We start from the raw sequence: 44,582 nt of genomic DNA, 5'->3' as shown, positions 1-44,582 counted from the left end.
CAGTGCCCATGGTACTGCAGGGGAGGCCCTGTGGGAGAGCAGGTCGTCGCCAGATAATTTTAAAATTATATTGCAAAGACAATTACAAATAAATTTATTATTAATATATGCTATAAGAAGTATATTACATAACATTTCTTTCCTAGGTAATGGAGAGGAATGTTTAATTTATATATAGAAGATTATCAGATAAATATGCATTTGTCGTTATTATTGTTACACACTTTATTATAATTATAAAAAGCAGTAAAATAAAAATATAGGAGGGTGTAATATGGACATAAAGTGGTTTAAAGGTATTAGAAATTCAGAAGATGCATTTGCAATACGAAATGAAGTGTTTGTAAAGGAACAACATGTTCCTGTGGAGGAGGAATTAGATGATCAAGATAAGGTATGTGATCATCTGGTTATTTATTTGCTAGGGGAACCAGTAGCTACAGGAAGGATAATAATTGAAAATAAGAAATATTATTTAGGAAGGGTAGCTGTATTAAAGAAATATAGAGGAAAGGGATTTGGGAAGATTCTAGTAAATGAGCTTTTAAATAAGATTTTTTTGCAGGGAGAAAAAGAGGTGTTTATTCATGCTCAAGTTTCTGCGGAAGGTTTCTATAAAAAATTGGGATTTAAACCTTATGGAGAAAAATTCTTTGAAGCTGGTATAGAACATATAAATATGTGTATAATTAATTAGGTACTTTTAGTAAATACATGATATCGGTTAAATTGTTGTATTAAAATTATAAAATACCTAAGGTAAATAATGATTAATTAATAGACTTTGCTATAGATATTATAGAATCTTTGGAAATATTTCCATACAGGGTATATTGGATGTTATTTTTTATCCATGTTATTTTTATAATATCTTCTGTAGATATATAACCTGTAGTTTCATTGATGTCTATCTTCTCACCAGAAATATTAGGGGAAAGTTTTTTACTTTGAATTAGATTAAAATATTTATCATCAGCATTGGTGTATTTTATATCTATGATTTTTTCTTCTTCTGCATTTTGTGGAACAACCATGCTGTCTAACTTAAAGCCTTCAGGAACATAAGAAGGTAAAGAGACATTACTCCCAAAATAATTTTGGACAGTAGCTAGATCTAGCATATTTGAAGGCTTTAAATTTAATTCAAATATTTTCTCATTTAAAGATGGAGAAATGGATATATTTGAAGTATCATTTTCTTTACTGATTTTATTATTTATTATGAAGCTTTGGCTTTTAGATTCTATATTTGTATCTTTAACTTCACTTTTATTAGGGGATATGGAAACCGGAGGCTCACTAGCATTCACAGAACTTGAATTATAATTGTCTTTTGTATTGAAATCGGATTTTGAATTTGCAATTTTGTCATTTGGATGAATTTTATTATCAATGCTATTTATATTATTTTTTTTAGCTGGTAAAGGAGCATAATTATTATGAATTGGCACTTTTATGAGTTTATTTAAAGTCTTGATAGAAGTTTCCGCTACAGTATTATTTTTAGCATAGAAGTAATAATAACCTAATATGGTAAATGTTACTGTTGCTATGGATAAACCTTTAATAAATAAAGGTTTTAAGTTTTTATTTTTACATTTGATAAAAGTTTTATTTTTTAATTCTTCAGTTACATAAATATCGTCCAGAGCTGAGTCCACTATTTCCTTTAAATTATTAATATTATCCTTCATATTCAATACTACCGCCTATACTATATTTTAATAATTTTCTTGCTCTATAAAGTCTGCTTCTTACAGTACCCTCAGGTATTTTTAGAACTTTGCCCATTTCAGAGGTGGACAATCCTTGATAGTAATACAAGAGTATAATTTCTTTATATTTTTTTTGTAAATTCATGACCCTTTTTAACAGGTCTTCATATTCAATATTTTTAATTACTCTATCATCTATTGCATTTGAATTTTTGGCTTCATTGAGAGATTCATATTCAATGTCATCAAATTTAAAAACTTTCTTTATCCATGAGCTTCTGAGTACATCTTTACAAGTATTTATGGTTATGGTCAGTATCCAGGTCTTTTCACTGCATTTACCATTAAATCTATGAAAATTTTTATAGACCTTTATAAATACATCTTGAAAAACATCTTCAGCTAAGTGCAAGTCTTTAAGATAAATGTAGGCAATTCTTAAAACATCATTTCCGTAGCAATTCATTAATCTTGTAAGTTCCGTTTCTGTATCCAAATCATTCTCCTTCCTATAAGTTAGACGGAATACATATATTTTATGTTTCAGATATAATAGCATATAATTTATTTTAAAATAGTAGATTCAAATTGTAAAGTATCCAATTTTTTTTATAAAAATATGCTTAAATAAATATAAAGTTTTAGTAACAATTTATAAAAACGGGTATATAATAAAATTAAAATAAAAAAGATTTGTGATTAATTAAATTGGAATCTTATAATTTACACTTGATTAAAATAAATTTATATAGTATTATAGTAATGTAAATTTATTTCATAGTAAATTACTAAGAATTACGATGATGAGAAGAGTAGGTTACACAAAGTTATAAGAGAGAGTTTCCCTTGGGTGTAAGGAGACTTTAACTAGAGGTAATTGAATTGCATCTTGGAGTACTGAATTGAACAATAGTAGATTTCAGCGGGAACGTCCGTTAAAACGTTGAGGTATGATTGTACCAATAAAGGAGTTTTATCATATAAGTGGTATTTTGGCATTTTATATGAGATAAACAGAGTGGAACCGCGGAAGTAACCTTCTGCCTCTGTATTGAGGCAGGAGGTTTTTTATTTTTCAAAATTCCGGAATTTGAAAAATAAATAATATAAATAACTGCTAGAAATATTTTTACTGAAATATAAAGAAATTTAAAGATGCTAAAATATGATTTTATATAAAATTAATTTAGTATTTATGGAGGAGTTAATTATGAATTCAGTATCATATTTTGATTCCATTGCAAACAAATGGAATGTAATAAGAGAAGAGTATTTTGAAGATAAACTAAAATATATTGTACTTTCTAAATTTAATACAGAAAATAAAATATGTGTGGATTTAGGATGTGGGACAGGATTTATTTCCCTGGCTTTATCACAAAATGCAAATTTAGTATTTTCTGTTGATAATTCTAAAAATATGTTAAAACAATTGCATGATGAATGTTTAGACAAGAAAATCAAAAATATATATCCCATAAAAGGATCCATAACAGATATTCCATTATTTGATGAATCAATTGATGCGGCTTATATAAATATGGCCCTTCATCATGTGGTGGATGCAAAAAAAGCAGTAGAAGAAGCCTATAGAATTTTGAAAAAAGATGGAGTGTTTATTGTATCAGATGTAAAAGAGCATAATGGAGAATGGGCAAGAACCGAAATGCATGATAAGTGGCTGGGATTTTCTAAGGAACAAATAACTGATTGGTTCAACAAGGCAGGATTTAGTGATATAAGTTTTGAGAACACAGAATTAAAATGTAATGGGTATTCAAGTAAAGGCGAGCATACGGAACCTGGAATATTTATAGCAAAGGGAATTAAGAGGGGAGAATAATTATGAAAATTGAATCATTGTTAATACATGGAGGAATAGACGGAGACGAAAAAACAGGTGCAGTCAGTGTACCTATATATCAGACTTCTACGTACAAACAAGAGGCACTTGGAAAAAATAGTGGTTATGAATATTCGAGAACAGGAAATCCAACTAGAGATGCAGTGGAAAAATTAATTGCAGATTTGGAAGAGGGATATAGAGGTTTTGCTTTTGCTTCTGGGTTGGCAGCTATATCAGCAGCCTTGATGCTTTTTAAAAGCGGAGATAAAATAATACTCTCCAATAATGTATATGGAGGGACTTTCAGGGTTATAGATAAAGTATTTAAAAATTTTAATATAAATTATGAATTAGTAGATACCAGTGATTTGCAAAAAGTAAAGGATAGTATTACTGAAGATGTAAAAGCAATATTTATTGAAACACCTACCAATCCTCTTATGTCTATAACGGATATATCTAAAGTAAGTGAAGTAGCAAGAAAAAATAAAGTGTTGACTATCGTAGATAATACTTTTATGACACCTTATTTACAAAAGCCTATAAAATTGGGGGCAGATATAGTAATTCATAGTGCTACCAAATACTTAGGTGGTCATAGTGATCTGATTGCTGGTTTTTTGGTGGTAAACAATGAAGAACTGGGGGAAAGGGTTCACTTTATTCAAAATTCAACAGGTGGAATATTAAATCCTTTTGATAGCTGGCTTTTAATAAGAGGAATAAAAACATTATCTGTTAGGATGGATAGGCACAATGAAAATGCTGAATATGTAGCTGAGTTTTTAAAGGAAAATAGTTTAGTAGAAAAAGTTTATTATCCAGGATTTGAAACCCATCCAGGACATGAAATTCAAAAAAAGCAGGCTAATGGATATGGTGCAATTATTTCCTTTGTTTTAAAGGATTATATAGATAGAAATAAGTTTTTTAAAGGATTAAAACTTATAATATTAGGAGAAAGTTTAGGTGGAGTAGAGTCTTTAATATCACATCCAGCTACAATGACTCATGCAGCAGTGCCCTATGATATAAGGCAAGAAATAGGAATAGTTGATGGCCTAATTAGGTTGTCAGTGGGGATTGAAAATAAAAAGGATTTAGTAGAGGATTTGAAAAATGCATTGAAATTTGCCAAATAATACAGTGAATTTTGAAAATGTGAAATTTGGTGGAGGATTAATAATATGATGTATTATAATGATATAAAAGAAATGGTAGGCAACACTCCAATATTAAAGTTAAATAATTTTGATATAAAAGAAGGAGTAAGCATATTTGCCAAATTAGAAAATTTCAATCCTGGAGGTAGTGTAAAAGACAGAATTGGAGTATATATGATAGAAATCGCAGAAAAAAAAGGAATCTTGAAGAAAGGATATACTATAATAGAACCAACTGCAGGTAATACGGGATTAGGGATTGCATTGGGGGCACTTAACAAAGGTTATAAAGTTATATTTGTAGTTCCAATGAAATTTTCCTCTGAAAAACAAACACTTATGAAATCACTTGGTGCAGAAATAATAAACACTCCTGAAGATAAAGGTATGCTTGGTGCTATAGAAAAGGCGCAGGAGCTTCTTGAAAGCATACCAAACTCAATTTCATTAAAACAATTTGAAAATGCCGACAATCCACAAACCCATTATTTAACTACAGGTCCTGAAATATATTTGGGTATGGAGGGGCAAATCGATTACCTTGTAGCAGGAGCAGGCAGCGGTGGAACTTTTACAGGAGTTTCAAAATATTTAAAAGAAAAGATAAAGGATATGAAATCAGTGTTAGTGGATCCTGAAGGTTCTACTTTAGGAGGTGGGGTTGAAAGCCACTATGATATTGAAGGTATAGGCAATAATTTCATTCCTCATACCATGGATATGAACTTAGTTGATAAAATCATAAAAGTAAGTGATGAGGAAGCTTTTAACATGGTAAAACAATTGGCCAAAAGAGAAGGTTTGATAGTAGGATCCTCTTCAGGTGCTGCTATGGCGGGAGCAATGAAATTAGCGGAGGTTATAAAAACTGGGAATATAATAACTGTATTTCCAGATAGAGGGGATAGATATTTTAGCAAAAATATTTACAATTAATTTTTAGAACAAAAATATAATTTTCGAATATAATGGTTAATGATAGTAAGTAAAAAGGAGTACCATATTTGAATGTATATGTAGTTCGTTCAGGTGATTCTATATGGTCTATAGCTCAAAGATTTGGTGTTACTCCAAACAGTATAATAGATGCCAATGATCTTAATCCGCAGCAAAGTTTAGTGATAGGTCAGTCACTTGTAATTCCTACAACAGAAAGATCATATAGGGTTAGGTCAGGTGATTCTATATGGTCCATATCTCAAAGATTTGGAGTTTCTGTAGATAGTATAGCTCAGCTTAATAATATTGCAAATCCTGCAGCTATTTATCCTGGTATGATAATTAGAATACCCGAAAAGGCAAAAAATTATGGTGTTATTGAAACCAACGGATTTATACAGCCTTCTACGGCTGAGAGAGAGAGAGTTATCATAAATAATGTAGGCCCCTATTTAACCTATGTAACCCCTTTTAGCCATCATGTTACCATAGAAGGTGGACTAACTCCTCTTAGAGATGAAACAATAATTGAGGTGGGAAGAAGCAATAGAATTGCGCCATTGCTCTCAGTGACAAATATATCAGGAGCAAATTTTGATACTGATTTAATAGCCACTATATTAAACAATGAAAACCTTCAGAATACTTTGATAAACAATATAACTGAAGCTATGGACAAAAAGGGATATTACGGAGTTGTAATAGATTTTGAGAGAATTCCACCATCGGACAGAGAAAAATATAATAATTTTCTTGAAAAGTTAGTATCAAAGGCTCATCCTTTAGGATATGTAGTTGGAACTGCATTGGCACCTAAAACATATGATGTAACATCTGGTGCATGGCATGGAGCCCATGACTATGCTGCTCATGGCAGAATAGTGGACTTTGTTATAATAATGACTTATGAATGGGGTTGGTCCGGAGGTCCGCCTATGGCCGTAGCTCCACTTAATGAGGTTAGAAAAGTAATAAGTTATGCTGTAAGCGTAATCCCGCCTAAGAAGATACTGATGGGCATACCAATGTATGGTTACGATTGGACATTACCTTATACACCAGGGGGTGAATTTGCAGAGAGCATCGGACATCAGGAGGCAGTGAACAGGGCAAGGAGATATGGGGCAGAAATAAAATTTGATGAAGTGGCTCAATCACCTTATTATAACTACGTAGATGAAGAGAGAAGACNAGTGAACAGGGCAAGGAGATATGGGGCAGAAATAAAATTTGATGAAGTGGCTCAATCACCTTATTATAACTACGTAGATGAAGAGAGAAGACAACATGTGGTGTGGTTTGAAGATGCCAGAAGTATACAGGCAAAGTACAGACTGGTCAGCGAATATGGACTCAGAGGAGTGAGTTACTGGACACTGGCTCAGCCTTTCCCTCAGAATTGGTATATATTAGATAATATGTTTCAGATTACAAAGGTAATACCAGCTGAATAAATATAAAGTCTTTTAATTTTAAAAGTGTAAGTGATAGCCTAATTATTAGGTTACCATTTGCACTTATTTATTTTATAATATGGTTGCAGCCAGGAACTGGCTGACGTCACTTACAAATCTGATGCACAAGAAACTTATAGGTGAGAAATATTTGCATAAGATGAGACACCTGTACAGGTACTTAAAGAACCTGGGAAAAAAAACACGTCAGAATCCTATATGTGGATGTACAGCACATATGCAGGCAGTAAGACACCAATAAGGCTGTTTGATTACAAGCCTTCAAGAAGTGGAGACTGTCCGCAGAAATTTTCAAGGGGCTTTAGTGGATATCTCCATACGGATTGTTATAAGGGATATAACAAAGTATCTGGAATAACAAGATGTTTGTGCTGGACACATCTTAGAAGATATTTTGTTGAAGCGCTTCCAAAGGACATAATCAGCACCACCCGTTTTATGGGTGGTGCTGATTATGAATATACACTGGATAGTTTACCGCTTACTTATAAAGAATTATTGAGTTTTTATCTTTTTAGAGATGTTTTAATAGTTATTTAGAAATTTAAATTATATAAAAACAAAAGAGGTGGATTTATGAAGTTCGTCGATGTGAAGTGTCCGATAGTGAATTAAGTGTACTTTTGTCGAATTTGTTTAATATTTTGGAAGCATGTCCTGCACTAAAGAAAAAGCCTGTTATAAGTTTGGTGGACTTATAACAGGTTATGTATTTTCAAATCATTTAACATTGAGCCGTTTTCACTTTCCTGGACACACTTTCGTGAACTTTAGTATCATTTAAAAAACCAGCAATTATACAATAAATAACTTTTGGAAACTGCACAAAAGTTATTTATTGTACCAAATAGTTTTCCTATTTGCTGTACTCTCTGTCTTTAAAACTATTAAAAGTATTTTCCATAATTAACCCTTTTCTTATATTATTTACTAAATATATTGTTTAGTGTTTGCATCAAATTTAATATGATTTTAATTTTAGTAAAATACAATAAAAATTATAGGAGGTGATACAATGATTAATTCCATAAGTAATAATCATATTATGCAAAATATAGCTGCAAATACTAATATAAGTAGTAAAGCAACCGAAGAGGCTAATGAAAGTCCAAGTGAAAAAATAGCAGAAGCAAGTAAACAAAGTTCTCAATCATCAGTAACGCACATAGTTAATTCATATGCTTAGTAATATAGCTATATAAAATATATCAAAAAATTAACATCTTAACCTTAAATTTATATAAAAAATATAAGATTTAAGATATTTTACTGTATATAGCTCGATGAGGTGATGTATATCGATTTATAAAATTTTAAGTAATCCATGATGTATATATTCGGTAGATTCACGTTTAACGTAGAAAATTTTGGATAATTAAATATTTATAATATGTTTACATTACATTTGTATTAATTATATAAGGTAATGAGAAGTTGTACTTGTTGTTTTTACCTATGGTGATGATATTATTCATAAGATTATAATAATAACAATTATTGATTTATTAATCATACTAACTTCAGAAGCAAATATTTCAATTTTAGATTATAACAATAGTTATAAAAATTTTTCAAAAATTTCATATACAGTGCCAAAGCCAAAAATAAACTTAGTTAATAACAAAAATAATTACAATAATTTGTTAGATATAGTAATAAATTCAAGAAAACCAATTATAGTGGCGCATCGTGGTGCAAGTAATATCGCCCCTGAAAATTCTATCCCAGCAATTGATGAAGCAGCTAAAATGGGCTATTGGGGTGTAGAATTAGATGTTTGTTCGTCATCTGATGGTGTTTTATATTTACTACATGATGGAACACTTCATAGGACTACAAATGGGCATGGTTTAATAACAAGAAAAAGTTCACATATAATAGACAGGCTTATAATTAACAACGGACCGAATATATCATCTTACCCTAATTTAAGATTACCTAGGCTTGAAAATGCACTTATAGAATGTAAAAAAGATAAGCTTACACCAATATTTGATATTAAGTTCCTTAGTAACAGGGATAGAGATCTAAATACATTTTTAAGAATTGTACGTAAGCATGGATATGAAAGAAAATTATTAGTTCATTCATTCAATTATAAGGATTTAGAATATTTGCGTAGTAAAGACAAAACAATTATCCTAATGCCAATGGTAAATCCAAACAGGATAATATATGGTTATAGATACATAAAGTCATTTGGAGCTACTGAAGTTGACTGTAATATTAACTATTTAAATAAAAGACTTGTGCAGCAAGCCCATAAAGATGGCTTAAAAGTATTTTGTTGGACAATTGACACACCAATGGATTTAAACAAAGCTTTACACTTAGGTGTAGATTTTATATATTCTGATACTTTTTATCCTGTTATATATACAAAAAAAGATACTCAGGTTGAACATATGGGGTTAAACACCAGTGGTTTTAGTGGAAAAAATTTGAGCTATATTTTTGTAGATGGTATTTTGAATACCAAACAACAGTTGTCAAATAGTAAATCAAATATGGATCTGAAAGGTAATGATCTTAAAATAGGTAAGCATAAAGTAGATATTATTCAATTTAATAATAATAAAACAAATGGTAAAGTTATTACACATAAAACAGCATATTATGAAGTTAAATCCAAATAGTATATGTAGTTATTCTCAATGCATCTATTAAAATCAGATTAAATAACCTGTTGTGCTAGTTAAATTCACTAGCATAATTTACAAATAAGAAACTCTAGCAATTATGTTATCTTATCATTAAAAAATCAGCAAAAATCCTAATGATAGGAGGAAAAACATACATGCTAGAGCTCAAAAAAGATTATACAATAGAAATCAACAATCTTAAAGACTTTATTACTGTTATATTTGTAATAATTGATGATTTTTACCACAAAGTTACTCCAGCACATATTAAAAATCGCAGAAATATTGATAAAGCAATTATGAGCGACAGTGAAATAATTACTCTCTCACTAGTTGGTGAACTTCTTTCCATTGATTCTGAGAAATCTTGGTTCAGTTTTTGTACCAGAAATTTAAAGGATTTATTCCCTGAATTTTGTACGAGAACAAGATTCCACAGAACGAGAAAATCTCTTTACAAGGTTATGAGCAAATCCGTCAAGAAATAACATGGTTTCTCAGCTATACTCACCAACAATACAGGATAATTGACAGTATGCCAGTTCCAGTTTGTGAATTTGGGAGAGCACATTTCCACAGAGCATTTAAGCCGGGGGCTGCCTACGGCAAATGCGTTTCCAAGAAGGAAACTTACTATGGATTTAAACTGCATGCCCTTACAACACTTGATGGATATTTGACTGATTTTATCTTAACTCCTGCCAATGTTAATGACAGGGCAGCAGTATGGGATTTAACTTGTTACCTATCTCCGTTAACTATAATAGGGGATAAAGGATATATTGGAGATAAATTTGTTTCAGAACTAAAATCTGAAAGAAAAATCAATCTTATCGCCATGAAAAGAAAGAAAACTGTAAATCAATTTTCAAAAGAATTCAGGCAAACAATATTTAAAGCCAGGCGAAGAACTGAGACAACTTTCTCTCAATTATCCAGTCAGCTAAATATACAAAGAGTACTTGCCAAATCCATGTGGGGATTAGTAAGCAGAATAACAAACAAAATTTTAGCTCATAATCTCTGCTATTTTATCAATAAAGTATTGAATATTAATCCAAAGGGATGTTAATTAATCTGGTCATGAGGTACGAGCTATACACAAACTGCACGATTTGTAAAACAATTGCCGGAAAGTGTATATGATGCTCCAACTCAATCTGAAAATAACTTAGGAAAGTATTATTCATTAAGTGCAGACAGTTCTGTAAGCTCTAGTGTGGTAGATTCCATATCTCAGAAATTACAGGATAATGATTTCTCGGGTGCCGTAAAACTTGCTTTATCAAGCAAAATAGGTAACTCCAATCCACGGAGCGAAACAAATGTACAGTCTGATATGCCAGCTCTTGTTATGAGTGGATTCGACAAAGATAATCCACCAAATGGAGACGAAAAAGATAAGCAGAAAGAAAAATATCTTAAAGTTTACCTCTGTGACCCATCTACAGGGCAAATAGTTTTTCAGTATTTCGAGGCTGGATTTAAATTTGTACCAACAACACTCAATACTGGTATGATAAATCTTACTGTGAATGTGAGCCCTAGAGATGCAGGTACAGTTACACTGGATGGAAAGATTAGTGATGAAGATGGCAGCGTAACAGAAAACAAACAATTGCAAAATGGAAAAGCCAATTTTAAAGTAACACAGGCTCCCAGCACAAAAGCCCCTAAAGAAAGTCATTGAGAATTTGACCATTGGGGGATGTTAGATGGTAACAATGTAGCACTTGACAATAGCGGTAATGTTGCAATAAGTAAAAGTACAACATTAGTTGCTTATTACAAGCTCATTTCCGATGCGATACTTAATGAAACGACCAATTCTTCCAATAACCTACGTCCAGTGTAAAAACCCAATGATAATAATAAAAGGCTTGTATAATAGCAAAGTATGATAGCTGAAAAAATAGAAGCTATAAAAAATCCAAGATCAAAGATTTGAGAAGCAATGGTCCTGTAAATTAACCTAAATCTTACTTAGAAGCTTTATATCCTGCACACTCTGCAGCCCATGTTGTAGTAAAATAAACGCTATTTTTAGTATTTTTCGTTTCATTATTATAAGAGGAACTTCCTGGAATATAATATGTTTTGTTAAGGGTATCGCCTATAATAGTTCCTTTACCATTTGCATCTACATACAATTTATCTTTACTATCAGTACTATAAGTATAAATTGGATTAGTGCTGCCTTGTCCAAAATTGCTTTGTAAAGTATTAAAATCATTCTGTACTGAAATGAGATCATTTTGCAAATTAATAAGTCCATTTTGAAAATTTACAGAACTGCTTACAGTTCCCAAAGAATATAGACTAGATTGTTGATTACTGCTGGGATTAATTGGAGTAACAGTGCCGCTAACAGCTACCTGTGTTTTCCCTGACATTGGATATTGATTTTTAATATCTATCTGACTAAGGGCATATTCTGAATTAACCATTAAAGCAAACAGTAAAAAATATAAAATTGCTGGTAATCCATATCCTAATCCAGCTTGCCATTTCTCCCTAAAAAATATAGGCCTAATTAATATAGATTTCAAAAAAAGCATCATAAATATGATTCCTATACAGTAAAATACCCACTCAATCATAATAGCACTTCCAAATTTAAATATTTTTATAATTATATATCTAAATCATTAAAATCAGATTAAAAATAATTAACTATATAAAAAGTAAGAAATCAATAAACATCATTCCAATAAATTCTGAAATAAAATTCACTAAATAGTGGAATCATAAAAATATAATAATTCTAACTATAGGATGGCGAACGGAATGAAAATAACAAGTGATAGAATAAATTATTATGCTGAAAAATCAGATTTTGAAGAAATTAAGCAGGCACTAAAAATAACTCTAACAAAATAATGCATATAAGATATATTGTTATCCTTAACTATCTTCAAGGATACAAGCTTAATGAAATTGCCTACATGAACAACATATCTTCTCAAACTGTAGGTGTTTATGTTAAAAAGTATAAATTGTTCGGGTTAAGTGGTCTCGCTCTGGGTAAGAGGCCAGGAGCTCCCCGCCATCTAACCAATGATCAGGAATCAGAACTAGTCAAAATAATTACAACTAAGACTCCTGATGAAGAAGGCTTTACCGCGAGGAAAAACTGGGATACTACAATAATAAGGCAGCTGGTAATGAAACTTTATGGTGTTTCCTACTGTCAAAGAGGAATGCCTGAAGTATTATACCGGAATAATTTGAGTTTCACCCGGCCAACATATTCTTTGGAAAAAGCTGATGAATCAAAGCAAAAAGAATTCAAAGGTCAGTTTGAGATTTTAAAAAAAATCTAATATATGGGTCTATCGATCATATTCTTTTTGAAGATGAGTCAATGATTCGAGATTACCAGGCCATAGCAAAAACATGGTTCATTAAAGGTAAACAGCGAATTATTCCTAGCACTGGAAAACATAGAGGAGTTAAGCTCCTAGGTGTATTAAACTATGAAACTGGACAAGTATATTGCAGAGAAGGCGAAAAGTATGATGCTGAAGTATTTCTCAAATTTCTACAAGAAGTTGTACATGAATATCCTGCTGGAAAGATTGTAATGATCTTGTGCAGGTACTTAGGATAAATCTGAATGTAATTTTCATATTATTCATAAATTTAGCATATAATAGACACTTTTATGATGTAATATTTTATTTGAAATAATCTTTCAAAAAAGTAAGTTTAGATCTAAATATATTAAAAATACTAAAAACAATTTTTATTAGTGGCAAGTTGAGGATATTTAATTAAAGGGGTTGACAGACATATTGAATAAAAAAATAAAATTTACAAGGGAAACCATTGGATTATCATTAATTTTAATATTATCTGCAGTATTGAATTTTACTAACTTAGGTATAGAGGGGAATGCAAATACTTTTTATGCTGCGGGTGTAAAAAGTATGATGATGAACTTTAAAAATTTCTTCTTTGCATCCTTTGATCCAGGAGGTTTTGTAACTATTGATAAGCCGCCTCTAGGTTTTTGGATTCAAACTATATCTGCAAAAATATTTGGATTTAGTGGATGGAGTATAATCCTTCCACAAGCTCTTGCAGGGGTGATTTCAGTTGCAATTATATATCATCTTGTTAAAAGATCTTTTGGAACTTCAGCAGGACTAATTGCAGCATTATGTCTTGCAGTAACTCCAATATCTGTAGCAGCAGGTAGAAATAATACAATTGATAACTTACTTGTGCTGCCTTTATTGCTTGCATGCTGGGCTATTCTTATAGCTGCTGAAAAGGGGAAGATTAAATACCTTATATTAAGTTTAGTTCTTGTAGGTATAGGATTTAATATAAAAATGGTGGAGGCATACATGGTAGCTCCTGCTATATATATAACATATCTTCTCGCTTCTACCATGGGTTTTAAAAAGAAAATAAAGCATCTTGTCTTAGGTACAGTTGTACTTTTAGTAGTATCACTATCTTGGGCTATAATTGCAGATTTGGTACCGGCAAGTGACAGACCTTATATAGGCAGCAGTACCAATAATACGGTTATGGAGCTTATAATAGGTCATAATGGATTAGAGAGAATTGGAATAGGTGGAAGAAATGCTGGTAGGGGTCAACAACGGCAAAGAGCATTAGAAAATGAATGGAGTAAAATTAGTAATCAAAGAGGAGCAGGTCAAGGTGACTTTGAAAATGGATTTAATTCATCAAATAAAAATGATTCAAATGCTAATAATGCACAGCGTGGTATGAGATCTAATTCAAATGCTGGTATCTTTAGATTGTTTGGTAACGGAAATATGTCAGATCAAATATCCTGGCTTTTACTATTTGCTATCATTGGATTTATTGCTGCAGCAATAAAGGAAAAATTAAAATCTCCTTTTGATAATAAGGAAAAGTTATCATTAATATTATGGATTATGTGGTTATTGCCTGAGTTTATATATTTTAGTTTTTCAAAAAATGTAACACACACATACTATTTAACAACAATGGCACCATCTATTGCAGCTTTAGTTGGAATTGGATTACCAGCTATGTGGGATTTTTATAAAGAACGTGGAGTAAAGTCATGGATTTTGCCAATAGCACTTATTGCAAATGGTTGTGTTGAAATACTTATTTTATCTTATAATTATAATAGATCAAATGGATATAAGATTATAATGTTAATAACAGGGATTTTATGCATTGTATCTTCAATAATATTATGTATAATTAATCTAATTAAAAATAAAGAGAAGGCTTCAGATAAAGGAAATGCTGAAAACTACGAAAATAAATCTAATTTCAGCAAAGATACAACATTAAATAAAGTGTTAGTTAGTATTGCTTTTATAGGAATTTTAATTGCTCCTACAGTTTGGTCATTTACTCCAATGTTTTACCCAATGAATGGGAGCAGCCCATCAGCTGGATTAGAGCTTGCAAGTGGCAATCAGCAGAGAGATTCAAGTGTTAGTAATAACTCAAAGCTTATAAAATTTTTAGAAGATAATAAAAAAAATGAAAAGTATCTCGTGGCAGTTCCCTCAGCTAATTCCTATGGCTCGGATTTAATACTTAAGACTGGTGAACCTGTAATGGCACTTGGAGGATTTAGCGGATCAGATCCAATACTTACTGTAGAACAGTTCAAAAAATTGGTCAATGATGGAGTTGTAAGGTATGCATTGGTAAATACAGGTGGTAATAGAGGTTTTGGAGGTGCCATGGGAAATAATTCGAATAGCAATATTACGAGTTGGATACAGCAAAATGGTAAAGTCGTTTTAGATAGTAAATGGAAGAATTCTACTATTTCAAAGAACCAAGCAGAAAATCAAAGATCCGGTGGAGCTGTAGGATTTGGTGATGAAGGAAATTCTACTAAATTATATGATTTAAAGGATAATGGGAAAACTTCATCTACAAACTAATTGATTGACCTATGGATAGAAAAAAGAAACCAGTGACCAAGTAATAGATTAATAATAAGAAAGTGAATAGGTTACAATAAAATGATATTTTAAAACAAGCAGCGCTGATTTTGGGATGAAAGTACTTGTATCTATGATAGCTATGATAGAAGATATATTCAGGTCAAGCCGCAATAATTACGGGACAAGAAAAATTAAAGTTGAATTATAGAAAATGGGATACAGGGTATCCAAACGCAAATCACAGAATTCGAGAATATAGATAGATTTGTGTAAAATAGATAAGATTTAGTTTTATATAACTGGAAACTTTGATTTTCCGGTTATATTTTTTTATATTTGAGTAATACTAATACTGAGTAGTATTACATTTTTAAATAAAATTTATCAGGGATAGACAAATTATTATAGAATACTAAATTATGAACAATTTGTTACAATATATAAAATTTAAAAATAGGGGGATCATTATGTATACGAAATTTTTAAGTATTGTGGCCACAATGGCATTAAGTATATTATTAATTATGCCTAGTTAAATAATTAATGCAGCATCATTTAATCAAAGTCTAGCTGGGCAAACTAGATATGAAACCGGATTGACCTCTTTATTTTGGATAAAAACTAGCTAATTCTTTAACTCTCACCAAAATTATACCCCTTACCTCGATATTAGTTAGCTGCTCTCCAGAATAAAGTCTGTAAAATTCATTAGGAGTCCTATACCCTAGGCTGGAATGTAATCTTTTATTATTGTAGAAACTTATGAAATTATTTACTATTTCATATGCCTCTCTGTAACTCTGAAATTCATTGATTTTAAAGCATTAACCCTGAAGTATTCTGTGAAAAGATTCAACGTGTGCATTTTTATTTGGTGTCTTTACAGTGTCTCTTTCAAATAGATTTATTCTAATTAACTCGCATCTTAAAAGTGCAGTAGCATCTTTCGCTTCACAGTGAAAACCCATATGATAATCTACTATCCTCCTATCAAAGATATCTATTATATTAAGGATATAGAAAAATTTATCTTCTCCATCGATATAACCATACTTTATATCTATTTCCCACAATTGATTTGAACCTGTTACAATTCTATTATAAGCAATTGTCCAAGTATATTTAGGGGCTTATGAGTAATCACTGTACTGTTTTTTAAATATCTAATTAAATTTTTAAATAAAAATGGTATAGTATATATAAAAACTAAAATAATATAAGTGAAGTGGATATTTACGATGAAAAATCTAAAAATAAGTATATTATCAATCTTAATTATTATAATTACATTTATAATAACTAGACAATTTCTAATACTACATGCAGGATTTAAAAATATTGAGATCCCTACTAAAGAAAGTAGGCAATTTGGAAATATGAGTACTTATAAATGGTTAACTGTAAAAAAATTATCTCACAAATACAATATAAGCCAACAGGAGATTTTTAAAGTTCTTGAAATTATTCCCCATAAGGACGATGAAAATACGCCTATTATTGAATTAATGAAAAAGTATAATAAAACTCCAGAAGAAATGAAAAAGAATTTAAGGAAAATTATAGAGAATCACAGAAATTTAGAAGGTAAGAAATATGAGTAATTTTACTAATTTACTCATAATGTATTTTAGAAATTATAACATTTGGTTTTTAAGTATCTTAATTATATTTGGATGTGTAGGAATTCCAGCAGGATCAAGTTTGGTAGTAATAGCATCTGGAGCTTTTGCTTATGCTGGTGAGTTTAATATAGGGATTCTTTTATTAGAAATTTGGTTTTTTTCATGTGTTGGTGATAATATTGCCTATATTATGTGGAAGGTTATAGGCAATAAATTTTTAAATAAATCTTTAAGAGTAAAAGCTTATCTTGAACCTGCAATGATAAAAGCACGAAGTTATTTAAAAAAGTACGGTAAATGGGCGATTTTTTTTACTAGGTTTTTAATATCGCCTATGGGACCTTCTGTTAATGCAGCAGCAGGTATTACAAATTACAAATTGATGACTTTCAATTTATTTGTTGCTTTAGGTGAGTTATTATGGTCGTGTATGTATTTAGGGTTAGGATATTGGTTTGGTAACTCCTGGGAAACTATAGTTCCTATGGTAACACAAATTGGTGAATTTTTAACTTATATAACGATTTTAATTATTACTATATACTTTTTTATTAAAATGCTTGGAACAAACAAAAGAAAAAGGTAATAGGAGCGAGCACCAATAATCCTTTATAAATTTATATTGTTGACCGACATAAATAAAAGAGGTTTTCTTCATAGAGATTATTATAGAACAGAACCTTTTTTATTTATACCGGAATATAAAGAGTTTACAATTTATTTAAAGAATTCATGCTTCATGCCCCAAACGAACCATCTACTATATGCGTGTATTAAAGTTTGATATATGGTAACTTTATGATTTCCTGAAAGTAGCATATTAATCCCTCTCTATTTTTTAAATCATATTTCTACCCTCAGACTGTCCCAAAACTAGTTTGTAGTTCAGGTGGCTTATCCCCATTTTGACGGATGCAGAAGTACTATATGTTGGAGATACTATTAAAAAAGATTTGATTAAAAATAGAGAAAGATTTCAGAAGCTTGGAGTTTTGTATTACTGACCATGATACATTTGAATGATGATAGATTTATGGGGCCAATATGATTTGAATGTATGATTTTAGATAAAAGATTACATTCGCAGAAATGTGTTAAAGTATTGAAGTATAAGGGCTTATGGCTATTTTAGTTATAAGCCCTTTTAGTATATTTACTTTGAATGTATCGTTTTACATAATATAATATAAAAATATTGCATTGATTTCAGGAGGAAAAAATTATGGTTGTAAAACCAATAAAGAGTAAAAAGAAAGTGATTCATTGCTTACATACTTGAAAGGGAAAAATGAAAGAGACTGGCTGCTGGCAAGATTTTAACTTAATACCGGATTAAGAATAAGTGATGTTGTAAAAGTTAGGGCGAATGATCTATTGACTTTAGACATGAACTTCAAGGATTACTTTGTACTATATGAGAAGAAAACCGGCAAGGAGAAAAAGATCAAATTGAATGATAGTTTAAAAAAAGCATATTCTTGACATGTTATTTTTTTATTACTAAGTCTCCCTTCATATCATTATGGAAAACTCCCCATATACTTTTCCCCAGTTTCTGATAGGAAGCCGCCATTTTTTAGTGGCTTCAAATGTAGCAAGATACAGTGCTTTAAGCAGGGCCTTATCACTTGGAAATACACTTCTCTGCCTGTTTAACTTGCGATATGTGCTGTTTAAGCTTTCTATTGAATTTGTAGTATAGATAATCTTACGTACATCAGCTGAAAACTTGAAAATTGGGCTTATGGCATCTCAGTTGACCTTCCAGATTTTTATGGCATTTGGATAATGTTCATTCCACTTTTCTGTTACCTTTTCCATTAGTTCCCGCCCTGTTTCTTCTGATGGTGTATGGTATATTGTTTTCAGATCATTTGAAAATTCTTTCTTATCCTTATAGGATACGTATTTCAATGTATTTCTTACCTGGTATACTATAACCTCTGGTATCCTGTATTCGGAAATGCTGCTGATATTGATTCCTTCATCGCTTATACCAAGGATAACATAGGCGTTCAGTTTACGTATGACATTATTGTCCCTTACAGAAAAATGGACAGCATCAATAAATACTTATTGGATAGATACTTGAAAGAGGTCTCTGCTGCTATGCTTCAGTCTCCGGCATCAGTTTGTTTGTAATATTGGACACCATGCTTTCACTGACTTCAAAACTATAGATATACTCAATCTGATCAGAAATTTGTCTTGTAGTCAAACCTTTGGCATACATGGCAATTATTTTTCCCTTCACTTATTGATTCTCTTTTTCTTACCATAATAAAAAGCCTCCTATGATATTTTGATTTTATCATGGGAAGCTATATTTTACAGACTTTTTTTACAGGCTCTTTCAAATATTGAAAACTAAAGAAATATTATAGATAATAATAACAGGCAATTATATGCAAATATAAACTTTACATTTATACTAATTCTAGGTATTAGTAAATATTTATTAAAACTCAAATAAATCATTGGCAACAATAAATTGAAATCCCCTTTTTTTAAGAATAGGTAAAATAGTTTTAAGAGCTTTTATTGTGTTCTCAGGGAAGTTATTCATTCCTCGGCTACCATCATGTAGTAATATAATGTCGCCAGGCTTTATATCATTTATAATCTTCTGTTTTATGTAATCTTCGGTTGCCCATTTACTCCAGTCCCTAGCATGCATGGACCAAAGAATGATTTTTAGATTATTAGATTTAGCATAGTGATACGTTAACGGATTAAATATTCCCCAAGGAGGTCTAAAAAATTTAATATTTACTCCTAAATTATCCATGATATTTAAAGCCGTTACAAAACTTTTTTTTGTTTGATATGGTAATGAAAAAATTGGATTACCATGCTTTAAAGAATGTAATCCAATACAGTGTCCTTCATTTTTAATACGTTTAATTATATCAGGATACTTTTGTGCATTTTCTGCAAGAACAAAAAATGTACATTTTAGATTATTTATTTTAAGTATATCCAAAAGCTTCGGTGTATATTGAGGGTCTGGTCCATCATCAAATGTTAAAGCAATAGATTTATTACCATTAGATGGAACTTTTTTAATTATTTTATTTGAGAAATCCCTATAATATAAACTTGGCAATATTGCATAACTTAAAACTAAAGAAAATATGTTCAATTTCAAATTATTCACCCATCTTTCTAATCGTAAATACAAACCATAACTCTATTTTAATTACTACAGGAAAACTAAATACTATTATGCAGTAAATATCTTTATTAAAACAAATTTTTTCATTACTATAAGAACCTTTCTTTAAAGAATAGATCCCCTAAACTTTTCTAATATCGCATAGTTCATACTTCTTATAATCTAGTATAATCTTCTACATAAAATTAATTATTATGCCATTAAAATATTTATATTTTTCCTCTAATATCTCAATCCTCATTAAATTATATAATAACTGAAATCAAAGTATAAACAAACTTTATTTAGATATTAGCTAGGATTATGTAGACGATGTATATTATTTCGTCGAGCTATAGTATAAAAACTTAATACAATTAAATAGTTTAAATCTATATCTTTTATATAGATTTAAACTACTAATTTTTGATATATTCTATATAATTATATTATTAAGCATACGAATTAATTATGTGTGTTGATAATGTTTGAGAACTTTGCTTGCTTCTGATGTTTTTTCACCTGAACTTTCATTAGTTTCTTCGGTTGTTTTACTACTTATAGTATTTGAAGCTATGTTTCCCATAATGTAATTATTATTTATGGAGTTAATAGTTGTGTTACCTACGTTTATTGTATAGCCTTGAGCATAATTCTAAGACATTCATTTAATCATAAAAAATATTTGAATGGCAAAAAAATAGAGGATGCGTTTATTATATTAGTAAAGGTACTTACTATATATCTATCATTTTCTGTTATTTGTTTTTTAAATTATGCTCATTTTTATATTATATTTTGCTAAGATTAAAATCATGTTAAATTTGGGGTATAAATATATTTATAGGGCTGTTGCCAACATTGGTAAAATTCACTCTAGGTTATTTTATGAATTATTAATGTTTTAAAGTAGAATTATAAATATATAAAATTAACCTGTTGTGCTAATCCTTAAAAAGTTATTTGATTTATTGTAGCCTATCTAAAGCACTAAATTTTTATGAAAGCCTAATTAAAATTTAATCTATTTTTAACTTATTATAGAGATACTAAAGATACACTTAAACTGAGCATTCTGGTTGTACAATTGATAATAAATATTAATTATCATAAAATATAGCGATGAACCTAAAATAATGAGTAAATAGCATTCTATATTAGTGGAAGAAAATAATTTAGATAATAGTGAATTATAGTGCCATCTTTAATTAGTAATATATGATTGTATGTTTTTAAATATACAATTAATTTTATTAAATTATGCAATATTAAGTGATAAGATGTCGGAAAGCGTAGGAGAAAAAATGAATTCAAATAATGTGTCAAGAGGGAAAAAGAAGCACACACTAAGAAACTTTATATTTTATCTGATGTTTGGGCTAGTGTTTACTGGAGTCACCACTCCATTAATTATATTTCATGGACCCTTTAATAATGTAAAAAAAACGATTGTAGATGCTGCAATGACTACACTTAGCCACCAATGGATTGCAAAGCTATTTTTATCGAATGCGGAAATTCAGAAAATTCGAAGTGAAGACACAGTTCAAATTGCACAGCAAGGAAATGATAATCTTATCAAGTTTGACAATACACATGATAATACAATTGAAAGATATGATATTTCAAATGGAATAAAGTTTTCAGGCCATGTACTTATTATTCAAGACTCAACAAGAGTTAAAGTTGGCTATAGTAGTAAACTTGGAACTGAAGGAGAACTAACAAGTCAGATAGCACAGGATAATGGCGCTATAGGAGCTGTTAATGCAGGAGGATTTTCAGACTCATCCTCAGCTAATACGAAATGGACTGGTACAGGTGGAACACCGACGGGTATTATTATGAGTAATGGAGTTATCAAATTTAATGATATAACAAATTACAACAAAAAAGTCGATATTACAGCAATTACAAAGAAAGGACAACTTCTTGTAGGGCCTCATAGTTTGAATGATTTGAAGAGACTTGGTGTAACCGATGCGGTATCCTTTGGCCCTGCACTTGTGGTTAATGGCAAGGGCACAATAAAATCTGGAGATGGAGGCTGGGGAATTGCACCGAGGACAGCAATTGGGCAACGTAGCAATGGTGATATAATATTACTTGCTATTGATGGAAGAACAACTAAAAGCATTGGAGCCTCACTTAAAGATGTACAAAATATAATGCTCCAATACGGAGCACACAATGCCTCCAATTTGGATGGCGGCTCGTCAACTACAATGTATTATGATGGTAATATTATTAACAATCCTTGCGACCCACTTGGCGAAAGAGCAGTTCCATCCGCTTTTATCGTTACGCCTTAGCTGAAAGGAGAGTAAGCTATGAAAGTATTAAAAAAAATAGTAATATGCATTATGGTTTCATTAATCATACAGTTTGGTGGGCTTTTCTATATGAATAACTATTTTTTAGCTTCAAATACTGCTATAAAATCTAAAAAAGTAGTTGATTCAAGTAATAGGACTTCTATTTTTCAAGTTAATGTGCCGAATAATGCTAAAGCCATAAATGTTTCCTTTGATGCAAACTATATTGCCTATTATTTGAACAGTGTGTTATATGTAGTTAATACTAAAACAGGCAAAAGTGATAATGTAAGTTTTTCTAATAGGGATAAATTATGTTTTTATAAATGGCTGCCAGATAGAAATAGAATGCTTATTGCAGAAAAGAAAAATAGTAATCTTTTATTATCATATTATGATGTTAATAAATCACAAAAGAGTAATATAACTGAGGTTGCAATGGTTAGTTCAGCAGCTGAAGTAAAGGATATTGAAGCAGCACCTCTTCCAAATGTAATTTACATTAAAGTATCAAATGGTGATAAAACAGACGCCATATATTGGATAAATATAATGAAATCTAAAAAGAAAATTAATACTAAAACGTATAATATAGGAAATATAGAAGTGGTACCCCACGAAGATAAAATGGTATACGAAGATTTAACCAATAACAAGGTTTATGCAACTGGAATAAATAATGCTTTGAGCTTCATTGGTTCGACAAAATCATGCCTATTAGAGATAGACAATAACGACCAGGTTTATATTGGAGATGTGGATAGCAATAATAATATTGATAAGATATACTTTGGTACATTGAAAGAAAATACCTCAAGTTGGCAGACACTTCAGTTAAATACCCCAGTAAGCAAAGCCAACTTATTTGTTACAGCTAGAGGAAAAGTTTATATAAATGATAACCGTAAAGGTACTGTAGCAGAATTTCAGACGGGGAAAAAAACAGCATACAAAGGTATATTCCTTCAATCATATAGTGATGGGATTGCATCAATAAGTGACGGAATTTTAGTGAAAACTCCTTTTAATTAAACTGATGTTGTTAATGGAACATTTACCACTTACAGTTATAGTGCGATTTATTGGACATTCAAAATTTTTGATTTGAAATATTGGAGATAACGTATGGTTGGGAGGTTGGCTTACTATATGAAAACCGAAAAGATTTATGCTGGTGCTAATACAAGTTTGTTAAAAGATATTGCGATGTTAATTCCAGCATTTGAACCAGATAATCATCTTATAGAATTAATTAAAGAATTAAAACTAAGTTGTGATTATAAAATATTAATTGTTGATGACGGCAGCGGCGAAAATTATGCTTCTGTTTTTAAGCAGTGCAAAGCATTAGGCTGCACAGTACTAAAACATGACAAAAATATGGGCAAAGGCTGTGCCCTTAAAACTGGATTTGCTTATATAAAAGATAATACTGATGAGAAAATAGGAGTAGTAACTGCTGATGCAGATGGACAGCACTTGGTGAAAGATATATTAAATGTATGTTTAGAATTATCAAATAGTGATCATAAAATTGTTCTTGGAGTAAGAAAATTTATAGGCAAAGTTCCTTGGAAAAGCACAATTGGCAATGCATTTGCCAGGGGTATGTTTAAGTTAGCATGCGGTACTAAGCTGCTGGATACCCAGACTGGCCTTAGAGGACTTCCCATAGAATCACTGCCTTGGCTGTTATCTATTAAAGGTGAACATTATGAATATGAAATGAACATGTTGCTTCAGGCAAAAAAAGCAGGGTATGGATTTAAACAAATAGAGATTGATACCGTGTATGAATTTTCAAATAAATCATCCCACTTTAGGGCTGTAAAAGATTCTATAAGCATATTTATGCCTTTTTTAAAGTTTTGTGGTTCAGGAGTTTCTGCGGCTTTTGTGGATTATTTTTTGCTCTTTTATGTTCAGTGGTTAACGAAAAATTTATTCATATCAGTAGTAATTGCCAGAGTGGCAAGCTCAGCTGTTAACTTTACTATAAATAAGTTTCTGGTTTTCAATGTTAAAAGCAGAAATAGGAAAAATATAAATGAATTGATCAGCTATTATCTACTTGTGTGTGCTTTATTATTTGTTAACTATTTTATATTAAGCTTTTTCTCTGAAACCCTTCATATATGGCTGTTTTGGAGCAAGATTATAACAGAAATACTTTTGTTTACTATAAGCTATACTTTCCAGCGCTTATTTATTTTTAATAGCAAAATACAAGCTTAATTTTAAAAATATTTAGAAATAAGGTAATATAAATGAAAAAAAAGCAAAAAAACAAAATTATATATATATGTCATTTTCTAATTTGCCAAATTATTTTTCTGCTTTTATTTAGCGTAACTCTTATATATCATGGACCTTTTATAAATTATAGAGATTATATTGTTTCCACCAGTATGGCAACAAATAAAAACAAGTTTTTTGCTACCTGGTTTCTAAGCAGCAGTGAAATAAATAGTATTCTGGCAAAAACTAATTCTTCTGTAAGAGACTCCAAGGAAATTGTCAATAATATTGATATCCAAAGAGCTAAAAAAAGCAGTACAAAAGTAAAAATTATTGACATTAAAGAAACAAACTTTAAAGCTAAATTAATGATTATAAGTGATCCTTCAAAGATATTTTTAGGAATAGCGCCTAAATTTGGACATACAGGAGCAACTCTCAGCGAAATTGTCAAATCCTATAATGCTGTTGGAGGAATTAATGCAGGAGGATTTCTAGATGATAATTTAATGGGTACAGGTTCAAAGCCTGATGGGATAGTAATCAGCAATGATGTTGTTAAATTTAAGCAAAGTGGTCTAAGCAAATTTAATGTCATAGGCTTTAATAAGAATAATATTCTTATTATTGGTAATTTGATGACAATGGGTGAAATCTACAATTCTAACCTTAAGTGTGCAATTTCTTTTGGCCCTGCACTCGTTCTAAATGGAAAGCCTCTTGTAACAAAGGGTGGTACATCACTTCAGCCTCGCAGTGCTATAGGACAGAGAAAAGATGGAACAGTTCTTCTGCTTGCAATTGATGGAAGAGAACATGACAGTGCTGGTGCAAATTATACAGATACTCAAGATATAATGCTAAAATATGGAGCTTACAATGCAGCCAATTTAGATGGAGGTTCATCGACAACTTTGAATTATCTGGGCAAAACTATTAATAACCCCTGTGATATTGCTGGAGAGCGTACAATTGCTACTGCATTTTTAATTGCACCTTAAATTATGGAGATGGATGATGAGAAGATTGAAAATAAAAAATAAATTAAAAAGATCGTTGATTTTTTTAACTTTTATTTATGCCTTTTGTGCTTTCATAATTTGTTTTGTAGTTATTTCGCGCCTTAATGCATCTATAGTAACTCACAATATTTCACAGGTAAATGATGCAAATTCTAAGGCATCTTTAAAAGAAGTTCCAAATTTCACTATGGATAATGTACCTAACGGAGCTATAGATATATCATTTTCTTATGATGACAAGTATTGCACTTATCTTTATAACTCCGGAATTTATGTTAAAGAAATTGGAACAAATAAATTAATTAAGAAAATCTCTGAAAGATCAGGAATAAGGAAATCAATACTTATGGGCAACCGCAATATTATAATGTATTTCTGCATTTTAAATAATAAATTAAAAGTAAAAACATATAATATTGAAAATGGACTTATAACTGAGCAAAAGTCTTTTGCTGTGCCTAAAAATTCAGCAATAAAATCAGTTGATTATTCAAGTGCTACAAATCTTATTTTTATTAACTTGGAACAAATCAGTGGGAATAATAAGATAGACAGCATATATTATCTTAATATTATGAAGAATGTAAGACGAATCTATCCAGGCCATAGGGTTAATAACATGCTGCTGGCAAATAATTCCCTTGCATTGTATTTTGAAGACAATAATAACAATTTATATTGTCATTCAAAACCCATACTTGGTGTTAAAAGAGCACATATAATTGGCTGTGATTCAAGTGATAATGTTTATGCCAGATCTTTAGATAATAAGAGCATAATTTATGTTGTAAACAATAATAATCTGATAAAAATACGAAGACTTAATGATTTGAATTTTGTTGGTTTTTACACAAATAAAAATAACGTTTATGTTATATATAAAAATTATATAATTAATTTAACAAGTAATAATGCTAGGTTAACTTATAACAATGATTTAAGATTCATAGGTATGGGTGGCTTAAATGTGTATTTTAAAGATAGCAATGATCACATAGTAGGGCTGAAACGAACAATATAAATAAAATTGGCATTCTTAAGCAGCATAGATGTTATGTAGAGTAGTATTGAAGGAAACATGTGGTGTGGTTTGAAGATGCCAGAAGTATACAGGCAAAGTACAGACTGGTCAGCGAATATGGACTCAGAGGAGTGAGTTATTGGACACTGGCTCAGCCTTTCCCTCAGAATCGGTATATATTGGATAACACGTTTCAGGTTACAAAGGTAATACCAGCTGAATAAATACACATTTTTTCAGTTCTTGTTTGATCATTGGAGAGCAGGAATTTTACCAGTGACTGAATAATAAGAGCCGTATGACATGAGAATGTCACCTAATATAAGTATTCCTTATAAAAGTTTTATAAAACTTAATCTACCTAAAAATTTACTTTTTCTTAATTAGGTTATCCTCTATAAAATCTGCTATAGAAACTGCATCATTTAAATTTAAAATAGGAATATTTACATCTAAATTTTCATCACTAGCCACAGCTATAAAGTTAGATGTGCTATAGTCAGAATTTTTACAGAGCAAATTATTGTCTATGCCTTTTCTATGGACTTCTATTTTAGGATAGATACTATTTTTAAATCCCTCAATCAATATAATATCTAAATCACCAAAAAGAGTAACAATTTCTTCTATAGTTTTTTCCTCTTTTAATGATTGAATCATAGCTAATTTTTTAGAAGATGCAATAATTACATTATCAGCTCCAGCATGACTAAATCTATAGCTGTCCTTTCCTTCTTTGTCTATTTCAAATTTTTTTACATCATACTTTAATGTTCCCATAGTGTAGTTTCTACTTTTAAAAATTTTAATTAGTGATTCAACTAAAGTAGTCTTCCCCATACCTGATTTAGTTGAAATTATGGAAAGTATAGCTGTTTTTTCTTTTTTATTTGAATATGAATTTTCCATTTAAAACCCCTCCTGCTTTAACCTCTCCACATTCTTTAGGTATAATAATAATTCCATTTGCTCCACTCATAGTCATTAGATGATTAGAGCATTGTGATCCTACTTTATAAGCATAATATTTTCCGTTATCCTCTTTAATTTCTACATATACATATTTTTTTCTTCCTCTTTTAGCTTTAAAATTTTCTGCTAAAATAACAGGAAATTCTTCCGTATTCCCAATTTGCTTGCCCATCATTTTTTCAATTGCAGGCTTAACAAATTCTTCAAAGGTTGTTATTAATGATAATGGATTACCTGGTAAGGAGAAAAATAGCTTTTCCTTATAAGTAGCAAAGGTTACTGGTTTTCCAGGCTTAATTGCTACTGAGTTAAATTTCATGTCTGCTCCTATTTCTTTTAATACATTGTCTACAAAATCATAGTCTCCAACGGATGCTCCTCCTGAACTGACTACTATATCTGCATTTTTTAAGGCATACTTTACTTTTCCCTTTAAATTGTCCTTATCGTCAGCAACAACTCCTAAGGACAAGGCTTTTGCACCTGAATTTTTAATTAGAGCCTTTAATGAGTATTCATTACTATTTCTGATTTTTCCTCTTTGTAGTTTACTATCTATGTCAATTAATTCATCTCCAGTGATAATTAAAGCAACAGTAGGGCTTTTATAAATATTTACGGAACTATATCCTAGTGAGGCCAAAAGACCTATTTCTACTGGCCTAATATTACTTCCTTTATTTAGCGCCAACTCATCAGCTTTAATCTCTTCCCCAAGCTTAATAACATTATTATTTTTGTTTACCACTTGGGATATTTTTAATATATTACCTTCAACTTCTACTTTTTCAATTTCTATAACAGCATCTGCCCCTTTAGGTAAGGGTGCTCCAGTCATAATTTTAAAAGTCTGACCAGGCTTAAGTTCATCTTCACAATAATCTCCTGCTTTTATTAACCCTTTGATTTCAAACTCTACAACATTTTCTGAATCACAATTTGTGGTGTCTTCACTTTTGATAGCATATCCATCCATTGCAGACTTGTCAAAAGGTGGCAGATTATCTTTGGAATATATATCCTCTGCTAAAACTTTATTAAGACAGGATAGTATATCCTTTTTTTCTAAAGACAATTTTTTTGTACTTTCATTAATTATATTTAGCGCATTATCTACATCAATCATTTTTACTTCTTTCCCTACCTTATGCATTCTATTTTTATATTATTGTATAAGCAAAACTTGAATTTGCTGAATCTTATATCTATAGCTGATTTAAGTCTTGCCTGACTTTTTATATAGATAATTGTATATCAATATATCAATTTTGACCACATACAGGACCGATATTTACATCATATTTTTCAAAACTACCAGTTAGTAAGTAATGTCTATTACATCAACAGTCAGTAAAAACTGGTACTAGTATAAAAATGTAGACACAAAAATTCAAATAATATAAAATAAAAGAAAAGGAGTGCTTACATAATGTCAAATAAATCCAAAAGATATACGGAAAACTTGAAAAATACAATACATGGTTCTATAGGTTATAGTACTTCTCAACAATGTAAGGATAATTATAGAAAATCTGCTTTAATATTCGATATTATTGACTTAGATCCAATCTTTATATTTTAGAAAGATAGGAAAAATGCTTGTAAGCTATCGAAAACGATTTAAATAAACAAAATAATATGATTGTAAGAAAATTTTATAAAAAGTTTTAAAGAGGAGAGAAACTATGGAAAAGTTTAAAACAGCAGTAATACTAGCAGGTGGAAAAAGTTCACGAATGGAATTTGATAAACAATTTATAAAGATAAATGAAAAAAGATTGCTAGAAATTATGATTAATAAATTAAGAAAAGAATTTGATGATATCATTATAGTTACAAATAAACCAAAACAGTATGTAGGTAGTTCATGTAAGATAGTTTGTGATGAAATAAAGCAAAGAGGTCCATTGAGTGGGATTCATATCGGTCTTAAGAAAAGCAGTAGCAAGTATGTGTATTTTTTAGCTTGTGATATGCCGAATATAAATATTGATTATATAAGATATATGAAAGAAAAAATAAGAGATTTAGATGTAGATGCATGTATAACTAGAGTGGGAAATAGACTAGAACATTTTAATGCTTTCTATTCTAGAAATATAATAAAGGATATAGAAAAGCTCCTTTTAGAAAATTGTAGAGCTATAGTTTATTTAACTGATAAAGTTAATACTTTCTACATAAAAGAGCAAGATGCAAGAAAGTACAGTCCAAACTGGGATATGTTTCTAAACATAAATACTAAAGAAGATTTAAATAGCTATATTAATTCGTTAGATGGTTAAAATGCATTATGGATTAAAAAAATTTAGAGTGCATTTATGGAGGAATAATATGATAGCTATAGAGGATAACAATGGAATTTACGTATTTCAATGAAAGTGGAAGAACCCATATGATAAACGTTAATGAAAAAGATGACACTAAGAGAGTTGTAGTAGCGAGAGGATCCATAAATAAGGTAAAATATAAATAGAACCAGCAATATTATCTATCCTTGGAAAAACAGGAGTTGAAATGGAGACGTTAAATGCATCCGATAATAAAGATACTTCTTTACTATTAGCTGCAGGAGCTGATAAGGTTTATTGGTTAAAAACATTGGAGAATAATATATACAAAGGATTTGAAGCATTCATTACCCAAATATCTGAAAATACTCTTATAGTATGTGAATCAAATAGCTTGCGAACTGTTGTTAATCCAGGTGTTTTTATTATGATAAAAAATACTCGAAATTGTCAAATGAAAAAGTCGGCAAGTGAGGTTATAGACCAAGCTGACATAGTTATGGAAAACAATTTCAATGATAATTTTCAAGAAGTAATAAAGAAAATAGAGAGTATAATAAAAAAATAGGAATATGTATCTTTTTTATAAGCTATCTGAAGTTTGCTTAAAAATAAGGGCTTTTGCCTTTATTTTTTAAATCCTAAACTTCTGATATTTTAATTACATCGAAATACTTTATAATGGCATCTGCCTACAGTAAAGACTTGGGTATTTATGGACCAAATGATTTTGAAAATATAAGAAAGTTAGCATAAATTCTGGCTTCTGTGTGCCCGGAGCTGTTAGTTGGAGTGACGGGGTCAGTACCTTTCGGGGCTATCAGTGAGTTAAATTAAAAAATATATTGTTTTGGACTGTTTACCTTATTATTCGTATATTTTTCGTTTAGGAAAGGAGAATTATCTAATTTAAAGCGTCTTATTGGAATATATAAACCAAAAGATTGAGCAATATTTAACTCTAAAGCAGTTGCCATATAACTGCCAGTATCTACTATTTATAAGAGAAAATTGAGAATTCAGCAGCAGCTTATTTTCCAAAAATTTTATTTTAGCAAAGTATTAAGGAAAAAATAACTTACTCATTTCATTTTGTACTTTTTTACATAGTATCAATATTATCTTAGATTAAGTCTTATCTCTCTCTTGTAATTTATAATAATATACAATAAGCTCGTCCAATTGTTGACTTACCTGTAATATTTCTTTACTTGTATATTCATTTGAATTTAACATTCCATTTAGTTTATTCCTTAGTTTCTCTAAAATTTTTTCCATATATTTTATATCCTTATCATTTTTTTACCAACTTTTACATTATATAATATAAAAGTTGGTTATTCAAGTTAAAAAATTAAAAAATCATAGATAATGGGTATAGATTTACATAAAAACCAAATCCATGCCCATTATCTTTGTATAAAAATATATATTGAGTTTTGTAATTGACTACCTTATAAATTGTCTGTTTGATTTACAGGTTGTACATTGCTGCCATATGAAGATGAAAAGTCTTTTTTCTGCATTTCCAGTAGATAAGCTGGATCTATTCTTATAATTCTATCTTTAACTTTTAATACGACAGTTTCATAAAATTGGCTTAAACACTTAGCATTTGTTTTTTTACTTAAATATCCTAAAATTTCGCCATTATAAATACTGACTTTATTTTTATAATATATATCTTTTAAACTATCTGCTGCAGGACTTAATAATTTCCATTCCTTTAATTTTTCTATTTCCTCATCTAAGTTGTTAAAAACAATGATCGAATCTAAATCAGCAGTTTCCTCAGGGAGATTATTGCTTTCTTCTTTGTTAGTAATCTTAATGAGATTTAGAAATTCATCTTCATAAATTATTTTAATATTGTATCCCTGATTTTTTAATTCAGTTGCTTTCTGCTCTTTGGAGCTTATCCCAGAATCACCAACAAGAGATTTATCTTGAGCTCCTACTATTATATAATTTGTTTTTTTGATACACCACTTTTTAATATGCCACCTAAGTTAACTACTTTTTGCATGGCTTCTTTTCTACCTAAGGTTTCAAGGTCTCCAGTGAAAACTACATTTTTATTATAAAATGGATTAGAAGTGTCAATATATTCACAGTCAGGTTTAATATCAGATATTTTAATTCTATTAAATTTATTTGCTAAAGAATCATTTTTAATCCTTTTGGCAAATTCTTTTTTAGGATGTAAATCCTTAAAACTTTTTATTGGAAGACTGATATATGTATGACAAAAAGATTCAAGTGTTTTTCTGTGAGCACGTTTTATGCATTCAATTACTAGATGGGCACATGCAATAGCATCATATAGAGAATTATGATGATGGCCTAATTCTATACCAAAATATTCAGCACGTTCTTTTAAAGATTTACCAATACCCTTACCCCTGCATAATCTTGTGGATATTGGTATACTACAAATGTATTTGAAATTTGGCATGGGTATTTTATATTGCAATAGACAATTCTTTAGTACGGACATGTCAAATGCAGCATTATGGGCAACTATTATATTTTCATCAAAATAAGTGCTTATATTGTTCCACACTTCAGGAAAAAGTGGTGAGTCTTTTACATCTTTTGGAGTTATCCCGTTGATAGATATGTTTTTTTTATCAAAATCAAGGGTGGGGGGATGAATTAAAAAGTACTCTTTTTTACATATTTCATTATTTTTTACAGCAGCTATTCCAATTGAACAGGCACTGCTGTATTCATTATTTGATGTTTCAAAATCTATGGCTACAAAATCAAACGACATAATAATTCCTCCAGGCTTTATATATCTTTTTTAGACATGGTCAAGGCTCTATACATATCTAATTATAACATGATATGGTGAGCTATATAAACAGACTTTTTAAGTTGAATAATTACACATCTGTTTAGATAATGCATAAAATGGAAATAATTAAACAATAGTATACGTTTTAATAATAATTTATTTAATTGGAGGAAGTGCAGTGGAGAAAAAGAAATATCCTAAAACATGTGATGTGTGTAAGCTGTCAGCTATTATGGAACGTGAAAAAATTATAACGAATATGTGCTGTTACGGCTGTCCTAACAGGGAAAGAATAAATAAAAGAACTCAAAAATATTGCGAAGAAATAAGTTGATAATTAAATGTGAAGAGCAGGCAAACAGGATGATAAAGTGAGGAAAGTACTGTTCCATGTGGAGGAGTGCTTTTTTATTTTACATGAAAATTCGAATATATTTTTATACATTAGAAAATAATATTAAAAGTTGTCATTTTTAAAGTAACAATTAAAAGCTATAAAAGGGGAGAAAATATAAAATTGAAGAAAAATATATTTATGAGAATAATATGTATACTTATGATTTTAATTAGTGTTACAGGATTTTTTAATAGAGGGGTAGAAGCTTCGCAAAGTGGGTGAAACTTCTAAAGAAGAAGGAAAGAATATATTAAAAAGAAGCCGCTGGTTGCAGTATAATAAGAAATATACAGAGGCAATAAAGGGATATGATATGATTTTATCTAATCCGCATTTACCCATACAGGTTGTAAATGAAGCTAAAGTGTGTAAACTGCTGGCAGAAGAAAAACTACCGGTTTTAAAAAGTTATTCTTTTTCACCTGAGTATATACATATTGCTGAAGATGGGAGAAGTTATTATAAGGATAATAAGTGCAGTTATATTTTATATGGGGAATACAGCCCCTTTAAAAAATATTTCAATCATCAACAGGACTGGGTTTATATACAATCCCCAAGTTTTAAATTTGATAAAAATGGGATACCTATGGTAAAATATGACGAAAAATTTTATTACAATGCAGTTACTATATGTCAGTACGCACTTCATCTGTATGATAAATATATGGATGGACAAGATAATAAAGATAAGTTTTTAAATATAGCAGATTTTTTGATAAAAAGTATAAAAAAGGATGGTTCTTTAAGATATGAATTTAAATATAATCATTATGAATGTTTAAATGAAGGATGGGCCTCCAGTATGTCACAGGGTCAAGCTTTAAGCGTATTTGCCAGAGCTTATCATTTAACTGAAGATCCTAAATATATAAAATCAGGCCAGAAGGTATTGAGATATCTCTTAACACCAATTTCAGAGGGCGGAGTAATGGATAATTTAGGCACCTTAGATAAAAGACTTAAAAATAAAATATTTTTTCAGCAGTATATAAATTCTACATCAACTTATACCTTGAATGGGCATATATTCACTTTAATAGGCCTCTATGATTGGAGCAATGTACGTTGTCTAGGAAATATGTATTATTGTAATACGGCTAAAAGGTACTGGAATAAAGGGCTTGAAACTTTGAAGTATATATTGCCTTATTATGATATGGGAAATTTCACATCTTACGATTTGAACCATATGGTAAAGAGTTCAGTCCCCAGCAGTTCTGACTTCTATCACGCAGTTCATATAGAACAGATGAATGTACTCTATGATATAACAAAAGAAGAATATTTCAAAAATATTAGAGATATGTGGATTTCATATGTTAAGAAGTGATTTTAACATACTTTAAAAATTATTTAGGGTGGTTTAAAATTATAGTAATAAAAGAGGTGTGTTTTTATGAAAAAGAATCTTCTGAGTATTGATTGGGATTATTTTATTCCAATAAAAGAGAGATGGTATGGTTCTTATATTGAGAATAGAAGAAATAATGTTATTATCTGGTATAGAAGATATTTTGAAGATAAAAAAAAGGGAATCAATATAGAAAAATCAGTTAAAACGGGAAGAGAACTAATAGGATTTTGGAATGTAATCAAAGAACATTTTATCATAAAAAAGAAAGCTAAGGTATATGTGTCTGATTCACATAAATTTTCCTATTATATAGGAGAAAATAGTAATTGTGGTGAAGTAATAAATTTTGATGCTCACTCCGATTTGGGATATGGAGGAATTAAGTCACTTGATTTTGAATTGAACTGTGCTAATTGGCTTGGAAAGCTGTTGAAGAATGAGGTAGTAAATAAGGTTAGAATAGTTTACAGTCCTTATACTTATGAAAGCAAAGATGAATTTCAGGAAATAAATCAGGTTTTTAATGTAAAGTATCCTCAAATAGAAGATATTAAAGATAAAACAGCTATTGATTATATCCATATATGCAGATCGGGAAGCTGGACTCCGCCTTGGCTGGATTGTAAATTCTATGAATTTATAAAAGATTTGAATATGCCCTATAAAGTAGTAAAATGTCCTAAGCGGCACTGGAATCCTGAAGGCCTTACTCTTTCTGATAAGATATATATAACACTTTAATATATTTTTAAAAATTGAAAAGCCGGCCATAGGAGGGCTAATAATATGGTTGAAAACTTTGAAATAAAAAATAAAAAAAATAGAACTCTAAGAGGAATTATAAACAGACCTGAAATAGAGAGTAAGGTACCATGCATAATTTTTTGCCATGGATTTATGGGAAATAAAGTGGGTCATAATTTTATGTTTGTGAAAATAGCTAGAATTTTAGAAAAACTGGGAGTGGCTTCTATTAGATTTGATTTTGCTGGCAGCGGTGAAAGCGATGGAGATTTTAAATATGTAACTATATCTGAAGAAGCTGAGGATTGTAGTGTGATACTGAAATTTTCCAATTCTCTTGATTATATAGATAAAACCAATATAAATATTTTAGGATTTAGTATGGGTGGGGCAATTGCCGTAATAACTGCGTCTAATTATTCGGATATGATTAAAAATTCTATACTTATAAGCCCTGCATTTAATATGTATGATATATTTGTCAATGAAATAAAAGGAGACAGGCTGTATGAATTTTTAAATAAGGGATATATAAATTTTGAAAATAATGAACTTGGTAAAAAGGCTATAGAAGACGCATCTGACTATAACTTTTTTAATTATTTAAAAAATATAAATGGAAATGTACTTATACTTCATGGTACGGAAGATGAATCAGTGCCGCCGCTATATTCTAAAAAAATTGAAAAATTGTTGGGAGACAAAGCCTTGTTGCAATTTATTACGGGAGCAGATCACTGTTATTCAAGTCCATTTTATTATCAACAACTTGTGCAAAAAATAGTTTGTTTTACCAAAAAATATATATCATCTTAGGTTTATTGATTCTTTACTCCCAAGATCATTGGGAGTAAAGAAAAATGGTTATGTTGTAAACCAATAGATTACTTTTTATAAAAATTCTTTATGGCAGTGCATACAAAGTCAACTTCATCTTCTGTTATTTCAGGATATATTGGAAGTGCCAGTATTTCCTTTGACACTTTTTCAGCTACAGGAAAATCCCCTTCTTTGTATCCTAAATGATTAAAACATTTTTGAAGATGAAGTGGAATTGGATAATATATACTGGTACCAACATTATTTTGTTTTAAATATGCTACCAGTTTATCTCGACTTTCTGCTAATATGTTAAATACATAGTATACTGGTTTTTGCTCTCCCTTTATTCCAGGTATTTTTACATATTCACAGTCAATAAGTCTTTTTTTATACCAATTTGAAACCTTCAATCTTTTTTCTATAGATTTATCTAAATGCTTTAATTTAACTGACAATACAGCAGCCTGTATGGTGTCAAGTCTTGAATTATAACCCAGATAATCATAATGATATTTTTTAGAAGCACCATGAACTCTGAACATTTTTGCCATTTCTGCTAATTTGGCATCATTTGTAACTATCATTCCTCCATCACCGTAACCGCCTAGTGTTTTAGTGGGGAAAAAGGAAAATATACCCATATCGCCAATGGTGCCGGAATGCTTATATACAATACCGTTGGATCCTTTCCATCTCATACCAAAAGCTTCTGCGGCATCTTCAAGTACACGTAAATTGTTTTTAGAAGCCAAATCCATTATTTTATCCATGTCTGACATCTGACAAAATAAATGTATGGGGAGTATACCTACCGTATTGGGATTTATTTTTTCTTCAATTTTATTGGCATCTATATTAAAGGTAGTTTCATCTATGTCTACAAAGACAGGTTTTGCATTATGCATAGCTATACAGGAAGCAGATGCAAGAAAAGTAAAAGGTGAAGTTATCACTTCTTTTTTATCTTTAAATCCCAGTATATCAGAAGCTATAACCAGTGCATCTGTACCTGAAGCTACAGAAATTGCATATTTGGCTCCTGTATATTTTTTTATGGCATCTTCAAAGTCTGTAACTTCTTTTCCCATTATAAAACTTCCGCTATTTATAACAGATTGTATTGCTTTATCAAATTCATCTTTCTTTTCAGAATATTCCCTTGTAGGGGTAAAAAATTTAACTTCCATATATATTACCTCACTTTCTCTACAGCTTTTATAAGTTCCTGTGCTACATATTCAGCGTCTTCTGGTAAAAGAGTTGAATAGAGAGGAAGAGTTATCTCATTGACATATTGTGAATATGCATTTGGATAATCATCAATGGAATATCCAAGTTTTTTATATGCTGTAAACATTGGAAGAGGTGTAAAATGTACATTAGTTGCAATATTCTTTTCTGCCAGAGTTCTTATGACTTCATTCCTTTTTTCTTCCTTAAAACCCCTTAACCTAAGTGGATATAAATGATAGGAGGTTACTTTATCATCATTTTTTTCAAAAGGAATTATGGCCCAATCTTTGTCTTTTAATGCATTAGTGTATATATCGAATATTGTCTTGCGTTTTTTTAACATATTTTCGTATCTGGAAAGTTGTACAAGACCTATTGCTGCATTTATATCAGTCATATTGCATTTGGCTCCAGTGAATAATACATCATATTTCCATGCACCTGCTTGTGTCTTTGAAAGGGCATCTTTGGATTGACCATTAAGAGACATTAATTTTAAATCCTTTAAAAGATCTTTTTTGCCAAATAAATGGTTATTATCAAAAGTTACCGCACCACCTTCAGCTGTAGTTAAATTTTTTACAGCATGGAAGGAAAATACATGGGCGTCAACCTGATTTCCTACCTTTTTACCCTTGTAGGTTGCACCAAAAGCATGGGCAGAGTCAGATACCAGAAGTATATCTTCACGATTTTTAGCTTTTAAAACTTCACGAATGGCATCATAATCAACAGGTACTCCTGCAAAATCCACAGAATATATGGCCTTTGTATTTGGTTTTATAGCATCATACAATTTATCTGGGTCAATTAGAAAATCATCTTTTTTTACATCTACAAAAGTAGGCAGTATTCCCCAGTGAATAGATGCGCTAGCAGTAGAAGTATAAGTATAAGGAGTTGTTATCACATCGTCTCCACTTTTTATATCAAATACCTGAAGTAGAATTTCAAGGCCTGCAGTGGCATTTGCCAATGCTATGGCATGATTTGTACCACAATATTCAGCTATCTTTTCTCCAAATTCAGCAGTTTTTGGTCCGGAAGTTATCCATCCGGATTTTAAAACATTTACTACTGCATTAATTTCAGCTTCAGTAATATCTGGAGGAGAAAAGGGAATTTTTTTATTCATAAATATCAAATCCTTTCTATATTTTAACTTTTCTATATCATAGCTATCATTGCTAACATCCCAGCTTTGTAAAGTTAGGGATTCTAAGTGATATTCCTCTGGATGAGTTCTTCTAAGGTGCACTATTAAAAGTATTAAAACTCCACTGCACTTAAGAATCACTTGATTTTATGCCCTGAAAGAAGCCAGTATCTTTTGTTATATAAATATATCCATTTTTGTTTATCTCAGACTGCAAAAAATTTTTAAGATTCTGAATTCTGGTCTCATCAAGTGTATTTTTAGTATTACCTGGCATTGAAAATATATAATCTATAAGAGGCTCAGAAGATGTTACTTTTAAATTATCCTTATATCTTTTTAAAGTTACATCTTTAAACCACTTTGAAACTTCAGCGAGTCCGTTTTCAAGTTGAAAATTTTCTGTAAGATTCCAGCTGTCTGTTGTTATACCTTGGGAATTAAATCTTTTAACAATATCTCTCATTTCTCTCATGTGATTTTTTCCAACCGTAGAGGCATAAAAATATCCGTTGGGCTTTAAAACCCTGTAAATTTCTGAAAAAGCTTTATTCTTGTTAGCTACATGATAGAGCATATGGTTGGCAATTATTACATCAAAGCTATTTTTGCCGTAAGGAATATCCTGCACGTCAACCAATTTAAACGTAAATCTTTTTAAACTCAAATTTTTTTTAGCATCTTCCAACATTCCAGGAGAAAAATCAGTAAGGGTTATATCCCATCCCTTTGGAATCTTATCTAAATTTTTTGCCCATAGTTCGCCATCTCCACAACCCAGCTCCAATATACGAACCTTATCTGGAAGGTTTAATTGATTGAAAAACCAGTTCATCCAGCCCTGCTTGTTAGTACTAAAAAGTTCGTGCATTTTTATTCTTGCTTTTAAATTAGAGGCATTTTCATATTGTTCTATCCATTTTTGATCTATGTTTATTGCATTTATTATATTTATGAACTTATTCCAATTCAATTCTCTATTATGGTTTAACATGTGGACAGCTTCTTCTATAGACTTTATTACAGTTTCAATATGATATATTTTTCCTTTCATTATTTCTTTTTGTATTTCAAGAGATTTCTTTAAATCATTATGATTTATATCATAATTCATTATTCTGGAAATATCCTCAAGAGAAAGTCCTATAAATTTAAGTGTCAGTATTTTTTGCAACTTACCAAAATCCTCAAAATTGTACAACCTATGCCCGTATTGACTATAGGAACAAGGTTTTAAAAGGCCTATTTTATCATAATATCTTAGAGTCCTTAAAGTAACACCAGATTTTTTGGCAAAATTACCTATACTAACTAAATTAGGCTTTTGGGCAGACATAACAATATCACCTCTACTTAAATTATTGTATCACATGACGTAAGGTAAGGTGCAATAAATTTTTTAAAATTATATAGTATCTTATATAATAATTGCATAAACTATAACATAATAAAAATGAAAGAGAAGTTATAGTATTAGATAAATACAGGCTTATTATTGAATATACACGAAATATATGGTAATATCAAATAAAAGTATTGTGGGATCTTAGTGTGTATTTTAAAATAAAAAATTTGCCAGAATATAAGTTTTTATAAAATATGAATAAGTTTTAGAAAAGGAAGGGTACTTATGGAATATAACAATAATTCATCAAATTTTATTGGAAACATAATTGCAGAAGATTTAAAATTAGGTAAATATAAGAAGGTAATAACTAGATTTCCTCCGGAGCCAAATGGATATTTACATATAGGTCATGCCAAATCCATAGTTTTAAACTTTGGTTTGGCAGATGAATTTAATGGAAGAACTAATTTGAGATTTGATGATACCAATCCTTCAAAAGAGGATACAGAATATGTGGATTCAATAAAAGAGGATGTAAAGTGGCTTGGGTATAATTGGGAGGAACTACATTTTGCATCCAGCTATTTTGATCAAATGTACAGATATGCAGTGCTTTTAATAAAAAAGGGAAAGGCATATGTATGTGATTTAGCACCGGATGAAATAAGAGAATATAGAGGAACTTTAACGAAACCTGGGAAAGAAAGTCCCTATAGGAATAGGACAGTAGAGGAAAATATTAAATTATTTGAAAAAATGAAAAATGGAGAATTTGAAGATGGAGCAAAAGTTTTAAGAGCAAAAATTGATATGTCATCACCCAATATAAATATGAGGGATCCGGTATTATATCGGATAGCTCATGCACATCATCATAATACTGGTGATAAGTGGTGTATATATCCTATGTATGATTTTGCACATCCCCTGGAGGATGCAATAGAAGGAGTTACTCATTCTATTTGTACACTTGAATTTGAAGATCATCGTCCTCTTTATGAATGGATTATACGGGAGTGTGAAACGGAAAACAAACCTAAACAAATAGAATTTGCCAGATTGAATATGACAAATACTGTTATGAGCAAGAGAAAACTTAAAAAACTTGTAGATGAAAATTTTGTAGATGGATGGGATGATCCGCGTATGCCAACCATTGCAGGGCTTAGGAGAAGAGGATTTACTCCAGAATCTATTCGCAAGTTTTGCAGGGAAATTGGGGTGGCAAAGGCCAGCAGTGTAGTTGATTCCCAAATGCTGGACTATTTTTTGAGAGATGATCTTGAAAAAAAAGCATTGAGGACTATGGCTATTTTAAATCCACTAAAAATTATAATAACTAATTATCCACAGGGTAAAACAGAAACTTTTAAAATTGAAAATAATCCGGATGATCCTTCAGCAGGAACTAGAGAGGTTCCCTTTTCAAGAGAAATATATATTGAAAAGGAAGACTTTATGGAAAATCCACCCAAAAAGTATTATAGGTTATTTCCAGGAAATGAAGTTAGATTAAAAGGTGCTTATTTTATAAAATGCAGTGAAGCAATTAAGGATGAGAGTGGAAATATAATTGAACTGCACTGTACCTATGATCCAGAGTCGAAAGGTGGAAATAGCCCGGATGGAAGAAAAGTAAGAGGTACAATTCATTGGGTAAATGTAAATACTGCAATTTCAGCAGAAATAAGATTGTATGAACCATTGATTTTAAATGAAATTGGAGAGGAAAATGATTCTTTTTTGGATAATGTGAATCCCAATTCCCTTCAAATTTTAAATGGATTTTTAGAGCCTAACATGAAAGATGCAAGACCTGGAGAAAAATTTCAGTTTTTTAGGCATGGGTATTTTAACGTAGATCCAAAAGTCGCTAGAGGTGGGAAATTGGTATTTAATAGAATAGTATCTCTTAAAAGCTCTTTTAAAATCAAGTAGTTTTTATGATTTAGTAGTTTTTATGAGTTTAAAAAAATAAATTATATAGTGAAAAATTGCGCTGAGGTGATCTTGTATTGTTTCAGGGCAATTTTTATTTGTCAAGGCAGATTTAATCAAGTAATTCTTGGGTTCAGGTGGAGTTGGCCCATAAGAAATGATTTTTGTACCTGATCTTAGAAGAATTTATCCAGGGGCGTATTAGCAGGGGTAGTTATGGAATGAAAATTGCATAACTATTTTAATTTTTTATAATGTATAAAAGTATATATACATTTACTATAATATATAGAGATAATTAAATAGTAAAATTAAATTTAGCAATCTATTTCTTAGTTCGTTAATTTGATTGTAATGATAGAATTTTACTGGGGAGATGACATTTGTGAATGAATATCAAAATAAAATGAAAAAAAGTAAAATTAAAAGAAAAAACGAATTGGTGGTATTATTTTTATCTTTAATTGTTTTTTTCTGTGGATTTTTTATAGGAAGTAGAGTTGCATTAAAAAAACAGGCTGTTTTAAGCACATTCAATAGAAATACGGAAATACAGAATAAAAATTTAAAGAATGATGAAATAAAAAATAGATTTACAACTTTTCAGCCTGCAGGAGTATATATGCCATGGAAGCAAAAGAGAAAAGATGGTGAAAAGGTGGCGTATTTGACTTTTGATGATGGGCCTTCATTAAATAATACTCCAAGGATACTTGAGATATTGAATAAAAACAATATAAAGGCAACTTTCTTTTTAATTGGGAAAAATGCCGAAATAAATAAAGACCTGGTAAAAGAGGAAGTAAAAGAGGGGCATGTAGTAGCAAACCATACTTATAGTCATCAATTAAAATATAGACAAAATCCCTCTTTATTTGTTGATGATGTAAACAGGTGCAATCTAATACTCAGGTCAGTAATAGGTAGGGATTATGATCTAAAACTTGTAAGGTTCCCGGGGGGATCCTTTAATACCCGTGGTTTAAATATGAATCCATTTAAGGATGCTATTACAAAGGCAGGATATCATTATGTGGATTGGAATGATTGGATTGGAGATGCCAGTGGCAATAATATACCTGTAGACAATTTAATGAATGAGTTGAAGAAGTATACTAATCATGATACGGTGGTAATCTTAATGCATGATGCAGCTGCAAAAACTACAACAGTACAAGCTCTTCCCAAAGTAATAGAATATTTAAAATCAAGAGGATATACTTTTGAGACATTGAATTAAAAATTACAGAGAATTTATCCGGATATGTGCATAAGTTTATTAATTCATGCACATATCTGCTTTTAAATCATAAATTATAAGTAGCTTTATACTAATAATTTATTCGGAGGGGACTTCTATGTGTGGAATTGCAGGATGGATTAACTTAAAAGAGGACATCTCTAAAAATAGAGATGCGATTTTAAACATGACAAATACGTTAAAAGAAAGAGGACCTGATAATGAAGGATATTATTATTCAAAAAATGTACTATTAGGACATAGAAGACTGATAGTTGTAGATCCTTCTGGTGGTGCTCAACCCATGTTAAAAAAAGTAAATGATAAAAAATATATAATGGTATATAATGGAGAACTTTATAATACAGAGGATCTGAGAAAATTACTTGTAGAACAGGGATATTCTTTTGACTCCTATTCTGATACGGAGGTACTTATTACAAGTTATATACATTGGGGAATAGATTGTTTAAAATATATGAATGGTATATATGCTTTTGCAATATGGGATGAAAATGAAAAAAGGTTGTTTATGGCAAGAGACCCATTGGGAGTAAAGCCTTTGTTTTATACAATAAAGAATGATTCATTTATATTCGGTTCAGAAATAAAGACTATTTTAGCTCATCCACTTATTGAGCCGGTAGTTGACAGAGAAGGATTAACTGAAATATTTGCACTAGGGCCTGCAAGATCTCTTGGTGGAGGTATATTTAAGAATATATATGAGGTACCGCCGGCTAATTATCTTATATATAATAGGGATGGATTAAAAATAAAAGAATATTGGAAACCACAGTGTAAAGCTCATAATGAAGATGTGGAAACTACAGCAGAGCATGTAAAAACACTTTTGGTGGATGCTATAAAAAGACAGCTTGTAGCTGATGTACCTGTCTGTACATTTCTTTCAGGAGGACTTGATTCCAGTGTCATATCTACTGTAGCAGCATCAGAATTCAAAAAGCAGGGAAAAGTTTTGAATACTTATTCCATTGACTATGAAGACAATGATAAATATTTTAAAGCAAATGATTTTGAGCCTACTTCAGATAAGGTATGGGCCTTAAAGATGTCGAAGTATATAAATAGTCACCATCACGGAATTATAAATACCAGCAAGGATTTAGCCGATGCTCTGTATAATTCGGTGAAAGCCAGTGATCTTCCAGGTATGGCAGACATTGATTCCTCACTATATCTTTTTTGTAAAA

Annotated in this window: 41 protein-coding genes, 4 pseudogenes and 1 other annotated feature (1 of these 46 cut by a window edge); of the genes and pseudogenes, 31 read left to right on the top strand and 14 right to left on the bottom strand. The window is 30.4% G+C overall.

What is annotated here, in order from left to right:
* The first annotated feature begins 274 nt into the window (after positions 1-274).
* Positions 275-697 carry a GNAT family N-acetyltransferase gene (locus AB8U03_RS11025; protein WP_369704605.1) on the top strand — a complete coding sequence of 141 codons (423 nt, stop codon included), beginning with the start codon at positions 275-277 and terminating at the stop codon, positions 695-697.
* 73 nt (positions 698-770) lie between these two features.
* On the opposite strand, the gene AB8U03_RS11020 is transcribed toward AB8U03_RS11025, so the two are convergent.
* Entirely contained in the window at positions 771-1,694 is a 924-nt protein-coding gene (locus AB8U03_RS11020) for a DUF4367 domain-containing protein (protein ID WP_369704604.1), read from the bottom strand.
* On the bottom strand, positions 1,684-2,211 hold the full coding sequence (locus AB8U03_RS11015; protein ID WP_369704603.1) for a sigma-70 family RNA polymerase sigma factor: 528 nt from the start codon (positions 2,209-2,211) through the stop codon (positions 1,684-1,686). The genes AB8U03_RS11020 and AB8U03_RS11015 overlap by 11 nt, the downstream gene beginning before the upstream one ends.
* Positions 2,212-2,506: 295 nt before the next feature.
* Positions 2,507-2,766 (top strand) — a binding site (T-box leader).
* 159 nt (positions 2,767-2,925) lie between these two features.
* Between AB8U03_RS11015 and AB8U03_RS11010 the strand changes: the two genes are divergently transcribed.
* The 9 genes and pseudogenes from AB8U03_RS11010 (at position 2,926) to AB8U03_RS10970 (ending at position 11,470) form a co-directional block, all read left to right on the top strand.
* Positions 2,926-3,558 carry a class I SAM-dependent methyltransferase gene (locus AB8U03_RS11010; RefSeq protein WP_369704602.1) on the top strand — a complete coding sequence of 211 codons (633 nt, stop codon included), beginning with the start codon at positions 2,926-2,928 and terminating at the stop codon, positions 3,556-3,558.
* Between the two features lie 2 nt (positions 3,559-3,560).
* Positions 3,561-4,703, top strand: a complete 1,143-nt coding sequence (locus tag AB8U03_RS11005; protein WP_369704601.1) for a trans-sulfuration enzyme family protein — start codon at positions 3,561-3,563, stop codon at positions 4,701-4,703.
* Positions 4,704-4,748: 45 nt separating this feature from the next.
* Entirely contained in the window at positions 4,749-5,660 is a 912-nt protein-coding gene (locus AB8U03_RS11000) for a PLP-dependent cysteine synthase family protein (RefSeq protein ID WP_369704600.1), read from the top strand.
* A 68-nt stretch (positions 5,661-5,728) separates the two neighbouring features.
* A complete protein-coding gene (locus AB8U03_RS10995; protein ID WP_369704599.1) occupies positions 5,729-7,117 on the top strand; it encodes a LysM peptidoglycan-binding domain-containing protein in 1,389 nt (462 codons plus the stop codon).
* A gap of 79 nt (positions 7,118-7,196) precedes the next feature.
* Positions 7,197-7,555: pseudogene (locus AB8U03_RS10990) on the top strand (IS66 family transposase); the annotation flags it as partial.
* A 598-nt stretch (positions 7,556-8,153) separates the two neighbouring features.
* Positions 8,154-8,324, top strand: coding sequence for a hypothetical protein (locus tag AB8U03_RS10985; protein WP_369704598.1), 171 nt, complete (start codon positions 8,154-8,156; stop codon positions 8,322-8,324).
* A 403-nt stretch (positions 8,325-8,727) separates the two neighbouring features.
* Positions 8,728-9,774 carry a glycerophosphodiester phosphodiesterase gene (locus AB8U03_RS10980; RefSeq protein WP_369704597.1) on the top strand — a complete coding sequence of 349 codons (1,047 nt, stop codon included), beginning with the start codon at positions 8,728-8,730 and terminating at the stop codon, positions 9,772-9,774.
* Between the two features lie 161 nt (positions 9,775-9,935).
* Positions 9,936-10,852, top strand: a pseudogene (locus tag AB8U03_RS10975) (IS982 family transposase).
* Between the two features lie 54 nt (positions 10,853-10,906).
* Positions 10,907-11,470 carry a hypothetical protein gene (locus AB8U03_RS10970; RefSeq protein ID WP_369704596.1) on the top strand — a complete coding sequence of 188 codons (564 nt, stop codon included), beginning with the start codon at positions 10,907-10,909 and terminating at the stop codon, positions 11,468-11,470.
* 289 nt (positions 11,471-11,759) lie between these two features.
* Here AB8U03_RS10970 and AB8U03_RS10965 read toward each other — a convergent pair whose 3' ends face one another.
* Positions 11,760-12,380, bottom strand: coding sequence for a hypothetical protein (locus AB8U03_RS10965; protein ID WP_369704595.1), 621 nt, complete (start codon positions 12,378-12,380; stop codon positions 11,760-11,762).
* Between the two features lie 279 nt (positions 12,381-12,659).
* Here AB8U03_RS10965 and AB8U03_RS10960 point away from each other — a divergent pair, with 279 nt between their 5' ends.
* The 3 genes from AB8U03_RS10960 to AB8U03_RS10950 all read left to right on the top strand — a co-directional run bounded on the left by AB8U03_RS10960 (position 12,660) and on the right by AB8U03_RS10950 (position 15,695).
* A complete protein-coding gene (locus AB8U03_RS10960) occupies positions 12,660-13,103 on the top strand; it encodes a winged helix-turn-helix domain-containing protein (protein ID WP_369704594.1) in 444 nt (147 codons plus the stop codon).
* Positions 13,103-13,390, top strand: a complete 288-nt coding sequence (locus AB8U03_RS10955) for a transposase (RefSeq protein WP_369704611.1) — start codon at positions 13,103-13,105, stop codon at positions 13,388-13,390. Before AB8U03_RS10960 ends, AB8U03_RS10955 begins: the two co-directional genes overlap by 1 nt.
* Positions 13,391-13,574: 184 nt before the next feature.
* Positions 13,575-15,695, top strand: a complete 2,121-nt coding sequence (locus AB8U03_RS10950; protein WP_369704593.1) for a glycosyltransferase family 39 protein — start codon at positions 13,575-13,577, stop codon at positions 15,693-15,695.
* Between the two features lie 608 nt (positions 15,696-16,303).
* Here AB8U03_RS10950 and AB8U03_RS10945 read toward each other — a convergent pair.
* Together AB8U03_RS10945 and AB8U03_RS10940 are read right to left on the bottom strand one after the other, a co-directional pair.
* Entirely contained in the window at positions 16,304-16,513 is a 210-nt protein-coding gene (locus AB8U03_RS10945) for an integrase core domain-containing protein (RefSeq protein WP_369704610.1), read from the bottom strand.
* Between the two features lie 9 nt (positions 16,514-16,522).
* Complete coding sequence (locus AB8U03_RS10940; RefSeq protein WP_369704592.1) at positions 16,523-16,771, bottom strand: hypothetical protein; 249 nt, start codon at positions 16,769-16,771, stop codon at positions 16,523-16,525.
* Between the two features lie 165 nt (positions 16,772-16,936).
* On the opposite strand from AB8U03_RS10940, the gene AB8U03_RS10935 reads away from it, so the two are divergent.
* Both AB8U03_RS10935 and AB8U03_RS10930 read left to right on the top strand, forming a co-directional pair.
* Positions 16,937-17,299, top strand: coding sequence for a hypothetical protein (locus tag AB8U03_RS10935; RefSeq protein WP_369704591.1), 363 nt, complete (start codon positions 16,937-16,939; stop codon positions 17,297-17,299).
* 100 nt (positions 17,300-17,399) lie between these two features.
* Positions 17,400-17,906, top strand: coding sequence for a DedA family protein (locus tag AB8U03_RS10930; protein ID WP_369704590.1), 507 nt, complete (start codon positions 17,400-17,402; stop codon positions 17,904-17,906).
* Between the two features lie 814 nt (positions 17,907-18,720).
* Here the strand turns inward: AB8U03_RS10930 and AB8U03_RS18085 are convergent.
* Both AB8U03_RS18085 and AB8U03_RS10915 read right to left on the bottom strand, forming a co-directional pair.
* Positions 18,721-19,574, bottom strand: a pseudogene (locus AB8U03_RS18085) (transposase); the annotation flags it as partial.
* Between the two features lie 204 nt (positions 19,575-19,778).
* Positions 19,779-20,468, bottom strand: a complete 690-nt coding sequence (locus AB8U03_RS10915; protein WP_369704588.1) for a polysaccharide deacetylase family protein — start codon at positions 20,466-20,468, stop codon at positions 19,779-19,781.
* Between the two features lie 1,310 nt (positions 20,469-21,778).
* Between AB8U03_RS10915 and AB8U03_RS10910 the strand changes: the two genes are divergently transcribed.
* The 6 genes and pseudogenes from AB8U03_RS10910 to AB8U03_RS10885 form a co-directional block, all read left to right on the top strand.
* Positions 21,779-22,786 (top strand): phosphodiester glycosidase family protein, encoded by a 1,008-nt coding sequence (locus tag AB8U03_RS10910; RefSeq protein ID WP_369704587.1) that lies wholly within the window; start codon positions 21,779-21,781, stop codon positions 22,784-22,786.
* 18 nt (positions 22,787-22,804) lie between these two features.
* A complete protein-coding gene (locus tag AB8U03_RS10905; protein WP_369704586.1) occupies positions 22,805-23,821 on the top strand; it encodes a hypothetical protein in 1,017 nt (338 codons plus the stop codon).
* Between the two features lie 117 nt (positions 23,822-23,938).
* Positions 23,939-25,024: a GtrA family protein gene (locus AB8U03_RS10900; protein ID WP_369704585.1), complete on the top strand. Its 1,086-nt coding sequence runs from the start codon at positions 23,939-23,941 to the stop codon at positions 25,022-25,024.
* A gap of 173 nt (positions 25,025-25,197) precedes the next feature.
* The gene (locus tag AB8U03_RS10895; protein WP_369704584.1) at positions 25,198-26,028 is read left to right on the top strand and encodes a phosphodiester glycosidase family protein; all 831 of its coding nucleotides are present in this window, start codon (positions 25,198-25,200) and stop codon (positions 26,026-26,028) included.
* 16 nt (positions 26,029-26,044) lie between these two features.
* Positions 26,045-27,070, top strand: coding sequence for a hypothetical protein (locus AB8U03_RS10890; protein WP_369704583.1), 1,026 nt, complete (start codon positions 26,045-26,047; stop codon positions 27,068-27,070).
* A gap of 50 nt (positions 27,071-27,120) precedes the next feature.
* Positions 27,121-27,294 (top strand): annotated as a pseudogene (locus AB8U03_RS10885) (spore gernimation protein); the annotation flags it as partial.
* A 145-nt stretch (positions 27,295-27,439) separates the two neighbouring features.
* Here the strand turns inward: AB8U03_RS10885 and mobB are convergent.
* Both mobB and AB8U03_RS10875 read right to left on the bottom strand, forming a co-directional pair.
* The gene (mobB, locus tag AB8U03_RS10880; protein ID WP_369704582.1) at positions 27,440-27,979 is read right to left on the bottom strand and encodes a molybdopterin-guanine dinucleotide biosynthesis protein B; all 540 of its coding nucleotides are present in this window, start codon (positions 27,977-27,979) and stop codon (positions 27,440-27,442) included.
* Positions 27,957-29,168 carry a molybdopterin molybdotransferase MoeA gene (locus AB8U03_RS10875; protein ID WP_369704581.1) on the bottom strand — a complete coding sequence of 404 codons (1,212 nt, stop codon included), beginning with the start codon at positions 29,166-29,168 and terminating at the stop codon, positions 27,957-27,959. The genes mobB and AB8U03_RS10875 overlap by 23 nt, the downstream gene beginning before the upstream one ends.
* Positions 29,169-29,471: 303 nt before the next feature.
* Here AB8U03_RS10875 and AB8U03_RS10870 point away from each other — a divergent pair, with 303 nt between their 5' ends.
* The 3 genes from AB8U03_RS10870 (at position 29,472) to AB8U03_RS10860 (ending at position 30,901) form a co-directional block, all read left to right on the top strand.
* Positions 29,472-29,624, top strand: a complete 153-nt coding sequence (locus AB8U03_RS10870; RefSeq protein WP_369704580.1) for a hypothetical protein — start codon at positions 29,472-29,474, stop codon at positions 29,622-29,624.
* A 103-nt stretch (positions 29,625-29,727) separates the two neighbouring features.
* On the top strand, positions 29,728-30,327 hold the full coding sequence (mobA, locus tag AB8U03_RS10865; RefSeq protein ID WP_369704579.1) for a molybdenum cofactor guanylyltransferase: 600 nt from the start codon (positions 29,728-29,730) through the stop codon (positions 30,325-30,327).
* Positions 30,328-30,559: 232 nt separating this feature from the next.
* Positions 30,560-30,901, top strand: coding sequence for a hypothetical protein (locus AB8U03_RS10860; protein ID WP_369704578.1), 342 nt, complete (start codon positions 30,560-30,562; stop codon positions 30,899-30,901).
* A gap of 560 nt (positions 30,902-31,461) precedes the next feature.
* Here the strand turns inward: AB8U03_RS10860 and AB8U03_RS10855 are convergent.
* Together AB8U03_RS10855 and AB8U03_RS10850 are read right to left on the bottom strand one after the other, a co-directional pair.
* On the bottom strand, positions 31,462-31,611 hold the full coding sequence (locus AB8U03_RS10855; protein ID WP_369704577.1) for an aspartyl-phosphate phosphatase Spo0E family protein: 150 nt from the start codon (positions 31,609-31,611) through the stop codon (positions 31,462-31,464).
* A gap of 682 nt (positions 31,612-32,293) precedes the next feature.
* A complete protein-coding gene (locus tag AB8U03_RS10850) occupies positions 32,294-33,109 on the bottom strand; it encodes an exonuclease domain-containing protein (RefSeq protein ID WP_369704576.1) in 816 nt (271 codons plus the stop codon).
* A 202-nt stretch (positions 33,110-33,311) separates the two neighbouring features.
* Between AB8U03_RS10850 and AB8U03_RS10845 the strand changes: the two genes are divergently transcribed.
* From AB8U03_RS10845 to AB8U03_RS10830, 4 genes are all read left to right on the top strand, one after another.
* On the top strand, positions 33,312-33,467 hold the full coding sequence (locus AB8U03_RS10845) for a hypothetical protein (protein ID WP_369704575.1): 156 nt from the start codon (positions 33,312-33,314) through the stop codon (positions 33,465-33,467).
* A 277-nt stretch (positions 33,468-33,744) separates the two neighbouring features.
* Entirely contained in the window at positions 33,745-34,863 is a 1,119-nt protein-coding gene (locus tag AB8U03_RS10840; protein WP_369704574.1) for a D-glucuronyl C5-epimerase family protein, read from the top strand.
* Between the two features lie 66 nt (positions 34,864-34,929).
* Positions 34,930-35,628 (top strand): arginase, encoded by a 699-nt coding sequence (locus AB8U03_RS10835; RefSeq protein ID WP_369704573.1) that lies wholly within the window; start codon positions 34,930-34,932, stop codon positions 35,626-35,628.
* A 45-nt stretch (positions 35,629-35,673) separates the two neighbouring features.
* Positions 35,674-36,447, top strand: a complete 774-nt coding sequence (locus AB8U03_RS10830; protein WP_369704572.1) for an alpha/beta hydrolase family protein — start codon at positions 35,674-35,676, stop codon at positions 36,445-36,447.
* A gap of 68 nt (positions 36,448-36,515) precedes the next feature.
* On the opposite strand, the gene AB8U03_RS10825 is transcribed toward AB8U03_RS10830, so the two are convergent.
* From AB8U03_RS10825 to AB8U03_RS10815, 3 genes are all read right to left on the bottom strand, one after another.
* Positions 36,516-37,640: a DegT/DnrJ/EryC1/StrS family aminotransferase gene (locus tag AB8U03_RS10825; RefSeq protein WP_369704571.1), complete on the bottom strand. Its 1,125-nt coding sequence runs from the start codon at positions 37,638-37,640 to the stop codon at positions 36,516-36,518.
* A gap of 5 nt (positions 37,641-37,645) precedes the next feature.
* Positions 37,646-38,821 (bottom strand): DegT/DnrJ/EryC1/StrS family aminotransferase, encoded by a 1,176-nt coding sequence (locus AB8U03_RS10820; RefSeq protein ID WP_369704609.1) that lies wholly within the window; start codon positions 38,819-38,821, stop codon positions 37,646-37,648.
* A gap of 151 nt (positions 38,822-38,972) precedes the next feature.
* A complete protein-coding gene (locus AB8U03_RS10815; protein ID WP_369704570.1) occupies positions 38,973-40,178 on the bottom strand; it encodes a MerR family transcriptional regulator in 1,206 nt (401 codons plus the stop codon).
* A gap of 294 nt (positions 40,179-40,472) precedes the next feature.
* Here AB8U03_RS10815 and AB8U03_RS10810 point away from each other — a divergent pair, with 294 nt between their 5' ends.
* The 3 genes from AB8U03_RS10810 to asnB form a co-directional block, all read left to right on the top strand.
* The gene (locus AB8U03_RS10810) at positions 40,473-42,128 is read left to right on the top strand and encodes a glutamine--tRNA ligase/YqeY domain fusion protein (RefSeq protein WP_369704569.1); all 1,656 of its coding nucleotides are present in this window, start codon (positions 40,473-40,475) and stop codon (positions 42,126-42,128) included.
* Between the two features lie 385 nt (positions 42,129-42,513).
* Positions 42,514-43,368, top strand: a complete 855-nt coding sequence (locus tag AB8U03_RS10805; protein ID WP_369704568.1) for a polysaccharide deacetylase family protein — start codon at positions 42,514-42,516, stop codon at positions 43,366-43,368.
* A gap of 118 nt (positions 43,369-43,486) precedes the next feature.
* Positions 43,487-44,582: the 5' portion of an asparagine synthase (glutamine-hydrolyzing) gene (asnB, locus tag AB8U03_RS10800; RefSeq protein ID WP_369704567.1), read on the top strand. 746 nt of this gene lie beyond the right edge of the window; 1,096 of the gene's 1,842 nt are visible here — the first part of the coding sequence; it begins with the start codon at positions 43,487-43,489; the stop codon falls past the right edge of the window.

This window comes from Clostridium moutaii (genome assembly GCF_041205085.1).
Lineage (GTDB): Bacteria > Bacillota > Clostridia > Clostridiales > Clostridiaceae > Clostridium_B > Clostridium_B moutaii.
Note: the sequence above shows the minus strand (reverse complement) of the source record. Positions and strands in the feature narration are given on the sequence as shown.

Bases quoted from the DNA above. Each gene is read 5' to 3' on its own strand.
- AB8U03_RS11025 (WP_369704605.1), top strand. From the start codon at position 275: ATGGACATAAAGTGGTTTAAAGGTATTAGAAATTCAGAAGATGCATTT.
- AB8U03_RS11020 (WP_369704604.1), bottom strand. From the start codon at position 1,694: ATGAAGGATAATATTAATAATTTAAAGGAAATAGTGGACTCAGCTCTG.
- AB8U03_RS11010 (WP_369704602.1), top strand. From the start codon at position 2,926: ATGAATTCAGTATCATATTTTGATTCCATTGCAAACAAATGGAATGTA.
- AB8U03_RS11005 (WP_369704601.1), top strand. From the start codon at position 3,561: ATGAAAATTGAATCATTGTTAATACATGGAGGAATAGACGGAGACGAA.
- AB8U03_RS11000 (WP_369704600.1), top strand. From the start codon at position 4,749: ATGATGTATTATAATGATATAAAAGAAATGGTAGGCAACACTCCAATA.
- AB8U03_RS10985 (WP_369704598.1), top strand. From the start codon at position 8,154: ATGATTAATTCCATAAGTAATAATCATATTATGCAAAATATAGCTGCA.
- AB8U03_RS10965 (WP_369704595.1), bottom strand. From the start codon at position 12,380: ATGATTGAGTGGGTATTTTACTGTATAGGAATCATATTTATGATGCTT.
- AB8U03_RS10960 (WP_369704594.1), top strand. From the start codon at position 12,660: ATGCATATAAGATATATTGTTATCCTTAACTATCTTCAAGGATACAAG.
- AB8U03_RS10935 (WP_369704591.1), top strand. From the start codon at position 16,937: ATGAAAAATCTAAAAATAAGTATATTATCAATCTTAATTATTATAATT.
- AB8U03_RS10910 (WP_369704587.1), top strand. From the start codon at position 21,779: ATGAATTCAAATAATGTGTCAAGAGGGAAAAAGAAGCACACACTAAGA.
- AB8U03_RS10905 (WP_369704586.1), top strand. From the start codon at position 22,805: ATGAAAGTATTAAAAAAAATAGTAATATGCATTATGGTTTCATTAATC.
- AB8U03_RS10900 (WP_369704585.1), top strand. From the start codon at position 23,939: ATGAAAACCGAAAAGATTTATGCTGGTGCTAATACAAGTTTGTTAAAA.
- AB8U03_RS10895 (WP_369704584.1), top strand. From the start codon at position 25,198: ATGGCAACAAATAAAAACAAGTTTTTTGCTACCTGGTTTCTAAGCAGC.
- AB8U03_RS10890 (WP_369704583.1), top strand. From the start codon at position 26,045: ATGAGAAGATTGAAAATAAAAAATAAATTAAAAAGATCGTTGATTTTT.
- mobB (WP_369704582.1), bottom strand. From the start codon at position 27,979: ATGGAAAATTCATATTCAAATAAAAAAGAAAAAACAGCTATACTTTCC.
- AB8U03_RS10875 (WP_369704581.1), bottom strand. From the start codon at position 29,168: ATGATTGATGTAGATAATGCGCTAAATATAATTAATGAAAGTACAAAA.
- AB8U03_RS10870 (WP_369704580.1), top strand. From the start codon at position 29,472: ATGTCAAATAAATCCAAAAGATATACGGAAAACTTGAAAAATACAATA.
- mobA (WP_369704579.1), top strand. From the start codon at position 29,728: ATGGAAAAGTTTAAAACAGCAGTAATACTAGCAGGTGGAAAAAGTTCA.
- AB8U03_RS10860 (WP_369704578.1), top strand. From the start codon at position 30,560: ATGGAGACGTTAAATGCATCCGATAATAAAGATACTTCTTTACTATTA.
- AB8U03_RS10855 (WP_369704577.1), bottom strand. From the start codon at position 31,611: ATGGAAAAAATTTTAGAGAAACTAAGGAATAAACTAAATGGAATGTTA.
- AB8U03_RS10850 (WP_369704576.1), bottom strand. From the start codon at position 33,109: ATGTCGTTTGATTTTGTAGCCATAGATTTTGAAACATCAAATAATGAA.
- AB8U03_RS10835 (WP_369704573.1), top strand. From the start codon at position 34,930: ATGAAAAAGAATCTTCTGAGTATTGATTGGGATTATTTTATTCCAATA.
- AB8U03_RS10830 (WP_369704572.1), top strand. From the start codon at position 35,674: ATGGTTGAAAACTTTGAAATAAAAAATAAAAAAAATAGAACTCTAAGA.
- AB8U03_RS10825 (WP_369704571.1), bottom strand. From the start codon at position 37,640: ATGGAAGTTAAATTTTTTACCCCTACAAGGGAATATTCTGAAAAGAAA.
- AB8U03_RS10820 (WP_369704609.1), bottom strand. From the start codon at position 38,821: ATGAATAAAAAAATTCCCTTTTCTCCTCCAGATATTACTGAAGCTGAA.
- AB8U03_RS10815 (WP_369704570.1), bottom strand. From the start codon at position 40,178: ATGTCTGCCCAAAAGCCTAATTTAGTTAGTATAGGTAATTTTGCCAAA.
- AB8U03_RS10810 (WP_369704569.1), top strand. From the start codon at position 40,473: ATGGAATATAACAATAATTCATCAAATTTTATTGGAAACATAATTGCA.